Below are 57,671 nucleotides of genomic sequence, written 5' to 3' on the forward strand. Positions count from 1 at the left end.
TCATATAGCTGCGCTGCATTTCCTCTGAATATTCTGTCGTAATGATCGTTTCAGCCATTCTATTTTCTATCTCCTAAATTCCTGTCATATACTTTCATAATCGTAACTGTTCAGTGCCTTCACAGTTACTCATAATCTTTCTATTAAGCATCTATCTCCGCCTCATCCGCGTGATCGTAGATAAACTGCCGTCTCGGCGGCACGTCGCTTCCCATCAGCATCTCCGTGATCTCCGACGCCATCCGGGCATCCTCGATCTCCACACGCTTGAGCACACGGTTCTCCGGGTTTAACGTCGTCTCCCAGAGCTGTTCCGCATCCATCTCGCCCAGACCTTTGTAGCGCTGCAGGGTAAATTCCCCTGTGTGGGTTCTGCGGTAGCGCTCCAATGCTTTCTCATCGTATAGATACTCTTCTTTTCCCTTTTTCGGAATCACCTTAAATAACGGCGGCATCGCAATATATACGTGCCCGTTCTGAATCAATTCCGGCATAAAACGGTATAAGAAAGTCAGAAGCAGCGTATCAATATGGCTTCCGTCCACATCGGCATCCGTCATCAGGACGATCTTGTGGTAACGCAGCTTCGCAATATCGAAATCATTGCCATATCCTTCCGAAAAGCCGCAGCCGAACGCATTGATCATCGTCTTGATCTCGGCATTCGCCAACACCTTGTCCATCGAAGCTTTCTCCACATTTAAAATCTTGCCCCGGATCGGCAGGATCGCCTGATAGCGGCGGTTTCGTCCCATCTTGGCTGAACCGCCCGCGGAATCTCCCTCGACAATGAAAATCTCACACTTCTCCGCCTCGCGGCTCTCACAGTTTGCCAGCTTTCCGTTGCTGTCAAAGGAAAAACGGGATTTCGTCAGCATATTGGTCTTGGCGCGTTCCTCTGCCTTCCGGATCTTTGCAGATTTCTCCGCACAGGCGATGATCGCCTTCAACACCTCTAAATTCCGATCAAAATAAAGCTGCAGCTCGTCCCCTGTCACGCTGAACACCGCTTTTGTCGCATCGGCACTCGCCAGCTTTGTCTTAGTCTGCCCCTCAAAGATCGGATCCGGATGCTTGACCGCCACAACCGCTGTCATGCCGTTTCTCGTATCCGGTCCTGTAAATTTTGTATCTTTTTCCTTCAGGATTCCCAGCTCTTTCGCATAGCTGTTGATCATCTGGGTAAAACGCGTCTTAAAGCCCGCCAGATGCGTGCCGCCCTCCTGTGTGAAAATATTGTTGCAGAAGCCGAGTACATTTTCCTCAAATGCATCGACAAACTGGAACGCCACTTCAACCTCGATCTGGTCGCTGACGCCCTTAAAATAAATCGGATCATGAATCGGCGTCTTCGTGCTGTTCAGCTCGCGCACATACGCCACGATGCCGTCCGGCTCCGAATAAGTCACCTTTTCAGCCTCGCCTGCCCGCTTATTCTCATAAAGAATCGTCAGCTTCGGGTTCAGATATGCCGTCTCATGCAGGCGGCTCTTGAGCCAGTCCGCCTTGAACCGCGTTTTCTCAAAAATCTCCGGATCCGGCAGGAAATTGATCTCCGTTCCGGTCTCTCTTGTCTTTCCAACCACCGGCAGAAGACCATCGATCAGTTCAACCGTCGGGATGCCGCGCTCATACGCATCGTGATGGATCTGTCCATTTTTATATACATTGACCTCCAGATGCGCTGAGAGGGCATTGACAACCGATGAACCGACACCGTGCAGACCGCCGCTCGTCTTGTACGCATTGTTGTCAAACTTGCCGCCCGCGTGCAAGGTCGAGAGCACAATCCGCTCCGCTGCCATACCCTTTTTATGCATCTCCACCGGAATACCGCGTCCATTGTCCCGGACGGTGCAGGAGCCGTCCGCCTCCAGTGTCACGCGGATCTGGGAACAGGCACCCGCCAGGTGCTCATCGACCGAGTTGTCCACGATCTCATAGATCAGGTGATTCAGTCCCTTCGTTCCCACACTTCCTATATACATACCAGGACGCTTACGGACAGCCTCCAGCCCCTCCAGGACCGTTATGCTGTCCGCATCATACTGTGTTTTACCCATAGATTCATTCCTCCTGTGCCCGACCTGGGAATAATATTGGCTGCCATTTACACGTGTGATGCAAACGGCAGCTTTTATTTCACAGGTCAAGCTGATTTCTTCCACTTATAATACGTATTTATTTTATGACTTTGAAATCATGCAAATAGAACATTCTAACTCTCTGGCATCACACCCGCCAGCCATTGTTTTATAGACTTTTCATTAGCGAAAAAGTAGTAAACCGTTCTCATTTACTATAAAATATTAGTAACTGTTCAGTACCTTCACAGTCACACGCAAAAAACCATTAAAGATTGCCTGCGGCAATGGGATTTTTGCCTGCTGGTCCATGTTTTCGTACGGTCAGCGCAGTAAATGCGCGGACCTACTGAACAGCTACAAATATTATTACATAAATTCAAAAATTTTGCAACGCATTTTTCAGAACAAATGTTCGCTTTTTTCAGACAACCGGATTCCATGCCAGCACTGCCTGCTTTCTTTTATCCCAGCGCCACATCCAGAATCATCATCAACACAAATCCAACCGCAAATCCGATCGTTCCCATATCGGAATGACTGCCCTGCGCCGACTCTGGAATCAGTTCCTCCACAACCACGTAAATCATCGCCCCTGCTGCAAGCGCCAGGAGAATCGGCAGAACCGGTTCCAGATAGCGGTACGCGGCGATCGTCGCAAGCGCCCCGATCGGCTCGACGATACCGGAGAGTGTTCCCATCGCAAATGCCTTTTTCCGACTCATCCCTGACTCACTCCGAAGCGGCAGGGAAATGATCGCTCCCTCCGGGAAGTTCTGAATCGCGATTCCAAGCGAAAGCGCCAGCGCCGCTGCAAGCGTGATACCGCTCTTTTCTGCTAAGAATCCGGCAAATACCACTCCGACCGCCATGCCCTCCGGGATATTGTGAAGTGTGACCGCCAGAACCAGCATCGTCGTCTTCTTGAGCCCGCACACATGCCCCTCCGGCTCATCACTTCCCAGATGCAGATGCGGGATCACACGATCCAGCAAAAGCAGCATCAGAATACCCACCATAAAACCAATGGATGCCGGCAGAAATGCCAGATGCCCCATCGCTTCGCACATATTCATCGACGGAATTAAAAGTGACCAGACCGACGCCGCCACCATCACCCCCGATGCGAATCCCAGAAGCGTTTTCTGGATGATCGGCTTTAACTCATTTTTCAAAAAAAAGACGCAGGCTGCTCCCGCCGTCGTACCGACAAACGGAATCAAAACCCCAAGAAGCGTATTTTGATCCATATTCATTCCTTTCTTTTTCTTTTTAAACATCTGAACGGTTCTTTTCCCGGAACCTCGTTTTTTTTCTTCTATTTCTCTTTGATGTACCGGGTCGTTCAAAGAAGTCATCTCAAGTTCCTCTGATTGAATATTCCTATTGTAGCATATGCGCCTTTCTTTTGCACGGTTCCTTTTTATCATTAAGCGGTTTCATCCGCCAATCCCGGCTCAAATCCGATTCAAACAACCCTCTGTTTATACATCGGCATTCTTTCATATGTTTCTCGTTTGCAAACGTCTTTCCGCAAACAAAAAAAGAGAACCAAAAATCAGGATGTCCCTAATTTCCAGTTCTCTTTTCATTCTTTGAATACAATGATTTATCACTTTTTAATTTATTTCTGCTCAGAATTCTGTTTAATAAACTCATGAACATCGTTTACGCTTAAATTGCTCTCTTCGATCGCATCCAGTAATTCGCTTAATTCAGCTTTACGAATCTCAGCCGCTAATTCCTTTTTCTCTGCTTTCAGAGCTTTAACGGTTTCTTCTAATTTAGCCAGCTTCTCTTCTACCGCTGCCAGCTTCTCTTTGTTTACTTCTAATGCAGAACGTTTCGGTCCTCTCGGCATAATACATACCCCTTTCGTTTTCTTTGAGAATAGCACAAATCTCTTATTTGTGCAATATCGATTCGTTTAAAAACCAAGTTTTTCATCAATCCGAGTAATCTCCATTTCAATAAAACGCATTTTTTGATAATATACTTCCTTTTTGAATCTCTTTTGAATGACTTTCTCTCTGGACAAATTTCTTTTTCCTTATTATAATATCAGATTGTATCCAAACGCAAGAAAAAAGGAGTTTGTATGAGTGCTTCCAATACACAGAACGATTTTTCCAAAGGAAGTATCGTTAAAAATATCATGAATCTCGCGATCCCGATGACGTTGGCGCAGCTTATCAATGTCCTGTACAACATCGTTGACCGCATCTACATCGGACGCATACCCGATCATGCCACCCTGTCTTTGACCGGCATCGGGCTTTCGCTGCCGATCATCACGCTCGTCATCGCATTTGCCAACCTGTTTGGCATGGGCGGCGCGCCGCTCTGCTCAATTGAGCGCGGACGCGGGGATATCAAAGAAGCCGAGGCGATCATGGGAAATTCCTTCTCCATGATGGTTATTTCCGGTATGCTTCTGACCGTACTCTGCCTGATATTCCGCAAACCAATGCTGTATCTGTTCGGAGCCAGCGACGCTACTTATCCATATGCGGACGCCTACATTACAATCTATCTGCTCGGCAGCCTGTTCGTGATGGTCGGACTCGGCATGAACTCGTTCATCAATTCACAGGGATTCGGGCGCATCGGCATGATGACCGTCCTTTTGGGCGCTGCCGCCAATATCCTGCTCGACCCGATTTTTATCTTTATGCTTCACATGGGAATCCGCGGCGCGGCGCTCGCCACCATCCTGTCGCAGCTTCTCTCTGCCATCTGGATTCTGCGGTTTTTAACCAGTGACAAAACAATTCTGAAACTGAGACGTTCTTCGATGCGCCTTTCCGCACGGAGGGTCCGGAAAATCGTCGGACTCGGTCTGTCCGGTTTCACGATGGCGATCACCAACTGCACCGTCCAGATCATGTGCAACGCAACCTTACAGGTATACGGCGGCGATCTCTACGTCGGTGTTATGACCGTTATCAACTCCATCCGTGAAATTGCAACTCTTCCGGTAACCGGCGTTACCCACAGCGCTCAGCCGGTGCTCGGTTTCAATTATGGGGCAAAAGAATACGGCCGCGTTAAAAAGGCAATCGTCTTTACCTCTTTTATTGCAATTTTATATACGACCGGTATCTGGCTGATCGTCGATGGTTTCCCAGCATTCTTTATCCGCATTTTTAATCAGGATGCAGAACTCATTGCGGCAGGTATTCCGGCGATCCGCTTATACTTTTTCGGATTCTTTATGATGTCGCTCCAATTCTCCGGACAGTCGATTTTCGTCGGTCTGGGAGAATCAAAAAAAGCGATCTTTTTCTCTATTTTCCGAAAAGTAATCATCGTCGTTCCGCTGACAATCCTGCTACCAGGTATGTTCGGAATGGGCACCAACGGCGTATTCGCCGCCGAACCAATTTCCAACTTTATCGGCGGAATTGCCTGCTTTGGAACGATGCTTTTTACCATCTGGCGGAAATTGACGAAACTGCAGAAACAGGAAGCAGTTTAAAATATATCGCACAAGCCTGTAAATAAAAAGCAGCTGTAAAACAGATATTTCTTTGAATTTCTTTATCTGTTTTATAGCTGCCTTTTTATTTATACTTTTTTGCGGCGGTTCTGCGTCCTTATTATATTATCACGACTTCTTTTTATCTATTTCCTTTTTCATCGAATATCCGCTTAATTATTCCGTTGTCTCATACGCATACAGAATCGTCCGAGCATTGTCAAATTCATAGCTGCACGTTACAAAAGAATAGAGACGTACAATTGTCCCCCTCGATCGGGGCTTTTGCACTCGCGCCCAATATCATCTGTGCAGATCCTCCTCCGGTGTGCTGATCGGTGCAATGTTATAATTTTCCACCAGATACTGCAGCACATTCGGAGAGATAAATGCCGGAAGGGACGGTCCGAGGAGAATATTTTTGATCCCCAGATGAAGCAGTGTCAGCAGGATACACACTGCTTTCTGCTCATACCAGGAGAGCACCATGGAAAGCGGCAGATCGTTGACACCGCAGTCAAATGCTTCTGCCAGTGCCACCGCAACCTTGATGGCGCTGTAAGCGTCGTTGCACTGTCCCATATCCATTATTCTCGGAAGACCGCCAATCGTACCCAGATCCAGATCATTGAACCGGTATTTGCCGCAGGCAAGGGTCAGAACAATGCTGTCTGCCGGTGTCTGCTTTACAAATTCGGTATAATAATTGCGTCCCGGCTTGGCACCGTCACATCCGCCGACCAGAAAGAAATGTTTGATGGCTCCCGATTTAACGGCATCGATGACCGTATCCGCCACTGAAAGAACCGCATGGTGGGAAAATCCAGTCATGACTGTTTTGCCGCCGTTTATGCCTGTAAAATGCATATCCTCAGGATAACCACCCAGTGAAAGTGCCTTTTCAATAACCGGCGTAAAATCTCTCTCTTTGCCGATGTGTACCATTTCCGGATAAGATACGACTTCCGTCGTAAACACCCGGTCGGCATAGCTCTTTTTCGGAGGCATCAGGCAGTTCGTCGTAAAGAGAGCCGGAGCCGGAATATCTGCAAATTCCTTCTGCTGGTTCTGCCATGCCGTGCCGAAATTGCCCTTCAGGTGAGGATACTTTTTCAGTTCCGGATAAGCGTGCGCCGGAAGCATTTCACCGTGAGTGTAGATGTTGATGCCCTTATCTTTCGTCTGCTCAAGGAGCTGTTTTAAATCGTATAAATCATGGCCGCTGATAACGATAAACGGGCCTTTCTCCACGGTCAGAGACACCTGCGTCGGAACAGGATTTCCATAAGTTTCGGTGTTGGCTCGATCCAGAAGCGCCATGCACTTGAGGTTGATTTCACCCACTTCCAGGACAATCGGAAGCAGCTCGTCCATGCCCCAGTCATCCATGCCAATCGCAAAGAGCGCCTTAAAAAAGAAGCGATTGATCGTGTCATCGGTATATCCCAGAACGGCCGCGTGGTAAGCATACGCCGCAACGCCGCGGATTCCGAACAAAATCAGCGATTTCAGAGAACGGACATCCTCGTCTGCCTCCCAGAGATTATTCATATCATAATTGTTATTTTTGCCGCAGGAGACCGTGCACACGAAACAATCAGGCACCAGGCGTTCTCTCTCTTTTTCAACCCGCCGGATCAATTCAGTGATGGTGTCATTGTTAAAATTCACATTTGTTACCGTGGTAAACAATCCTTCCAATACAAGCCTGCTGGTATCCCCGGTAATCAGGTATTCATTGCCTTCCGTCGCTCTTGCAAGGCCAATCAGCGCACCCGTCAGCTTATCCTGCAGCCTGGCGGTGTCCGCTCTCTTGCCGCACACACCGGCATTGCCGGTACAGGCCGTACAGCCTGCCGTCTGCTCACACTGGTAACAAAACATTTTCCGCTCCATACTTTATAACTCCTTTTCGTTGTTCTGCAATCAACTGCCATTATTTCTAACCTGCGGCACCCTCACGTTCAAGAACACATTCGCGCACTTCCAGGCTGCCGGCTTTTTGTCTTTCTCAGCTTTACAAGCGTATTATAAAAAAATACCGGCAGAAATTCAGTTGTTTTTACAACGAAACAGAATTTTAAGTTCAAAAGAATATTTAGCCGTAAAAATACCGACCTCCAATCGTTAGATTTTTAGGTCTAACATTTGGAAGTCGGTACATAGATGGAATCTTTTCTTTTATTTCTGTCTCGCCTTAAACGCCCGGTCAATCTCCCGCTTCGCATCCTTTTTCGCCAGATCATCTCTCTTATCATACAGCTTCTTACCGCGTGCCAGACCAATCTCCACTTTTACGAGACTTCCCTTAAAATACACCTGCAGCGGCACCAGCGTATATCCTTTTTCTTTGATCTTTGACATCAGGCGGCGGATCTCCAGTTTGTGGAGAAGAAGTTTCCGCACACGCAGCGGATCTTTGTTAAAGATATTTCCCTTCTCATATGGGCTGATATGCATGCCGAATACATACACCTGACCGTCGCTCTCGATCTTGATAAATGCTTCCTTGATGCTGCATTTACCCATGCGGATCGATTTAACCTCGGTACCGAATAGCTCGATCCCAGCTTCGAATTTATCATCGATAAAATAATCATGGTAGGCTTTCTTATTGTTCGCCACCATCTTGATTCCTGCTCCCATTTTAATTCCTCTTTCCCTCTCTACTTTTTACATCTTATTTTACAATCTTCTACTTCCAGTACACCGCCGGCATAAAATCAATCGTCCTCGCATACCGGTCGCACGCAGTCACGCGGACGCGGATAGTCTGACCGAGCTTGTACGTCTTTCTCGTCATCTCTCCGACCAGCTCATAGTGTGCTTCGTCAAATACGAAATAGTCGCCGCGCAGTTCATTGACATGAACTAATCCTTCCACCGTGTTCGGTAGCTCGACATAGAAGCCCCAGTTGGTGACACCGGAAATGACTCCCTCGAATTCTTCTCCGATGTAATGTTCCATGTACTGGACTTTCTTCATCTTATCAGTCTCGCGTTCGGCTTCGTCAGCGCGGCGCTCCAGTGCCGAGGTCTGGACTGCCACTTCCGGCAGGATTTTTTCAAAATGGGCGGTTTTTCGCGCATCCATATTGCCGTGCAGGCACTCTTTGATGATCCGATGGATCTGCAGATCCGGGTAACGGCGGATCGGGGAGGTGAAATGGGTATAGTATTTCGCCGCCAATCCAAAATGACCGGAGTTCAAGGTCGAATATTTCGCCTGTTTCATGGAGCGCAGCGTCAGACGGCTGAGCAATGCCTCCTCCGGCGTGCCCTCGATCTTTTCAAGCAGCTTTTGCAGCTCTTTCGGGTGGACTTCGCCGCCCGGCATCCGCAATGTATATCCAAAGTTGTTGATGAACGTGCCGAGTTTCGCCATCTTCTCCTCATCCGGTTTCTCATGGATTCGGTAGAGGAACGGCATTTCCTGCCAATAATAGTCCTCGGCTACCGTCTCATTTGCCATCAGCATGAAATCCTCGATAAGCTTCGTCGCCGCGTTGCGCTCATACGGCTTGATCTCGATCGGGCGTCCTTTGGCGTCGAGTAAAATCTTGCTCTCTGGAAAGTCGAAGTCAATCGCACCGCGCTCCTGGCGCCTCTTGCGGAGAAGCTGCGAAAGTTCTTTCATTTGCAGGAATAAATCCACAAATTCCTTATATTTCTCCTTTGTCTCTGCATCATCATCCGTGATGATCGCATTGACCGCCGTATACGTCATCCGGCGATCGACGCGGATCAATGTCTCTGCAATCTCATGTCCGATCACGACGCCTTTGTCATTGATCTCCATGATACAGCTCAGCGCCAGGCGATCCTCGCCCTGATTCAGGGAACAGATACCGTTTGAGAGTTTATGCGGCAGCATCGGAATGACGCGGTCGGTCAGATACACGCTCGTTCCGCGCTTTAATGCCTCGCGGTCAAGCGGGCTGCCCTCGCGGACATAATGGGTCACATCCGCGATGTGTACACCGAGCCGGTAACCCTGCTCCGTCTTTTCCAGCGTGATCGCATCGTCGAGATCCTTCGCTTCCTCACCATCGATCGTGACTGTCGGCAGATCGCGCAGATCCTTGCGTCCCGCCTTGTCCTCCTCGCGGACGGCATCCGGGATCTCTTCAAGCTGCGCCATGACCTCCGGCGGAAATTCTTCCGGCAGACCGTATGCTTTTACGATCGATAAAATATCGACTCCCGGATCGTTCATATGTCCGAGAATGCTGGTAATCACGCCCTCCGGCTTCTTATCCGGGCTGTTTCCGTAATCCTTGATCTTCACGATGACCTTATGACCGGTCACTGCGCCCGCGTCACACCCCTGCGGGATGAAAATGTCGCGTGAAATCCGTGGATTGTCCGGAATCACAAAACCGAAACCGCCGTTTTTCTCATACAGACCGACCAGCTCCTGATTGGCGTGCTCCAGGATCCGCACGATACTTCCCTCGGCTCTGCGTCCGCCGTCGCTCTCCTGCTCAATCACAACCAGCACCTTATCGCCATGCATCGCGCCCTTTGTTTTTTCACGCGGAACGAACACATCCTGCTCACGTCCCTCGATTGTCACAAAACCGAAGCCCTTCGGGTGTCCCGAATAAATACCTGCCTCTGAAAATGTCTCCGGGCGTCCCAGCTTGCCCTTGCGGGACATGCTGATTTTTCCCTCTTCCAGCAGATGATCGATAACCCGCTGCAGCTCCCGGCGCTGTTCCTTCGGAATATTTAAAAGAAGTGCCAGCTCCTTCAGCTTCATCGGCACGTATGCCGGTTCATTCATGACATCCTGAATCATCTTGCAGCGGCGGGTAAACTCCTCCTCGGAAGCGCCAGCATCCTCACGCTCCTTCTTGCCGCGCTTTTCGCGCTTCTTATCCATCTCACGCTCAAGCTTTCGATCACGGTCTTTCTTTCCCGCTTTATCCTTTTTCTGGCGCACCGACTCCTCTTTCGGACCTTTCGCACGCTCCGGTTTTTTCTTCTTTTTTCCGTACCTCTCTTCCCACTCGCCGATCAGCCCATCCCCGTCAATCTGGCGCTGTACGCTGCTCTCCCGGCTTTCTCCGGACATTTTCTCTCCCCGCGCTTCTTCTTTCCGCATCGCAAACCGCTGTTCTGCATTTTTCCGGATCGTCTCCAGCATCTCGTCCGAGAGCTTCATCTCCGTCTGCTGACGTTTTTCAAACGCCTCTCTTTCTCTCCTGCGATTTTCCGGCATTTTCTGTCCTTCCTCTTTCTGTGAAGCTGCCGCACTCTGCATCTGCGCCTGGCGCTTCTGCTGTTTTGCGTATTTCTGAGCCTCGCTTCTCTTTATTTTTCCCATGATTTTATCAAATATGTTCAAATTTATCTCACTTCTCTTTCTCAATATGAAAAAAAGGCTGCCACGCGACAGCCTCTTAAAGGTTCCTTACAGGAATTTCAAATTCAAAACTAATGCAAGGATCAGCCACAGAATTGCAGCATATTTGGTCAGCTTCTCCAGCTTTCCTTCCATAGAACGGCTTTTATTTCTGCCCCAGTAGCTGTCAGCCATACCGCCGATGGAACCGGACAGACCTGCCGATTTGCCCTCCTGCAGTAGGATTACCGCCGACAGGAATACACAGATAATAATAAATATGATCGTAAGGATCGTCTTGATCATCTTCGCACCTCCTGAATAAACATAGTAATCATAGCATATTTTCGGCGGAAGGACAACTGTTTTTTTCCCGACTTCAACCCGGGAATTTGCCGTATTTAAATGCGAAGCCACGGCAAATTCCGTTACCGGGCTTGATTTTATCTCCCGTCGTGCGATACAATAGAATTCTATCACATTTACAATCAGCGAAATCCTTTTTTTCATGGGAACAGCTATTTTTTATCATAAAACAAGTCAGGAGGGTTCTATTTTGAAAAAATTCACTTCGGCGTTTGGGCGTCTGTTTCTCTCTGCCGTCCTTATTTTCCTGGTGTTCTACACCATGATGCCAGCCATCAATCTGCACGATCAGGATTTCATCGTATTCCTGATTATCTGCATTCTGATTGTACTGGCAGTCAACTTTATGGAAAGCATTCTCATATTCCTGAAAACAGTGCAGCAAAACCGCGGCGTCGAGATCGTGCGCGATCCTGTGACCGGACGGATGGTTCTGCGGCGCAAGTACGCCGACGCCTCCGGCAGTCCGTTTGCCGGTTTTAAGGCGATGGGACGCCCGTGCAAATATGGCACGATCGCGATCGCTGTCCTGATCTTCTTTTCCCTGATCGCCTCGGCGGCGGGCGTCCAGCTTTTTAATGCGTCCCGCTACCGCGATCTGATCACCGTTACCGAGGGCGATTTTGCCTCAGATGTCGCAGAGCTTGGCATGTCGCAGATCCCGGTCGTTGATAAGGACACCGCCTCCCGGCTCGGAAGCAAAAAGCTCGGTGAGATGACCGACCTGGTCTCCCAGTTTGAGATTCAGGAAAATTACACACAGATCAACTACAAGGGGACACCGTACCGCGTGACGCCTTTGCGCTATGCCGACCCGATCAAGTGGCTGTACAACCAGAAGAAGGGACTTCCGGCATACATTGCTGTCAATATGGTCGATCAGAATACCGATCTCGTCTGGCTGTCCTCCGGCATGAAGTATTCCACCAGTGAATATTTCTTCCGCAATATCAACCGCTACATCCGTTTCTGCTACCCGACACGGATGTTTGAGACGGTCTCCTTCGAGATCGACGACGATGGAAACCCATACTGGGTGGCGCCGACCATCGCCTACCGGATCGGCTGGTGGAACGGCAAGGACATCGACGGCGCGATCCTCGTCAATGCTGAGACCGGCGAATCTAAGTGGTACGCCAAAGCGGATGTCCCGCAGTGGATCGACCAGCTCTATGATTCGAACCTCATCATGGAACAGCTCGACGACAACGGCAGATTCCAGAATGGTTATTTAAACTCCATCTTCGGTCAGCGCGGCGTGCGCCGGACGACCTACGGCTACAACTATCTCGCCATCGACGACGATGTGTGGCTGTACACCGGCATGAGCTCTGTAACCTCAGATGAGTCGAACATTGGCTTCGTCCTCGTCAACCTGCGGACGAAAGAAACGAAATTTTACACTGTTCCGGGCGCCACCGAGCTCGCCGCAATGGATTCCGCGCGCGGACAGGTGCAGCACTTAAATTACAGTGCGACCTTCCCGCTTCTCTTAAATATTTCCGGGCGACCGGCATATTTCATTTCCCTGAAAGATGCTGCAGGGCTTGTGAAAATGTATGCGTTCGTCGATGTCGCGCAGTACCAGATCGTCGGCACCGGACAGACGATCGATGAGGCGAAGCGCAATTACCGTGAGACGCTGGGACAGGAGGAAATCGAAGATCCGACTGCCAAGGAACCAGCGGCAAGCGAAACTGTCTCCGGCACGGTCGAGGCGATCGAGAATGTCGTCGTTTCCGGTAACACCTACTACTATTTCACGCTGACCGATGACCGCACCGACAGCGTCTACACCGCTGCGATCACCGTTTCCGAGCGGCTTCCGTTCGTGCAGGCGGGCGACTCCGTTTCCTTTGAGTGCGTCGAGAATGGTTCTACAAAAGAAGTTATAACCTGGAGGTAAGATAACATTGAAAAGTGAAGATATGATTTTAAAGGCAGCCATCGTGCACATCCTCGATTCTTCGGTGGGAATCCCGGTTCTCTCCGACCAGAACATGGAGGTCGGACCCGATTTTTCCGACTTCCTGAAAGCGCATATCGAGAAAATCACGGAAAGTGACGATGTCAAGCACTGTACATTTGCTGAAGGATCCGAGGTCAAAGAGCTGCTGCAAAACTGCACCCCGGACAATTTCGTCGAGACGAGCAAACAGCTCGCCGAGCGCCTCTACGACATCATGAATGCGAATATTGACATTCCAGCCGCCGATGTGGCGATGACCGTGTTCGGCTGCAAGGGCAAGGATTATCTGGCATTCTTAAAGATGAACTACAAGACCTCCTACACGCATCAGACCAGGGAAACGGACGGCGGCAACAGCAACGAGATCATTTTACAGCGCGCACTGCTTCCGGGACAGGGACAGCGCCTCTCCGAGGCGTTTGTCCTCGATCTCTCCGACGGCTCCCTGATTCTGGCTGAGAAAAAATATGAGGTCAACGGCGAAAAATGCTTCTATTTCTCCGAGCTCTTCCTCGAATGCCGCGCCCCGCTCTCCCAGAAATCCAAGCTCGACATCGTCACCCGCGCCGTCGATCAGGTTGCCAAAAAATATTACGGCGACGAGGATGCACAGAAAAAGATGGAAATCAAAGACATTATCTGTAATGAATTAGAGGAACAGGGCGAAATCAAGGTGTCCGAACTGCGCGAAAAAGTGTTTCCCGGCAGCCCGGAGATGCTCGAGGAGCTGGATGAAAAGCTCGACCGCTACAACCTCTCCTACGAGACGGTCGCGCCGAAAAATGAGCAGACGATCAAGAAATTCCAGAAACAGAAGCTGTACACTGACACCGGCATCGAGATCACGATCCCGATGGAAGAATACAGAAATCCCGACCATGTGGAGTTTATCACCAACATGGACGGGACAATCTCGGTGTTGATTAAAAATATAGGGGTGTTGAGCAGTAAATAGCGTCTCACACAAAATTTATTTGTCCGCTGAGTGAAATGATAGCGATACATAATGTTCAAGTCGAACGTCCATCAGTCATGCCGCTGGTCAAACCGTGTATACACCTCACAGAACCGCGCCGCAAACGACGGCTCGCGTCCACCCGCATACAGATGAGAAACATCCCCAAAACGGCTCATGCGGAAGGATGCAACGCCGGAGCGGCGCTCTTCTGTATAGAGCACCGTCACCGACGACGGTGCCGCACAGGTTCCGTGCCAGAGCTGCATCGGAGAGATATTTAAAAGATGGGAAAGCAGGACGCACTCGACGCCAAAATGACAGAATAACACAATCGTGTCCTCATTCGGTGCCACGGCCTGGTAAAACAATCCATTTCTCACATATCCGTGCCGTCTGAGCAGCCGGTCAAGCTCTCCAGTCACCCAGTCGTACTCTTCTTTTACATGGGCGTTCTGAAAGACTTCTGTTTCATGCCAGTGATCCTTATCAAAATACTTCGGCTCCGCCATCCACGCATCCGGCAGCCAGTCCCAGACACAGTGCCCGGAATCCTTTCCCGGATGTACCGCCTGCGGGGCAAATTCACGCAGCCAGCTGCAGGTTTCTGCCGTGCGGCAGGCTTTTTTTAAGGTCAGGGACGCCGTGTCCTTCGCACGCCCCAGCGGCGATACATAATAAGCCGCCACCGGAATCGGCGCCAGACGGTCTGCCAGAAGCTTTGCTTCCTCCCAGCCAGCCGGTGTCAGGGAATCAATCGAGTAATCAGGATCCGCATGGCGGACAATCAGAAGGCGCATAGGAATACTCCTTTCGTAAAGAAATGTTACAAAACCAAAAAGCGCGGTGCTCATGACCAAAGGATGTATCTGGGCGCGGGCAAAATTAGAGCATCTTCCGATACTCCTGCTTCCACCCATTCAGAAGCTCTCCCGCACTCTCCATCCGCCGGACCGGATTGCGGTCAAACATCGTCTCGACCATGCGGACATTCCCGCACTTCTCCGCGGTCCGGTTCGCCTCGTCGAGTTCCCGTTTCCAGATCTCCTTCTGTTCCGGCGTCATCGCAGCCGCGTGGCGCTCCTTAAGTTCCAGCTTCGGGTCAATCAAAGCAAGCTGGTACAGGTGCTTCAGCATCTCCGGGCTCTTGTCGAAATTGTACGCCATTTCATAAGCGGTAAACGCTTTCTCAAACCAGAAAATCCCGGCATATGCCGCCCCGATATTGTTCCAGATCTTCGCGGTAAATTCGTCCGTCAGTGATTTGACCCGCCAGTCCTCCAGAATCCGGTTGTAGTAATAGATCGCCGTCCCAAACTGCCGCAGGCGGAAATAGTAATCCGCCGTCTCCTTCCGGAACTCCGCCGCATTCATTTTGCGAAATGCCGCCAATTTCTGGCGGTACGCTGCAATCTCCTTCGCCGTATAATAACAGCACTCCTGCAAAATCACAATCGGCAGCTCGTCCTGATTCTCGCCGCTCCTCTGCCATGCCTCCAGTTTGCCAGCCAGAAACGAAAGCCCCAGCTCCGAACGGATAAACTCAATCAGGCGGTCGTCCACAAAACCATCCAGCACCAGAAGCGGATTCTGATAAATGATATAACACAGCTCCTGCGACGATGCGATATGGACGCCCAGCCGTTCTATGTAAAAAGGATGTCGAACCGGCTCCTGCCGGCAAAGTATCAGACTCATAATGAAACCTCTTGTTTAATCATCCGGTTTGTCGCCGGAAATAATTCTCCAAATCCCAAATCACGTATCATGACGATCATCCTGTCTTCCCCGGTAAATCCAAATGCCATCTCGATCCGGGTCGTCCGGTCCGGGCGTTTCGGGAATCCCTCAAGCGGAATCTTCACCGTCTTCTTTTTGCGCGGTTCCAGCGGCTGGAGTGAAAATTCCACCTCCGGCGTGCCCGACACAATAAATTCCGCCGTCATTTTCGTCTCATACCAGCTGTCCCCGGCGGATGCCAGCACCAGCTGTCCCTCTTTTTCACGCTCCTGAATCTTTAGGGAAACCGTTGTTTTCAGCCGCCCCTCACAGATACAGGTAAAATGGTACGCACTATGTGCCTCACAGAGATCTTCCGAGCGGATCAGCGCCCCTCGGGTAAATACATCCATCTCCGCAAATACACGGCGCCGTTTGCAGATCTGCTGCATAAAATCTGACGCCCAGTCCGTCTGTGCAAATCCCCTTCCTGTCAGGATGATCGCTGAAAACAGGCGCTTCTGCAGCAGCCGTTCCGCACAGGAGGAAAGAATCCGGTCTGCCATCTGGATGCCCGCGTCGCTGTCCAGCACATTTAAGTGAAACGACTCCTCCAGTTCCTCCTGATCCGCGACCACCTGCATCTGGCGCAGCCCGCGCTGCACTCTCAATTCATAATAATGAAGACCATTCTCCGAAAGTTCAAACATTCCCACCTGGTTGCTCCAGACTTCCCGTTTCTGGCTCATCACGTAATATACAAAGCTCTCCGCGTGACTGATCACATGCACCCGGCTCCGGTCGATTTCCAGAAAATCGGCACAATACATCAGGCAGTCCAGCAGCTTTACCTCAAGCTTTGGCACCGTGATCACCAGGTTTTCTATCTCTTCTTTTCCGGACGCCTGTCTGGGAATCGCAAGCACCTGTTTCAGGAACATTTTCAGCAGATATAAGCCCTCGTAGCGGACACCGTCGATCGTGGCGGTGCCGTCCTTCATCGCCAGGGAAAGCAGCTTATCTTCCACTACCATGCCCTCTAACGCGCCCCCGGCACTCTCCTCTGCCACCCGCCAGACATCCGAATCCGGTTCTTTTCCGATCCGGGTCGGAAAAGACCAGAGCGTATCCTGACCCTGACAGGATATATGTGTGCATGAATCGCACAGATCCATGCCAATTATAAGTCCATTCATCTATCGTTTGTCCGTCTGTCCCTTTCCTCAGACGATCGGGAAAAGTGCGCTTACCGCCGCATCTCTCTTCTGGTACTCCCGCATCTTTTCCCGAAGCGCCGTCTCGTTATTTACTTTTAAAGAAAGACTCATCTCATTGAGCGCCGCAAACCGGCTTTCCCGGCTGCGCCCCGGAATCTCCCGGCAGGAAATCTCTCCCTTTTCTTTCGTCTTCCGGACGCCGTCCTCTTCCTCTTCGATCTGATATTCCAGCGTCTCGCCCTCAAAAATCACCTTTTCACGGATGTAAATATCCCGGTAAACGAGACGCATTTCCTCATAGTGGAACTCTTCCTCCTGCGGCAGAATCCGCAGCCGCAGATACGGGCGCACCGCCCGGTTTCCGTGATACTCGATGATTTCTTTATCTAAAATATTGCCCGGGATATGGATAAACCGCGCCAGATCCTTAAAATAGGCAAAAATCATGCCCGCATCTAAAAGCACATCCACCACCGACTGGCACAGGCGCCGCTGTTCCTCCGAAAGCTCCGGCAGCGTCGCATAATACTTTGTCAGCGCCAGCAGATAAATATCCGGGATCCGCTCCCGATCAGAGCTTCCCTGCACAGCACCCTCCAAAAATGCGAACACCTTGTCGTCCGTCGGACGGTTTTCCAGAAAATATTCCACGCTCTTGACCGTGAAATACGCGCGCACGATATTTTCCCCTGTTTTCTTGCGTGACGCATAAAGCTCGAACACCCGGTCTAACTTTGCTGTATTGCCGGTAAAGAGCATCTGCGCCACCAGCCGTTCCTCCAGATCATACGTCTCCACCCGGAGCCGCAGTCCCTGCATCAGGACGCGGTACATCTGGTCCACCGTACCGTTGAAATGTTCGCAGAGATAATCGAGAATCACACTGTCCGGCTTCTCATGTTCAAAGACATACCAGGTCAGATAAAGCAGGTGGTCATCCCGGTCAAAGAGATTTTGAAGCAGCATTCTCCCGCAAAGCCGCAGCAGCAGATTGACCGGCAGACCCTCCAGACCATACCGGCACACCATCTCATACGCCTCGCTGAAATGCCCGCACCGGATCAGCGTCCCGCAGACGCCGTTTCTCTCATCCCGCGTCAGCTGGTCCTTGTCAAGACTCAGAAGGTATGAAACACTTCCATCCTTTTTCTCATCCTCAATCCCATCCGCCATCCTCTTATAATACCGCACGATCGCTGACAGCACCTTTGCCCTAAACAGCGGGTGCAGCTCCATCTTCTGATCCGCGTGCTCCAAAAGGATCGCATCGTCCCCGGTCAGCACCTCCTTGCGGCAGGCTTTTGCACACGCATTCATAAAGAGGAACGGATGCATCGGATTCATTTCAAAACAGGTCTGTAAAAGTTCCTCCATATCCGTAAATACCGGCTGGATGGCGCAATTTACCCGCGCATACCGCGTCTCATTTTCATCCTGGAATAGAACCAGATCGCGCTCCGAAAACAGCGGCACATACGCCGTGCCCTCGTTCAGCACATACGCGTCCTCCGTCATCTGCTCCTCATGGCGCACCACCACGTATTTCATCGCCGGTTCCCGGCATTCTACCCGGCAGGATTTCAAAATCCCCGGCAGGACACGCGCCATCTGCGTATCGATCAGTTCCGGATAGATCAATTTCCGGTACAGGACCGCCAGGGCACCGTCTATCCGTTCCTTGAAAAGCTGATCCACCGCAAACTCTTCCATCGCCCGCTCGTACATCCGGTAAATATCCGAATCCGGCGTTCCATAGGTAAGAAGGTTCGCATAAAGCTTCGCCTGTGACCCCGCATCCAAATTTGCCGAATACGAAAAGTATAAAAATACCTCACGCGACATCAGGCGGTCATAATTCTCCGGCATCGCATATAAATAATATTCATACAGGCGCGTCAGACTCAAATCTGCCTCCAGCGCCCGGCTATACCATTCAAAACAGGCTGTCTCCCGGCAGTCTCCCCGGATCAGCATTGCACAGAGCGCCTCCAGAATCTCCGTCTCCGGATACAGCCCGTAAAGTTCCGTCAAAAGGCGTCTGTAAAACTCCCGGTACGAACGGGACGCACGCATCACCCGGACCGCCGCCAGTGCCAGCTCGCGGCTGATAATTTTCCGGCGTGCCCCATAGTACAGGGCATGAAGCTCAAAATTGCCCGCATTGTCTAAAAGGATCGGATCACTCTCCAGAAGTTTCAGTCCCGCCGCATAGAGGAATGGGCTGTGACAGCCATCCTTAAACTCCTGCTCCATGCTGATCAGCACCGTGACCGGATTTTTCTGCAGTTCCTCATCCAGACGCAGAAGCATCAGATAATAAAACAGGCTGCTGCCCGTCTCCTCCGACGCATACTGCTGCAGCAGGCGGATCAAAGTGTCCTTCTGCTCGGCATTGCCGGTCAGCGTCACGTACAGATAGCGGTACAGGCAGTTAAGCTTCCGGTCGCCCGATATTTTAAGCGCCGCTGAATCCTGCAGCTCCTTTAAAATCGTCTGCGCTTTCTCGCGCCGATCAGTCAAAAGGTATAATTCCGCCTGCAAAAGCCGCAGTCCCGCGTCATAGTGCGTCATTTTCATCAGATCCAGCTCCCGCTGCATCTGGTGAACCGCCTCCGTGCCGCCGATCCCATTTTCATACGCCAGACGGGCAGTCAGATAATTTCCAAGCTCTTTCTGGAATGACATATGTGCCCGGTCGCATCCGCCCGCATCGGCAGCCGATGCCTCGATCGGGATCCGCACTGTTTCTCTGGCAGTGTGAATCAGGACGGCACCGAAATTTTTTCCGGCATGCAGCCGTTCCGCCAGAATCCGTACCGGAAGACGGAGCAGACCATCTTCAAAATCCGCCTGCGTCGCACTCTTCTTCGGCAGATGGAGGAACTCGCCGTCTGCTGTCACCTCCAGGTACACACTGCCCCAGTTATCCATCCGGATCTCGATCGTGTCCTCGGCATTCTCAGCCAGCTCGGCATATACGCGCGCCCTGCCCGGAATCGTCAGACCGACCGGCTTTTTCACGCCCAGTCCAACTAGAAATTCTTCCATCAAATTTGCCCGGCTGCCGTGTCCCTTCAGGCCGTCATAGAGTGCCCGCACATGCAGATCCTGCATAAACGGCACTTCCACAAAATCCGGGTACTCCAAAAGCCGGAGCGCCGTCTCCATATCATTTTCCGCGACCTGCAGAAAATCTTCCGCCGTTTTCAGATCACCTAAAGTCTTCCCGGCGTCTGCCACCTCGACGTGAAACTCATACGGAATCTCCTCTTCCCCGCAGTTTGTCACCAGATAAAAAGAACCCGTGATCGTGTCACCTGCCGTCAGGAACGAAGTGTCCACTTCATATACGATCCGGCACCGGAGTCCGCCAAACGAATTGTTATCCCCTGGAATCCGCACCCGCAGGTTCGAGGAATACACAAATCCCTTCACACTTAATCCATTTTCGCTCCCGATCCATAAATTTCTCTGCATCAGGGTATTCATCCGCAGCGTCTCGTCTATCTTTTCAGGCGACCAGGTCATCTTCGGCTGTTCCGAATCGATGATTCCCTTCGCCAGCCGGTTAATTCTCTCTTTCATTCCTATCACCTGCCGTTTCATTATCCTGTCCCGGTAACTGCTTTGTCTTCCCACAGTTCCGTCGGTTCGAAATCTCGTACCTTATATCATACCATATTTTGTCTGCATTTACATCAGGGAATTGGAGAATTTCGCTGATTGCCCATCCGGCATTTTTTTCAAGTCGAACGTCCGTGAGACTTGGCGCGTGATTCTGGTCAGCGAAGCTGACATATTCGTTGCTGTTCACTTATACTGTTCTCAGCAACGGGATTTTGCCGATGCTTCGCATTCCAAATCGGCAAAATCTGCTGCCAGAGCTGTATCGTACGGAATTTTCAGTTCAGAAAATTCCTATATGCAAGTAAAACACTTATTCTGTGCAGAATCACTGCGCATCCTCGCGGAGCGTTTATCTCAGTCGGAGACCCAACTCCCACTGAGACAAATTTGCTATTACTCACCACCTGAAGAGGTGGGAGTCTTCTCGACTGAGATAAAAACAAGCTCTATCCTGCCTGCCGGGCAAAAATTTGATGATTCCGCCCGGTATGTGGAATAGCGCCTGTTTCCAGTTTTCGATCGTTTTCTAATTTTTCTTAATTTCCTAATCCCAGTCGCCCACATACAGGCGTGTGCCAGTCTGCCAAGCTGTTGGTTCATAGATCGTCCAAATTGGATATGGATATGCTTTTCCTTGCAGAGAATCATCTATTGCGATCGTCTGATCAACGCCATTTGTGCCTGTTTTGGAGGACAGGTCAGCGGCACTCGTCCTAGTAATACTGGAATAGCTGTCCTTTACAGAGCTGCTGTCCACATAAGGTGCGCCGATGATTGCGTCGCTTAGCTTTGGCAGATACCAGCATTCTTCCGGGACCGAAAGAATGCCAGCTTCCAACTGGGCTCCTGGCCCCCACCACCAGGTATTGTTCAACTGACCAATATAGTATCCAAGGAACCTTGAGGTTCCAGCCGCTTTCACACTTCCTGTTGTATAGCAGTTCGAAAGAACCAGTTTTGCAGAATCATATTTTCCAAACAAACCGCCTGCGATGACATCATATGTTTTTCCACACACATCCGCTGCACTGAAACTCCGTATTACCGAAATCGGACCATCCATCCATCCCACCAGACCTCCGGCACACCAGCCGCCTGACACATTTCTTCTATCTGACAGCATCTTTGCACCACTTTCCGTATAACCGTAAGGGCGGTTCCGTCCGCCGACATAACTGTTTTCAATGCTGAATTCTTTCCCGGCAGTTCCGCCATTCTGGTTGTTTTTCAGATATCCATACAAACCTCCAGCGGTTCCAATTGTATCCACATACCCAGAGAAGAAACTGTTTTGCAGCTTCATCTGACCAGAGCTCTCGGCAAAGCCGACCAGACCTCCGCTAGCATCGGTTCCCTGTATCCGTGCATTTTTTCCTGAAACATATACGTGATTCATCACTAAATCACTTACTTTTGCTTCCCCGATCAAGCCTCCGGTTTTTCCTCCGCTTATTTGCAGCGTCGGTGCATCTACAACTACATGTTCGAGTGTCAGACTGCCATTATTCGTGCTTCCAACCACCGCGCCTGTTGCCATAGTTCCAGAAATCCTGGACTTTTCTCCATATATATGGATATTTTTAATCGTTAGATAGCTGTCCGCCGAAGTACCTGCCTGTGCCACTAGCCCTGCTGTATTCTGCCCCCAACAGGAAATGTCCGGATCCTTCAGATTCAAGTTTGATATCGTCAGATGATCCGTCTTCTGAAACAAAGCTGCACCATTCCAGGCAACAGGAGTTATCTTTAACCCTGCAATCGTATAGCATTCACCCAGTTTTGCTTTTTCTTTCTCATCCACTTCCGCATTATAAGAGATAATATCCGGGTTGTTAATCGGCCAGAAACTTCCACCTTCATACTTGGAATTTCCCGGACTGTAGATCGTCATCTCTCCGTATGCAACTTCCACCTCTTTGCAATACGCTTCCGTCTGTGAGGTAATCGAATCATCCTCCTGCCAGAGAATATTATCAGTCTGGATAACCCGTGTAATCTTTAACCCCCCATAGCCTTCTCCACAGAAATTCAGATTCTGCAGATGACGCCCATTGGCAACCTTAACCGTATAGGTATCTGTTCCATCATCATTGGGTTCAATTACATCGGCAAAACAACTGTTGAACTTGTATGAGAGCCTTGTATTTTCTGTCGGTGGATAGCCATCCTCGCTCAATTTTACGATAACATTTTCTCCATTTATGTAACCGCCCGGCTGATAACCTCCCCAGGTACCCAGACTACAGAAATTTCCACCCTCGCGTGATAAATCATCCAGATAGAAACGCAATTTCAACTTTTTCTCTTCCGTTATGCCTATTTCAAAACGATTTACCCTATTTTCTGCGGCAAAACTCGTCCAACTGCCATTTGCCTCATTTTTTGCACAGCTGGCAGCTTTCTCTTCCGTATCTACAAAGCAAAATTTTGATCCCATTCTCAGAGTATTTTCCTGCAAATCACCCGTATTGACTTGGAGAACATACCACATCGTTTTACCGCTCAATTCGCCGGTAATCGAAAATATCAGATGTATTCTCTGATTTTCTTCAAGGGGAGACGGAGAGACATAATCGATATACAGCCTGTTTCCAGTATGCAGCGCCTCTTCGTTCTCTTCCTTGTCCCAGTCCCCGACATGGTTATTCAGAAACCAGGAAAATCCCTTTGATGCGTTCTGCGCAGCAAGTTTTTCCGCTACCTTCTGGATCGTCGGCATGGGATAAATCGGTATCTCTGCTTTCTTTAATTCTGGATCATACGGATATGTATTCTTGCTGTCTGCACCCGTTCCCTCAGCACCAAACAGTTCTGAAAGTTCTTCTGCGTATGCGAGCACATACTTCTCATTCACCTTACTGCACACATAACAGCCCGGATAAACTGATTTTTTGTTTGTTCCCGTACCGCTCGTCTCCGACGGCAGCATTCCATCCGTTCTACTTGCATAATCATAGAACGCAACAAACGCAGGTGCTTTCAGCGCCGGATTCTCTGTTTCATCCGCTGCCGTTCCACTTCCATCCTCCGTTTCATCCGATTTTTCCTCAGCCGTCGGCGAATACACCGACGCCGACACATATGTATTCGCTATCTGACTGTCTGCCGGAAGCTGTGCGGCGAGACCTCCTGCGAATCCGCCGGTATATGCCGCTACATTATAACGTCCGGTAAGATTCTCAAAGGCTGCATTGGCATTTGCCCCATTCCACGGTTTCTGGGATGTGTCAAACTTCTTGTTTGCTGTATGACCGCCGACATAACAGCTCTGAATCTGCACCGTGGGACCGCTTGCGGCGGCTGCAGTTGATGCTTTCTCAACAGTTCCGACCAGACCGCCGGCGTACATGCCTTCCACATAGAGTGCCGCTGCGCTGTCGGTCAGAGAAATTTCCCCCTTTGCCGTGCCGATCAGGCTGCCCGCCGTTCCCTTTAAAGCGCGGATCCGGTATTTGCTTTCTTCCTCCTGCTTCAGATCTGCCGCTTTTTCTGTGCTGCTTCCCAGCTTATCACGGAAATGGTTCTCCGCCAGCGCATCCTGGACGGTCAGAGTGACGCCCTCAAATGTGCCCACCAACGCACCGGCAGAAGCGCCGGTCTGCTCTGCCTGTACCTGCGGATATTCAATCTGCACATTTTTAATTTTCACCGTTGCCAGATTCGTAGTTCCCCGGGAATCCGTTCCCGGCGTCACCGCACCAATCAAAGCGCCTGCACTCGCCTTCGTCCGGACCACCGGCTGGCAGATCAGCAGGTTTTTAACACTCATATCCTGTGTTACCGTTCCAAACAGTCCCCCCGCCCCATCTACTGCTGTGATTGAACTTCCCGCCGTTTTTCCTACCTGCAGACCATCGATCCGGTATGTATTTCCCTGATAGTCCAGTGGATACGGCAGGCTAAGCGGAAGATAGCTTCCCGCCTCCGTGGTATATGCCTGTGCCGTCGGGTTCGTCCGATCTGCATTCGTTTGATCCGTCACCCGGTAGGCAATCGAGATGGTTTCCGCATTCTGATTCAAAAAATTCGAGCCAAATGCCGTATGCAGCTTCGCCACATGTCCGCAGTAACCGCTCTCGTCCGCAATGTTTTCTCCCGCTTTCCAGGTCAGATCACTATTCTGCATCGCCGTAACCGTTTTGGATGTAGTCACCGCCCCAGTGTACAGCTGAGCCGGATCCCAACCTGAAACCCGCTCATCCAGATTTTCCAGATGGCGGAAGCTGCCAATCTCCGCGCTTCGGTCCGTACTGATCGACGCAAAGAGGCTGCTGCCGGATTCTATATTGCTCGTCTTAACCTGCGAAAGCGCTTCATTGTTGAAAACCTGCGCGTACACAAAGATATTTTCGCCCGGAATAAAGGAGGCAAAACCTCTTTCATCCTGCTGAAATGTCATATCCGTCTGTGCCGGCTGGTTGAAATCCATAAATTTGAATCCTGTACTTGTGCCCGTGCCGGCCGGCGCCGCTATGTCATCCAGAATGACCTGATACGTTCCATCCGAATTGCCCGAAGTTCCGGACACCTTCGCCACACGCGCCGAAGGGCTGGTTCCCTGGGGATTGATCTCGATGTATCCGGTTGTACCGCTCTTTTCTCCCTTTACAAACAGACTCAGTGAATGTTCATTTTTATTCGGATCCTCGATTTTTGCATATAAAATATCATCATTCACCAGTTTCACTGTCGGCGCCTCGAATTCCTCCATCGGCAGTTCCGGGACTTCCAGATTTCCTGATGCGTAATATCCGATCGGCAGTTTCTGATCCTTATAATTGGAGTTAGCTCCCGTAAACCGCTCCCGTTTTCCGGCATCAGACGCCGCCGCCAGAAGTGCCTCGCTTCCGATATCCGTCTGCACAAACTGATAACGATCCGAATACCACACCTCGCGGACCAGTCCTGCCTCCGGATCATAGAAAATAAGATAGCTCCCGTCTCCACGGACGGTCTCATCAATCGATCCAAACGGAAGAAGGCGCTGCCGGATCTCCTCGGTCACATTCGCGGACACCAGCGCTGTCTCACCGCCAGACTCTTCTTGTTCCGATTCAGGCTGCCCTGCCTGTTTTTCCGGCACATAGAGAACCGCGTAGATATTTCCCTCTTTCTCCTCCGCCAGCACTGTATTTTCTACCGAAATTCCCAGCTTTGCCTGCTTTTGATCGTCCGAAAATTCCCCCTGTGCCTCCATATGGAGCAGACGCGGAATCGTCCCATTGGAGACTTCCAGTGTCAGATGATTCTGCGCCGCCAGAAAGATCTCCTTCGCTGTCTGATCCATCTCCAGACGGCGGAGCTTTCTCTGGTAACGAATCACCGCAACAAAAGAAAGACTGGCAAGAATACCGACAATCGCAATCACCGTCAAAAATTCCGCCAGTGTAAACGCCGCCCTTCTCTTCTGTTTGTTCTGTCTCTTCTGCTCCATCTGTCCTCGTTCCTCTTTTTATTGTAACTGTTCAGTACCTTCACAGTCACGCGCAGACCTGCTGAACAGTTAGTTTTTATTTTATTTCTGATCCAGGTTGACTGCACGCACGGTCAGGTTAATCGGCTTTACCACCGCTTTCCGGGAAGTTCCCATCGTATCTTTTTTCCGGTAGATCGCCAGATTTTGAACCGTAAAGCATGCTGTCTCCTCCGAATAGGTATAGCCGTCAAATGCCGTATAGTATTCATCCGAAATCGCCGCCTGCGTCAGCAAGGATATCTTATTATACGCATCATCGTAAGTATAATCCCCATACCATTTTTCAATGCCCGTGCCAGACCAGTCTGTCGCACTGAAGTGCAGCCACAGGTGGCTGTTTCCACTCCGCAAAAGAGGTGTTACCAATTCTCCTGTTGCGGAAGTCCCGGCAGAATTTTTCACTTCCAGCGCATTGGCAAATTCATCGGTCATCAGCTGCGCCGTGAGCGACAGCGCCTGCTCTGCATCTGCCTGTTCCTGCGTCCTCTGGTAAACATTTTTTACCATCATCACGCCGCCTCCAAGCACCGTGCCGATCATACCGAGAATCACAATCGCCGCCAGAAGCTCCGTCAGCGTCATACCGTTCTGTGACCGGAGTTTTTTCTGACATACTGAAAAGAGCTTCCGGTGACCCTTGGATGCCGTCTGTTTCTGCTGCCTGCAATGCCTATTTCTGCATCTGCGGCATTCACATCTCTCCTGTCCCATCTCTGTCTCCTCTATCGGTATCTGTAAAGCAGCTCTTGTAAGTTTACCTCTTCCTCTTCTGCATCCGAATCAGCCTGGCTCACATACAGCACGATGGGATACTGTCCCGTCCGGTAATTCGTCTGTGTGCCTGTCTGGTAGGCATTTGACGCCAGGCTTTTCTTCATGCCGCCGGTTCCAGATGCCTCCAGCTCCAGAACATATCTGCCCGACGCCTGTTTCGCTGTCCGGTTGTTCTCCAGCTGATTGCGGCTGTCATAATAGCTCTCCATCTGCTCTTCGCCCTGCCGCAGCATCCTGCCGGACACCAGAAATGCACTCAGAAACATCGTCATTCCCAGTGCAATCACAAGAACCGATATCAGTACCTCTGTCAGTGTCTCGCCCGTATTGGCACGCAGCTTTCTTCCAGCTGCCCATTTCATTCTACTTATCATTCTGCAGCAGCTCCTTCTCTATTGTTCCGTTCTGCCAGCGGATCGTCGTGATGATGGTCGTCGTCGTGATCGTGTAGGAATCATCGTCATCCGAATCTCCGTCATCGCCCTTTACTTTGACCTCTACTGTGACCATCTCACTCTCGGAGCTATGTGCTGCTTCCAGCTCCAGCCGTTTCTCGCACCGCTCTTCCTTCTTGTCATCCGCCGTTACTGTATCTGAGATAACCGCCTTGATTTTATAATGATCCGTCATCCACAGGCGTACACTGGTCTTTAACGGACCAATCGTGTTCCCGCTCGTTCCGGCTTTCTTCACTGACAGGGTAAAATCTTTGTACGCCATTTCTTCCTCCGATGCATTCTCCCCGTCTGCCAGCTTCCGATACTCATTATTTCTATAAATATCCACGATCAGTGAATCGAGAACCGCGCTATTCCCACTCTCTGCGCTTGACAAACCCGAATCCGTTCCATAGAACTTTTGCCACGTCGCCTCATTATCCGTGTTTTTCCGGCTGCCGACGTAGTAGCAGTAAAAATCATCCTTATCGTCTTCCTCGTCATCCCGGCTGTCATGCACGATCACTTCCTTGATCTTGACTATATTCTCCGTCTTCTGCAGCTCATCCCGCAGAAATGCCGCCGCCGAGTCCACCGCATACCTCTTCTGGTCCTCCCTCGGGAGGTGGCGGTTCTTTCCAGCCGACGCGGAAGCGGACGCCAGAATGATCGACGCGCCCACCCCGCAAAACACAAAAAACAGGAGCGCCGCCATCAAGCTGGCGCCATCCTGATTTTTCATACGCCTGAAAACCTGCCTCCAGATTTCCGGGCGTTTTTCACTGTTCTCTGCTTTTTTCATGCTTTATTCTCCCAGCGCCGCCTCTGCCGCTGTCTCAAGGTCCGAACGCTGCAGGTTCGACACATCCGCATTTGCCAGTCCCGACGGTGCCTGCGTCTCCTCCGGTTCCAGCTCCAGACCTTCCTCCGATTCCGCATCGTAGCGGGTCTCAAAATAGGTCAGCTGGAACGCCACCGCCACTGAGTGGATGCGGATATCCTCTAACTCTTCATTTTCCAGATCTTTATCATCCTGAATGCTCAGATCCTCGATCAGACAGCGGTACGGTCCTTCGACCACCTCATGAAGCATCGAAACAGCGTGATCAAACGAATCCGCCGTAAAAGAAATATTCATCGCGCGGCGGATCTCCATTCCGTCCACCTGCGGCTCTGAATACTGGAAAGTAAAATCATACGCATTCGCAAAAATACGGTTCAGCTCCTCCGTCTCCGTCTTGAAATGATTGTAGGCCGGAACCATCGGCGCATTCGATGTCTTGTTTTCCTCGATCTCTTCCTCCATCTGCCGGATCTGCATCGCTTTCATCTGCTCCAGCTGAATCTGGGCATCCAGCTCCGCCGTGTCCGCCGCCTCAATCCGCCTCTGCACCGGCAGGTAAAATCCGGCATAGTAGCCGCCCGCGATCAGGGCAAAGACTACAACCAGCAGCACTATTTTCTGTGTTTTTGTTAATACATATTTCCCTAACGAATTCATTTTTCTTTGCCCTCTTCTGGTTCGTTAAAAAATACAGCCATTGACACTCCCACCTGCTTCAAGGATGCCAGAGCTCTCTCTTCGCCATCTTTCTTCACTGTTTCCTCCAGCGAAGCGGTCACATAGCGCGCATTCGGATCCGCCTGTGCATCACGGACCAGCTGCGAAAAGAGTGTACCATTGGGAATGGTTCCTTCCAATGACATCTGATCCGAGGTGATCGAAACACTCGAAACTGCCGTCAGCGGGAAAATCTGTGATTTCAGGGAATCCAGCATCATCCGGCGGTCCGGAAGCTTACTCTCTTCCTCATTCAGATACCCATTTCCATAATGCGCGTACTCTGCCAGGACCTCACCGTACACCTCGTTGGATTTCTCCAATGTACGAAGCTCCTTCTCTGTCGCCGCATAAACCGCCTCTGCCCGGTCTGCCTCCTGCAGGGGAAGCATTACGCCAAATCTCGAAAATCCGTAGACAAAAACCATAAAAACGGCAAACGCGCCCAGCTCCGCCGCTATTTTCCCTTTTTTAGTCTGCTTCTGATACAGATTGATGCGCCGTTTTTTCGGATACTTCGGACCGCCAATCTGCATATTCGCGATTGATTTTAAATCAGCCACCGCTCTTCCTCCTTATGCAAGTAATACACCGTATGCCTGTGGGCTGTCGATCCACTCGTCTTCCTCATCCAAAGAGACCTCCGGCAGAAGCTCCGCCACACTCCGCACCGGCAGATCCAGCGTTTCTTTCAGCGCATCAATCAATTCCCCGTATCGTGCGCCTCCGCCGCAATAATAGAGGCTGTCGATCGTATTATTCACATTGTTGAAGCTATAAAAGTTCAAAACTCGCATGACCTGGACGGCGCGGGTCCGGTACTGCTCCTCCAGCACAGCCGCCATCTTTTCTTTGTCGGTCTCCTCGCGGTTTTCTTCCTCCACCTCAATTCCCAGTTCCTGCATCTTGTTCTTATCTCCCAAACGGATCTGCTCGATCTCCTCACAGCCCGGCTCCATGGTACGGGTAATATCATAGATCCCATGGCGAAAGAAATGGATCCGCAATGCTTGGGTTCCCAGATCGAGAATCGCATAGTCTTTCACAGTTTCCGATTTTTCTGCCCCCTCTGCGTTCTCTTTTTCTTCCTTTTTATGAGGTTCTGCATTCAGCTTTGTCTCCAAAGCCTTCTTCTCATCCGCCATTCTCTCTTCTGCATATTCCAGAATCCATTCCAGTCCCAGCACGGCCGGAACCAGACCGACCAATTTCAAGTGTGCCATCTTGGCCAGTTTTTCAAATTGCTGCGACAGCTCTTTCGTACACGCCGCACCAATCAAATCCATTTTTTCCTGATCCGCATAGATCATCGCATAATCAAAGACGTACTTATCCATCTCGTTTCCGATATAATCATGGAACTCATATGGAAGATTCAGCCGGAGCTGTTCCTCCGTCATCAGCGGCAGCTCAAAGCGCCGCACATACGCATCCTCCTGCCGGATGACAAACACGACGTTCCGGCAGCGGATCGCATACTCCTTCAACAAATCCTTTATTAAATCCGCATATTGACGCATATCGTTCCGGTCGATCCCCTCGACCCGCTCGCTGATAAATTCGCGAAGCTCGCCATTTTCCGCATATGCAATCTTGATACGGTAATGTCCAATCTCAATTCCTAAACAATTCTTCATCTCTGCACTCCCTTTAAAAGAGCCCTGTATACCATTGTGTCCATATATCTCCATACAGCAGCATACAAAAACATGCCGCCGCAATCGCCGGTCCAAACGGAATTTTCTCCCTCCGACCGATGACAGAACCTGCAATTCCCAGCACACAGCTGAGAATCAGGAAAAATAATACCTCCCAGGCGGAACGCATATACAGTCCCGTCACAAAAAAAAGTTTTACATCGCCGCCCCCCAAGCTTTCTTTTCCGGTCAGGCGGTCAAACAGCAGGGAAAGTGCCAGCATACTGACAGCCAGTCCGGCACCGGTCAGAACTCCCCGCAGCATCTGTCTTCCCGGTTCCGGTAAGCCCAGCGCCGTGCCGAAAAAGATCAGGATTCCGGCTATCTGAAGCCGGTCCGGTATGATCCACGCATGCAGATCTGTGAGTGTCAGACATAAAAGCACCATCCAGAGCAGAATTCCCCGCAGTGCCAGCACCGAGACATCGTACCGGTACATAATCAGGCAGCATGCAATTCCTGAAACAAGTTCCGTCCAGAATGCCTCCGCCGGGATCTTCGCTCCGCAATAACGGCACCTGCCCCGCAGGCACAGCCGTGAAAAAAGCGGTACCAAATCCAGTACTCCCAGCACATGACCGCAGGCATCACAGTGGGATCTCCCTTTCAAAACGGACGTTCCGTTTAACATCCGCCCTGCCAGACAGTCTGTAAAACTTCCGAGCGCACAGCCCAGAATAAAAGTAATCATCAAAATGTAAATTGTTAAAAATGTGGTTTGATGCAGCATCAATGGAATATCTCCTGTCCGTACCCATGTTCTGTCTGTTTGTAAATCCCCAATATTTTATATCTTCCAAGATATGTAAAACGCTATCTTTATCTTAAAACGCCCAATTTCATTTCTTTTATTTGGCGCCAAATCCCGGCTTTGGACCAAATGGATTCTGGCTGGTTCCCCCAACTTCATTTCCCTCATAGAAAGGAGCGGTCTGAAGCGGAGACGTATTCGCATATGGATTAGCCGCCGGATTTCCGATGTAAACCAGAATATCTGTACACGGTGTCTTGGCTTCCATCGCCGTCTTCCGGTATTCCTGCCCCAGGTCATTTACCTTCTTTGTTCCACTTCCCTGTGCGTACTCAATGTGCGCGTTCTCTCCCTCTGCCTGACAGACAATCTTTCCCTCTTTTACATTGTATCGGTAATAGCGGTATTGCTTCTGCGGCTGGTTCTCGTAGCGTTCCAAGCTTTCCTTGCTTCCATACAGCATTGCCACGGCCGCCGCCTTCGCCGCACGGACATTCGCCTGATTGGCTGCGATGACCGCTTTTTTCCGCTGTGCCGTAAAAATCGGAATACTGATCGCCACCAGAATTCCTACGATGGCTACCACTACCAGAAGTTCTGCCAGTGTGAAACCGCCTTGTTTCTTTTTCATCTGCTATCTTGCCCCTTAGTAATACACCTTTTTATATTTTTAGCAAAAATGGATGGGAAAACCCCATCCATTTTGCCACGTATGTGGTTTTATTCTTCATCAACCTTTTTCCTTATCAGCAAATAATTTAACTGTTGCTCCGCTCAAGGTGTCATCACTATTTGTGCCACTTGTTGGTTCAATTTCAACACTGATTTTCTCATATTTATTTTTTGAGGATACCGCAGCGTCCATATTCTCCACTTCATAACTTGCTGCTTTTGTGGCATTCTCACCAAGCTTTGTTGCTACACCTGTACTAATATCATAATCATATGTAGCTTTTGCAAAAGTATCCTTATCATCAGTTAAATACTCCGCAACCGCTGCCGCCTTCGCAGCTCTCAGATTTGCCTGATTTGTAGCTTTTCTAGCCTTGCTCAGCTGTGCCGTAAATACCGGAATCGAAATTGCAACCAGGATGCCCACGATCGCAACAACCACCAGCAGCTCTGCCAGTGTGAAACCTTTTTTGTTCTCACGAACTTTCTTGATTAAGACCTTCATAAAATCAATCTCCTTATTGTATAGTATTTTATTAATGAACAGAGAATTTTCTCTGCGCCATCCAGCCTCTGCCGTATCACATTTCACATGTGTGCAGTCAATTCTTACATCAGATCATACATTGTAAAGATAGGCAGATAAATCGACACTACAATGATACCCGCAAAAATCGCAAGCACAACCAGCATCGTCGGTTCCAGAAGCGCCAGAAGCCGCTGGATTCGGTAATCCGCCTCGTTGGTGTAATAATCGGCGACATTGTCCAGTGTCTCCTCGAGTTCACCGGTTTCTTCTCCGACGGAATACATATCGACCATCGTCGGCGGGAAATATTTCTTTCCCTGCAGACATTCCACCAGGCTACGTCCCTGTTCGATCCCTGCCCGCATGGAGCGGACATCCTCGCTCAGAAGTGCATTGTCCATGACCTTCGCCGTCGTGTCAACCGCCTGGTTGATCGTGATACCCGCTACCAGAAGCACCGACATCGTATTAGCAAACTGTGCTGCGCCGTTCATCTGGTTGATCACGCCCACAAGTGGAAGGGATAACGCGATCTTTGCTTTCTGAATCCGCCCCTGCGGCGTATTGCCGTAAACCTGCGAACCAATCTTCAAAAACGCCAGCACCGCCAGCATCAGCAGCCACCACTTCGCGAAGAAATGAGAAGTCGCGATCAGCATCCGCGTCATCAGCGGCAGCGTACCGCCCAGATCAGTAAATACATCTGCCAGTGTCGGGATAACCTTCGCCATGACGATAATCAGGACAACCACCGCAACCGCAACGACAAACAAAGGATACGTCATCGCTCCCTTGATCTTCTCCGTCGTCTTGTAGGATTTCTCATAAAACTTCTGAAGCCGGTCAAAGGATCGTTCCAGCGTACCGGACTGCTCGCCTGCCCGGATCGTCTCGATAAACGTGAGCGGAAAACGGTCGCTATACTTTTCCAGCGCCGACGCAACGGTACTTCCGGCAGCTACTTCCTCTGCCGCAGCCCCCATGATCTTCCGGATCCGCTTGTCCTCATTCTGATCTGCCAGCATACGCATCGCGCGTGCCACTGTCATGCCCGAATGAAGAGTGATCGCAAACTGTGAACACAGGATCGCCAGCTTCTTCGTCTTGATCCGCCTGCTTCCGATCTCCATCTCCAGGAGACTGCCGTCATCAGGTCTTTTCTTCTCTTTCTTCTGACTGATGCTCAGAAGAATCGGATAGTTTTCCCGGATTCTGGAAGCGGCTGCCGCTTCACTCTCAGCCTGGAGCACTCCCCGGACTTCTTTTCCATCCCGTCCCAGCGCTTTATATGAAAAATTTGGCATCTCTCATACCTCCAGCCACAGGATTCAGCTGTACGCCATCCGTATGTACATCGCCATCTGCATCCTTTTATGATTATTTTAACATCTTTGTTTATTTTTGTAAATATGCCGTCAATCTTTTGGATATTTTATATAAAAGTGTGCATCTAGATTGGCTTATTTTTTGCTATTTTCTCTATACTTGCTTTGTTTTTGCCAATCTATTTTTGTATATATTTTTCACTAACACATCTGACTTTTCTTTCTTTTCCAGACTATTTCTGGTATATAGATCATCAGGGCGGAAATGGTACGTCCCGCCCTGACACTCCCAAAAGAATAGCTCCCGTTTCTTTTTATCTTCTCTCTTATTTCTCGTTCTTCTTATCCAGCATCTCTTCCATCGTATGCCATCCCAGCACCGCGCATTTGACACGCGCCGGCATATGGGAAACATCGACCAGGGCACCGGCTTCCTCGAGTTCTCCGATCTCGTTCTCGCTTGCCTCGCCCTTGATCATCCGCAGGAACAGATCCGCCAGATGGCGTGCTTCCTCTTCGGATTTTCCGATGATCAGATCCAGCATGATATCAGCGGACGCCTGGGAGATTGCGCAGCCGCTTCCCTCAAAAGCACCGTCTACCACCTGTCCATCTTCGACCTTCAACTGAAGAATGATGTCATCTCCACAGCTCGGATTGACGCCCTCTAATACCAGATTGGCATCCGGCAGCTTTTCTTTATGTAACGGATGCAGATTGTGATCCGTCAGTATTTCATTGTAAAAGGTTCTATTCTCCATATCCCATTTTCCTCCGGATTTCTTTCAGGTTCTGGACAAAACGGTCGATGTCCTCCTCCGTATTGTAGAACGCAAAGCTGGCACGCGCTGTTGCAAATACACCCAGATGTTTTAAAAGCGGCTGGGCGCAATGGTGGCCTGCGCGCACATTGACATTTGCGGCATCCAGAATCGACGCGATATCGTGCGGATGTACGCCGTCCACGGTAAAGCTGATAATTCCGTTGTGCTCTTCCGGCTTATCGCTTCCCTGGATATGAACGCCCGGAATCTGCTGCATCGCCGTCATTGCCCGTGTTGTCAGCAGCTCCTCACGCTTCCGCACCTCGTCAAATCCGACGTTCATCAGATAATCGATCGCTGCCTGTAAGCCGACCGCACCGCCGCCATTGACGGTACCGGCTTCGAATTTGTGCGGCAGTTCGGCAAAGACTGCGGATTCCCGGCTGACCGAATCGATCATCTCGCCGCCCGTCAGGAACGGCGGCATCGCATCCAGAAGGGTCTCTTTTCCGTACAGGACGCCGATTCCCATCGGTGCCATCAGCTTGTGACCGGAAAATACAAGGAAATCTGCATCCAGTGCCTGCACATCCACCGGAATATGCGGGGCGCTCTGTGCCGCATCGATGACGATGACACCGCCTTTTTCATGCACCAGTTTCGTCAGCTTCTCTACCGGATTTCTGCGGCCAAGGACATTGGAAATCTGCGGCATCGCTGCGATCTTTGTCTTTTCTGTCACCAGGGCTTCCATATCCTCATCCCGGTAGGAACCATCCGGCTGACATTCCAGATAAACGAGCTTCGCGCCTGTCTGTCTGGATACCATCTGCCACGGCAGGATATTGCTGTGGTGGTTATCAATGCTGATTAAGATCTCATCGCCTGCTTTCAGACTGGTTAAACCATAGCTGTACGCGATCAAATTCAGGCTCTCGGTGCTGTTGCGTGTAAACACGACCTCGCTCGTCTTTCCAGCATTGATAAATTCCCGCACGCGCTCTCTTGCCGCTTCATATGCCTCCGTCGCCTCGATTCCCAGCTCATAGAGCCCGCGGAGCGGATTGGCATTTTTCTTTGTATAGAAATCTTCCACTGCCTTTAATACCGCCTCCGGGCGCTGTGCCGTCGCCGCATTGTCCAGATATGCGATATCCGACCCCGCAAGCAGGGGAAAATCTTTCTTGTAATCTGTCATGTTCTGTTCCTTCTTATATATTTGTTTGTATACTTGCTGCAAAAACAAACCGCAGCCAACTTACAGTTTTTTCATTTTATTATCGCTTCTGGTTCATGAACTCCTGAACCTGCTTCTGTACTGCCTCGTCTGCTACCAGCTCATTCAGCGCGTCGATTCTCGCCCGCGCTACCATGCGCTCAGCTTCCTCTCTCGACAGTCCACGGGAGCACAGATAAAACAGCGTTGCATCGTCCAGATCGCCCATCGAAGCACCGTGATTTCCTTCGACATCTTCTTCCGCACACAGAATCAGCGGAATTGTCTGGTTTACGATGTCATCGCCGAGCAGCAGCACATCCTCGCGCTCAGTTCCCTTTGCCCCGGCGCATCCCGGCACGAAATCGATCGTTCCGCGGAACAGCTTGGAGGAACCGTCCTGCAAAACGCCAGAGACTTCCATCATACTCTCTGTCTTTTTGCCGCGGTGGCGTACTGTATAGTTCATATCCAGCTTCTGGTTTACACTGGTGTAATAGCCGATCTTCGCGTCAAATGCGCTCTTTTTTCCTTCCAGCTCGGTCAGGCAGCCCGCGTAAACCTTACCTGCGCCAAGCTCCAGTTTCAAAAGCTCAAATGTGGCATTTTCCCCGCAGGACGCACCGATATCACTCAGGCAGGTATATCCGGCGCCGAGAAGCTGCACTTCCTGAAGCTGTACCTTTGCATTCTTTTCCGCATGGACCTTTACCTGGAACGAGGATGTTCCCTGTGCGTCCTCCCCGGAGCGGAATACGATCAGCACGTTTAAGCGGCTGTTTTCCTTTGCATCCAGGCAGAGGCGGTTCTGATAACTGCCGTTTTTGTAATCGACGCAGAGAACCGTCCATTCTGTATTTTCACTCTGCAGAACAGCTGCCGCTTCCGCTGTCAGCCGGTAGATACTTCCCGCACCGGCATTTTCTTCTGCAACAGCCGTTCCATTTACAGTGTCCGTTCTATTTGCGCCAGCCGTTCCGCATTCCGCCGCCATCGCATCGTACTCGCGTCCCATGCCGGTCTGGATCTCGTCCCACTCTTTTCCGGAGATTTCTTTTTCCCAGGTCACACCTGCTGCCAGGCGCTCCGGTTTTATCAAAACACTTTCCTCCGGCCACTCAATCTGTATCTGGCTTTCGTTCATTCCCAGCCGGTTCCAGGTTCGGGTCGGAAGAATGTTTACTGTCATTTCTTTCTGTCCCATTGTTTCCTCCTGTCGTTACCATTCATGCACTTGCATGCCCCGCAGCAGAATCTGTCATTTCAAAATCCCCGCTGCAAACAGTAACCATCTATTATCCGATACTGCCTTTCATCTCAAGCTGAATCAGGTTGTTCATCTCAACCGCGTACTCAAGCGGCAGCTCCTTCGATACATCATCCGCAAATCCGCTGACGATCATTGCGCGCGCGTCCTCCTCGCTGATGCCGCGTGACATCAGATAGAAAACAGCCTCGTCGCTGATCCGTCCGATCTTTGCCTCATGGCCAACGTTCGCGTCGCGGGTCCGGATATCCATCGCCGGGACCGTATCGGAACGTGAAATATCATCCAGCATCAGAGACTGGCAGGAAACCGATGCCTTAGAACCGGATGCCTGTTTTCCAATCTGCACGCTGCTTCGGAACGTACTGATACCGCCGTCCTTGGAAATAGATTTCGTATTAATATAGGAAGAAGTCCGTTTACCCGTGTGGACTACCTTCGCACCGGTATCGAGGTTCTGACCCTCTCCGGCAAAAGTAATGCCGGTAAATTCCATTCTTGAATCATCGCCCTTTAAAATACTCATCGGGTACAGATACGATACATGGGAACCAAAGGAACCCGATACCCACTCGATCGTGCCGCCCTCTTCCACAATCGCGCGTTTGGTGTTCAAATTGTACATATTTTTCGACCAGTTCTCGATCGTCGAATAGCGGAGTTTCGCATTTTTGCCGACGTACAGCTCAACACAGCCCGCATGCAGGTTTGCTACGTTATATTTCGGCGCAGAACAGCCCTCGATGAAATGCAGATATGCCCCCTCATCAACGATGATCAGAGTATGTTCAAACTGTCCGGCTCCCGGTGCATTGAGTCGAAAATAGGACTGAAGCGGGATCGTAACCGACACGCCCTTTGGCACGTACACAAAAGATCCGCCGGACCAGACCGCCCCGTGCAGCGCTGCAAATTTATGTTCCTGCGGTTTGACCAGATGCATAAAATGCGTCCGGATCATTTCCGCATATTCGCCGTGCATTGCGCTCTCCAGATCGGTGTAGACAACGCCCTGCGCCGCTACCTCCGCGCGCACGTTATGATATACTAACTCCGAGTCATATTGGGCGCCCACACCTGCCAGTGATTTCTGCTCCGCCTGCGGGATTCCCAGACGCTCAAAGGTATCTTTGATGTCCTTCGGAACCTCCGACCATTTGGCGCTCATCTTGGATTTCGGGCGGACATAGGTTACGATATTATCCATGTCCAGATCCTCAATATCCGGTCCCCAGTTCGGGACCTGCAGGGAATTGTAAATCTGTAAGGACTGCAGACGGAACTGCTGCATCCATGCCGGGTCATTTTTCTCCTTAGAAATCTTCTCAACGATCTCCGGGGTCAGACCCGCTTTTACTTTATATGCGTCATTTTCTTTGTCTTTTATATCGTAGATGCTGCGATCTATGTCATCTACATACGTTTTTTCTTTCATGTTCGATGCCTCCATATTACCCGTGCTGATTCGTTATTACTGTCGCGTTATCCTGCGGCACCTTCGATTTCAAAAATGCCTGCCTGCGAACAGTAACGATTAGTTCCGGGCGTCTGCCACACCCGCCTCACGGATAAAGGATTCGTAGCCTTCCTGGTTAATCTTATCAACCAGGGAGCCGTCACCGGTTGCCACGATCTTTCCATCTACCATGATGTGCGTATAGTCAACATGCAGTGCATCGAGAATCCGGGTGCTGTGCGTGATAATAAGAAGCGCGCCGTTCTGGTTCTTCTGGTACTCTTCCACACCCTTAGAAACCAGACGGACTGCATCAACATCCAGACCAGAGTCTGTCTCATCGAGGATTGCCAGGCTCGGATTTAAGAGCATCAGCTGTAAAATCTCAGATTTTTTCTTCTCACCACCGGAAAAGCCCACGTTTAAGCTTCTCTGTGCATACGATTCATCCATCTGGAGAATGTCCATCGCCTTTTTGAGCTGTTTATGAAATTCCCAGATCTTTAAGTTCTTGCCAGTCTGCTGGCGCATCGCGCTCCGCAGGAAGCTTTCCAGCGAAAGTCCCGGTACCTCCAGCGGCTCCTGGAAGGACAGGAACATACCGGCTTTGGAACGCTTGTCCGTGGACTCATGTGTGATATCCTCACCCTTAAATAAGATCTGACCGCCCGTGATCTGATATCGCGGGTTTCCCATCAGGACGTTTCCGAGCGTCGATTTGCCCGCGCCGTTCGGTCCCATCAGGACATGTACCTCTCCTGCGCCGACGCTCAAATCAACGCCGTGCAGGATCTCTTTTTCTTCTATATTTGCTTTTATCTGATTTACTTCTAACACCTTTTCTGCCATAAAGCACTCCATTTCCGGGACCGGCTGAGACATTCATGCTCGGTCGCTACTGTTCACGCATACGTGCCCAGTCACGCTCGTTCTGTCTGATCTGTGACAGCCGCCTCGTCACGAAAGCGGTTGTCCTTCTTAACAAACCTCCATCTCTCTGGTTCCTTTTTTCTATAAGAAATCTGACTGTTCAGACGGCCAGATTACCCTATGGCTATTATAGGTATTTATTTCCGGATTGTAAACCCTCATTTTTCACAAAACAAGAAAGATTCTTATTATATTATTGAGACTTTTTCTCGTTTATTATTGAGTCAGCATCATCCACCCCCAATACACAACCCCTAATCCCCACGAACTCAGAATCCCATACAGGATCACCGGACCCGCGATTGTAAATATTTTGCATCCGACACCAAACACCTGTCCTTCCGCCTTGTATTCCAGCGCCGGGGATGCAACTGAATTGGCGAATCCGGTGATCGGAACCAGCACACCAGCTCCAAAAACACGAGCCAGCCTCTGGAATACATTTGCCCCTGTCAGGATAACGCTGAGCAGAATCAGTCCCAGCATCGTCCAGAGCGCCGCCGTTTTCTCCTCCATGCCTGTCTGAACCAGACAATTTGTGCTGATCTGCGCCGCCAGGCAGATCAGCCCGCCGGAAATACCCGCCATCAACACATTTTTCCATGTACTGTGGACGGGCGTAACTGATTTGACATATGCTTCATATTGATCTTTTCTGGCTTCCATGGTTTCTCCTCTCTTCTACTGTCTTCCAATTCCATGTAAGAAATAATACAGCGAACCCGCACATTTCCCCGCTGCAATCGCGAGAATCAGATATGGCAGCCCCACTGCCAGACGCAGGCGGCGGCTCAGCACCGGCAGGGCTTTCAATGTCTCTGCCAGCGACATGACGAGGCAGCCCACAAAAATACCACAGGAAAGTCCCGCAGCCGCTAGAAGCAGCTGTCCGGAGACATTTCCAAGCATCACCAGAAATCCAGCACCAGCTCCCGTTCTGCCACCGCCTTCTGCTGCCTTCTGCCACAACTCTGCCTCCGTCATTGCCGCTGGCCACGCTATTCTCAGAAAACTCCCGGTCAGCTGTTTCACCTTCTCTGTAAATAAATCCACCACATTTCCAAACAATCCTCCCAGCGCGATAATCGTCTCATACAAGAAGATTTTCCCCTTCGACGCCGTCGCCGTCTTTCCAATCAGGCGCGGATAAACGCCGATGACCACCAGAAAGGCGTAGACTCCCGCTGCCACCGTGCTTCCCGCCGCCAGCCCCGCCAGCAAAAGCAGCGCTTCTTTAAGAAACATCGATGTCATCCTCCTTCCGCTCCTCGTTCTGAATCAGCGTTTTATTGACATTTTCCTCATACAGGCGCATTTCTACCTCCAGCGGCGTCGGATCGAGACTGAATTTCCACGAAGTAAAATGATTAAAAAACAGCAAAATCCCCACCGGAAGCCCGATCGAATAACCGATCTCCAGCGCCGTTGTTCCGTCCGACGCCTGCCCCGTCGTGATCTCATATATTTTCTTGAATACATCCAGCACGTTTGCATCGTTGTTGAATGTCATGATCGCAAATGCCGCCCCGAAAAAGCAAATCAGGCAGACGAACAGCGTCTTGCACCACTGCCAGACAAGCGCCTGACGGTGCGGCGGCTGATAATGAATGACATAATCCGTCTCCCCCAGATTCTGCACCGATGTCCCCGGAATTTCCCGTTCAATCTGCTGGATAATCTCCATGACGTTTCCAACCAGACGGCTTTCGCGCTGTTTCCCGCCGCCGCGGATCCTCTTCACGATCATCGCACGGCAGCGGCTTTCCACGCTTTTTTCACTGCAATAAACTTCTCCCAGGCTTGCAAGCGGTACATTTTTCTCATGTACCTGCGTGATCTGGCTGAGTTTCAGATAGACCGTCTGTGTCATAATGCTGCCTTCTCCGTCTGTGCCTCCGGTCTCAAAAATGCCTCCGCGCTGTCCCCGGAATGCTGTACGAAGGTTCCGTCAATGTAGACGCTGTCCCGCCCCACTGCCATCAGACAGAGACAGAGCGCTGCTACAATCAGAATCATGCATCCGACCCAGACACAGATTCCCATCTTTTTTTTCATTGTCACTTTCACATTTCCCGTCATTTTTTTCCATCCTTCCTGTGTATTCTGGAAACTCTAAAAGTTCCTGCATCCAGTAGTATGGCTGTCTTTCAATGGAGTATGCACATTCATATATTCTGAATTATGAGCCTGTCTTTTTTTCTCATGTTTCTTCCAGCTTTGCGCGCATCTGCCCTAATATTTTCCGCTCGATCCGCGACACCTGTACTTGTGAAATGCCGAGCTGCGCCGCGATCTGAGTCTGTGTCTGATCATAAAAATAGTGCCGCACAATGATCTCCCGCTGCCGTCCATTGAGCATTTTCAGCAAATCTCCCAAAAGCATCCGGTCAAGCAGGACCTCATTCTCCGCTGTCTCCCCAGCAATCCGGTCCTGAAGCAGAAGACCAGTTTCTTCCCCGGCGCTGGCTGGTGCAGAGAGCGATTCAACCGGACTGTCCGCCGCCATCGATGCGGCAGCTTCCTCACAGCTCACTCCAATCTGCGCCGCCAGCTCTTCCAGCGTCGGCTCCCGCCCAAGCGCCGTGCAGAGCGCTTCCCGCGCTGCCCGGAGCCGCTGGTTTTGCTCTTTGATGGAACGGCTGACCTTGATGATCCCGTCATCCCGGAGAAAACGTTTGATCTCCCCCGCAATCATCGGCACCGCATACGTCGAAAAACGCACCTCATATGATAGGTCAAACTTATCAATCGCCTTCAACAGCCCGATACTTCCGATCTGAAATAAGTCCTCCGTCTCACACCCCCGCCCCGCAAAGCGGCGGACGATGCTCCATACAAGCCCCAGATTGTCTTTTACCAGCGCCTCCCGCGCCGTTTTATCGCCCTGGTGTGCCCGTTTGATCTGCTCGATGGTTTTATCCATAGAACTCCGCCGTTTCTTTTTCTTCCTGTTCTTTATTCATATATTCCCTTCCAATTCGCTTTTTCATCGTCACACACGTTCCGCAGCCCACCTTGGACTCCACCTCGACCTCATCCATAAACGCTTCCATAAACGAAAAGCCCATCCCTGAGCGCTCGCCGGTCGTGTCTGTCGTATACATCGGCTCCATCGCCTTTTCCACATCCAGGATTCCTTTTCCCTCATCCCGGACCGAAATTATCAGTTCTTCTCCCTCAATCCGCGCTTCTATGTAAATAATTCCGATTTCATCGCTATACCCATGAATCACCGCATTTGTCACCGCCTCCGAGACCGCCGTTTTCACATCCTCCAGCTCCTCCATCGTCGGATTCATCCGACTCATGAAGACTGCCGCTGTGACACGGGCAAACTCCTCGTTCGATGAATGGCTGTCTATCTCCAGGTGCATCCACGTGCCATTCTTCTCTGCTTGTCTCTGTTCATTCTGTTTAAATTTTCTGTATTCTTCTGAATTTTTTGTTTTTTTAAGTTTTTCTTTCACTTCCGTTTCTGATACAGATATATCATCCGCATACATATTCATCTCTCCTTTAATGTCTCCCATCCAGTGCCTCCTCTCTCGTCCGGTACGACTGCACCAGACGATACACGCCGCCGATCCGCAAAATCCGGCGCATCCGCTCGCCTGCCCCGTACACCGCCACCGTGCCGCTGCTGCCCTCCATCTGCTTATACCGGTTGAGAATCACACCGATCCCGGAGCTATCCATAAATTCCGTCCCCGAAAAATCAAAAATAATCCGGTTAATATAATTTTCCGCCAGAAGCAGGTCTGTTTCATATTTGAGTGTCAGGCAGTTATGATGATCTACCTCCTTCGGCAGATGAATCACCAGCGCCGAATCGATCGCTTCGTATGTAAACGTGTTTCGTTCCATATCAGGATTCCCCCTTTTTCGATTTTTTATGCAGCCTTTTCCTATAGGCCTAAAAGAATGTGCCTTGGCACATTCGGGCGTCTCGCGCGGTCGCTTGCAGCATGTTTCTGCTTCGCGCGAGTGCGCATCCTCACGGAGCGTTTTTTGTTTCATAGGACATGATTTCCTAGGAAAGCAAAAAGCACCGTAAAGTTTTTATCTTTACAGTGCTTTTCTTCTTAATTATCTGTCGTATTATATTTGTACTTACTGCGCCGCCTGCGTCTCCGCTCCGCTGCCTGCTGCCGTTTCATCCGCCGCAGTCTCTCCCTGACTGATGATGGACTGACCTGGAACTGCAGCCTGCTGGTTATCCGGCGCAAGCTCGGCGAGCTGCTGTCTTGCCTTGTCCGCCTGCTCGGAATCCGCATACTGGGTCACAATCTGCGTAAACATTTCGACCGCCTTGTCTGTCTCACCCTGTGCCCGGTAAATCATACCCATGTTGAAGATAACCTTCGGGTTTGCCGGACGGATCGCCAGACAGGTCTGGTAATCTGCCAGTGCTTCCGCCATACGGCCTGCCGACCACATCGTGTATGCCAGATCCTCCAGCGTCTGGTAGCCGTTTGTCTCGATGTCCTGCTTTACCCCGTTGGCAATGGAAACGACCGTCTCGTCCGTAAATAACGACGGATCAAAGCCCTCATAATAGGTAACCGCCTCTGCCAGGTTATTGTTGCGGTATGCCTGCAGCATTTTGACGAGCTTCGCATACTGGTTCAGAACGCTGTCATTGCTGTTGAGCATCGTATCCAGCTTGTTCTCCGCCTCTTCTTTGTCCTTTTTCGAGGTCTCAATGCTCTCATTTAAACTGTCAATCTCTTCATTTTTCTGATTGAGCTGCTCGTTGTACTGGAGCATTTCCTGCGTATGTGCATTATTTGCCTGCTTAATCTTGGCTGGCATCACCAGGAAAAAGATAACTGCCGCGCCCAAAAGCAGTCCCGCGCCGATATTGAGTACCGACTGCAGTCCCGTATTCTCCTTGTACGTCGGCGGCATAATGACATCATCATCCTGCATCTGGCGGTGGGAAAATGCGTTTTTCAGCTTTCTCCGCTCGATATCCGCCTTGCCGGTATGTTCTTTAACAATCTCCATATACCAGTTCGCCTTGGGATTGTTTTTATCAATCTTGAGTACCTTATACAGGGATTTGCCCGCTTTCGTATAATCCTCATGACTAATATGCAAAAGAGCCAACAGAAGATGTGCTTTTACAAATCTCGGATTAGCTTCTACAACTCTTGTAAGCTGTAAGGTCGCCAGATCGTCGCTTCCAGTCTGCGCCTGCAGAAGCGCCTGATTATATTTCTGAATCGTCGCGCTCGCCTGATCCAGACGATCCTGCTTACGCTGAATCTGGTCTAAATAATAATCAGCCCGGTTATCCTGCTCCCTAAAGTTCATGCTGATAACCCACTGCACCAGCGCCTCCGACACCTCACCCATCTCATAATAGATAAGTCCGAGAAGATTTCTGGCATCAATATGATACTTGTTCAGGTTCAGGCATTTTTTCAGATACTCGACCGCCCCTGTTAAATCCCGTCTCTTTGCCCGTTCCAGCCCGGCATTGTAAAAGCTGTTGGAAATCAGGCGAATTTTTCTTGTTCGATCCATCATGTCCGCCTATTCCTTCATATGTTTTAAAAGTTCCATCATAATATCCGACATATCTGTCAGGTCGCTCTTCACGATCGCCTCGCCGACCTCCTCGACCTCCAGACTCGGTTTAAAATGTTCGATTTCTTCCTCGAAATTGATTGTCATTCCTTCGCCACTCATGTTTTTCCTCCAGAGTTTCTTCCTTTATTACATGGATATACATTCCCGCTAATCTTACACCATTCTGGCGGTGCTGTCAAATCCAGTTCGGGAAATCTTTTTCTCCAGCTCTCCGATTAAATACAAAGAACCCACACAGAAGCAGGTATCCTCCGGACGTTTTTCCTGAACCAGTGTCTGATAAGCTGTTTTTACATCTGGTATACTTTGAACCTCACAGCCATCTGCCACCCGGTGTGCTGCTTTTTCCATCGCCTCCATCGAAAGTGCCCGCGATGTATATAAATGAGTCAGCACCAATCGATCCGGCTTCAGTTTCCGCATCAGTGTTTCCAGCATCGATTCATAATTTTTATCTGAAACGGCTGCAAACAGCAGAAAAATCCGACCATCTTTCCCGGACTCTTCTCTTCTGCGCGCTGCCACCTCTGCCGCCGCGCCCGCAAACGCACGGATTCCGCCCTCATTGTGAGCGCCATCCAGATAAACTCCGTCCTGGATCTCCTCCATGCGTCCGTGCCATACCGCATTCCGGATGCCCGCTGCCGCTGTCTCCCCGTCCACTGCAAGAAGCCGCACCGCCTGGTAAGCGATGCAGGCGTTGACCGCCTGATATTCCGCTTCGAAGGGAATAAACAGACGCTGGCTTTTCTCTTTTATCCTCAGAATCATCCCGCCATGTTCCCGCCGAAGATCCGTATACACTGCCGGGCTGATCGGATATGCCGGACAGGAAAGTTCCGCCGCCCGATTTCTGATAACAGCCGAAGCCGCCGCATCCGTATCATCGTACACCACCGGCATATTTTTTTTCAGGATTCCCGCCTTTTCGCCCGCGATCTGTGTCACCGTGCCGCCCAGGTATTCCATATGGTCAAGGCTGATTGAAGTGATAACCGTAAGCGCTGGATGCTCGATGCAGTTCGTTGCATCCAGCCGTCCGCCAAGCCCCGTTTCCAGAATCACATACTCCGGCTTTTTCCGGCGCACCATCCACATGAACATCAAAAACAGATATTCAAAATACGTCGGATGCCCCAGTCCTTCCTGCTCAAAATGAGCATATGATGCCTTAACCGCCTCAAACGCCTCCAGGAACAGTGCATCATCTGCTTCCTGTCCATCAAAAGAAAACCGCTCCGTCACGCGCACCAGATGAGGAGACGTAAACCGCGCCGTCCGCTTCCCGGCTTTCTGCAAAACCGCATCGAGAAACGAGCAGACCGACCCTTTCCCATTTGTTCCGGCCACATGTACGATTCTTTCCTCCTGCGGCAATGCATTCAGGTATGAAAGCATCCTGCGAAGCCCCTCCGCCGTATGTTTTTCACTGGTAAATTTCGGTATCTCATTCAGATATGCATCTGCCGCTTCTACCGTCCATTCTTCTTGTCTCATGGCATGAAATATCCTTTCCTGGCAAACGGAAGCGGCAGTACGAACTCTGCCGTCTGCCGCCTTGTCTTTTGTATGTTATTATTTTATATCATTTGCGGAGATCGTGCAAGTGGTTATATGGAATAAAGACTGTACCTTCTTGTGTAATAGTAACTGTTCACAGGCAATGGAGAATTCCAAGGTATTTCCTATTATGCAAGAAACCCCTCTTGATAATCAAGAGGGGTTCCACTCATCAGCTCCCTGCCGGACTTGAACCGGCGACCTACGCATTACGAATGCGTCGCTCTACCAACTGAGCCAAGGAAGCATTTTAATTTGAAAAATGCTCTGGAAAACCCAAAGCAACTTTCGATGACCTGTCCGGGAATCGAACCCGGGTTTACGCCGTGAGAGGGCGTCGTCTTGACCGCTTGACCAACAGGCCGTATGTTTTATAATAGAATCGAGGCGACGTGATTCGAACACGCGACCTCTGCGTCCCGAACGCAGCGCTCTACCAAACTGAGCCACGCCTCGATTACATGACGTAGTATAATATAAATCCAGGAGAATGTCAACACTTTTTTTGAAGAATTTTTAAAAATATTTATTATGTTTAATATTTCGCTATAGTTGCTTGTGTTTGCTCAATTCGATAAATTTATATTTACTTCATCAGCTTCTGAATCGTCTTGCACAGCTCCTCAACCGCTTCTTCCCCATTTCCCGCCTCTATATCATCAACCACACAGGTTTTGATATGGTTGGACAGCAGGACTTTGGAAAAACTGTTCAGCGCCGCCTGAACCGCTGATACCTGGTTTAATATATCGACGCAGTATCGCTCGTCTTCCACCATCGCCTTCACACCGCGCACCTGTCCCTCGATCCGGTTTAAACGTTTCAGCAGATCTTTTTCTTCGGTCAGATTTCTGTGTTTGTGGCGTTCCGTCTCTCCTCCCTGACAGACCTGCGCTTGTGATTCACATTTACAACAGCCCATGCTTTTCTCCTATCTTTTATCAAAATGCTGCGAAATGGCATATTAATTCCACCATTTCGCAGCTTTTTTCATCCTACTGAATCGAGTTCACCTTATAATCCTGTGCCTCAACCGCCTCTTTCAATGTATCGTCCGCCACATCCGCACTCATGCTTACGACCGCGGTTCCTTTCTCATGGCTGACCTCTGCGCTCTCCACGCCTGCCAGTGCCTCCAACGCCTTCTTTACGCGTGCCTCACAGTGTCCACACATCATTCCTTCGATATTCATTGTCTTTATCATCGTTATTCCCTCCATATTTATATTATTTTTTTGATTCTCACTTTTTTGCATTTCTTTTGAAACAGTTTCATTTTCATTTGCTGTTTGCCCAATTGACCGGGTGTCTTCTGCCCCCATCCTAACTGCACCTGCATTTTCTGCCTTTTCTCCACCTTTATTAGCAGCCTTCTCAGCCCTCTTCCGCATCGGATGATCCTTCGATGCATCGTGCATCTTAAACAGATTCAGCCGCAGCGCGTTCGTCACTACGCAGAAGCTGGATAAGCTCATCGCTGCAGCGCCGAACATCGGATTTAATTTCCATCCAAAGATAGGATACCACAAACCGGCTGCAAGTGGAATACCCACAACATTGTAAAAGAATGCCCAGAACAGGTTTTCGTGAATATTTCGAAGCGTCGCACGGCTTAGACGGATTGCCGCCGGAACATCACTCAAACGGCTCTTCATCAGCACCACATCCGCGGCATCAATCGCGATATCTGTACCGGCTCCGATCGCGATACCTATATCGGCACGCGTGAGCGCCGGGGCATCATTGATACCATCACCGACCATTGCCACCTTGCCCTGTTCTTTCAGGCTGCGGATGACACTCTCTTTCCCATCCGGAAGTACTCCGGCAATGACTTCATCCACACCAGCCTGTGCCCCAATCGCACGGGCGGTCCGCTCATTATCTCCGGTCAGCATGACCACACGGATTCCCATGTTCTGCAGTTCCCTGACCGCCTGCGGGCTGTCTTCCTTGATGACATCTGCCACGGCAATCATACCAGCCAGACGACCATTTTTCATAAAGCACAGCGGTGTCTTGCCTTCCGATGCCAGGCGCTCAAAGGATGCCTGTTCCTGTGCGGACACCGTCGTATGTCCGCTGATATAGGAAAAGCTTCCGCCTGCCAGTGAAGCGCCGTCTAACGTACCAGAAAGTCCATTACCCGGCAGCGCCTGGAAATCAGCCGCCTCCGGCGCGTCAATCTGCTGTTCTTTTGCATAAAGAAGAACCGCTTTCGCCAATGGGTGCTCACTCTTCTTTTCCAGGGAAAGCGCCAGGCTTACCAGCTCCTTCTCAGTCACACCTCCAGACGGGATGACGTCGGTCACACGCGGCTCGCCGCTGGTGATCGTACCCGTCTTATCAAGCGCTACAATGTCCATTTTTCCGGTTTCTTCCAGCGAAACAGCTGTCTTGAACAAGATTCCGTTTTTCGCGCCCATGCCGTTGCCGACCATAATCGCAACCGGCGTAGCCAGTCCCAGTGCACACGGGCAGCTGATAACCAGTACGGAAATACCTCGCGCCAGTGCGAATCCAAACGTCTGTCCTGCCAGCAGCCAGATAATCGTTGTCACCACTGCGATCGTGATAACCGCCGGGACAAACACGCCGGAAACCCGGTCTGCAATCTTGGCGATCGGCGCTTTCGTCGCCGCCGCGTCGCTGACCATGCGGATGATCTGCGACAGGGAGGTATCTTCACCGACTCTGGTCGCCTCACAGCGCAGATAACCAGACTGGTTGACCGTTGCCGCCGAAACCGGGTCACCCTGTGCCTTATCCACCGGAATACTCTCGCCGGTCAGTGCTGCCTCGTTGACCGCGCTTGTTCCTTCCAGGACCACACCGTCCACCGGGATATTTTCACCTGGGCGTACAACAAATACATTACCCTTCTTTACCTCTTCAATCGGAACCTTTGTTTCCACTCCATCCCGGATGATAACAGCTGTCTTCGGTGCCAGTTTCATCAGTCCCTTTAAGGCATCCGTCGTTTTTCCCTTGGAACGCGCCTCCAGCATTTTTCCGACTGTGATCAGCGCCAGAATCATTGCCGCCGACTCAAAGTAAAATTCATGCATGTAGGACATGACTGCCGTGTCGTTGCCCTTTAACTGTGCGTCCGTCATCGCAAACAACGCATATGTGCTGTAGATAAACGACGCGCCGGAACCAAGTGCTACCAACGTGTCCATGTTCGGGGCGCGGTGTAAAAGTCCCTTGAAACCGCTGATAAAGAATTTCTGGTTAATCACCATGATAATTCCGGCCAAAAGGAGCTGCAAAAGTCCCATCGCCACATGGTTGCCATCCATAAAGTGCGGCAGCGGCCAGCCCCACATCATATGTCCCATCGACATATACATAAGGACTGCTAAGAATCCCAGCGATGCGATCAGACGGTGTTTTAAGACCGGCGTCTCCCGATCTTTTAAGGCGTCCTCTGCCTCCGACGCGCTCTGCGCCTGCGCTGCAGTGCCCTGTCCTTTCAGGGATGCGCCATATCCGGCATCTTCCACCGCATGAATCACGGTCTCCGGGGGCACATCGCCCTCGACGCCCATCGAATTTGTCAGCAGGCTGACCGAGCATGCCGTGACACCCGGCACTTTCGATACTGCCTTTTCAACCCGGCTGCTGCATGCCGCGCAGCTCATGCCGGTTACTGTATATTGCTTCATGGTCTCCTCCTATCTCTTAACTGCCTTTATAATATACCCCCATAGGGTATATGTCAACCCCAATTTCATTTATGATCTCTTTTTCTCAACAAAATAATAATGGACGCAAAAAGACTCTGTCCGGAGAATTTCCCCTTACAGAGTCTTTTATACATTCGCATCCATGCCGCCCTTTTGCGGGCATAGACATTATTCCATTTTTATCTGCGCATCATCCAAACAGCACGCCCAGCACGCCGTAGGACAGAATCGACATAATCACCGTCGCCAGCGCGATACCGACTAAAATCGCGCCAAATGCCTTGCCAAATTTCATGTGGAGCAGGGATGCCACCAGCGCGCCTGTCCATGCGCCGGTTCCCGGAAGCGGGATGCCGACAAAGAGCATCAGCCCCCAGAACTCATATTTCTCGATCTGCCCTTTTTTGCTCATCGCTTTGCGTTCCAGCCACAGCGCAATACCACGGAAACACGGAACCTTCTTCATCCACTCCAGCACATGGCGGATCAGAAGCAGGATAAACGGGATCGGCAGGATATTTCCCACGATACAGATCGGGATCGCCCGCAGGATCGGCACGTTTAAGAGTGCCGGTGACGCAGCCAGAAGCCCGCCTCGAAGTTCCAGAATCGGAATCATCGAGATAATGAAGATAATTGCCTCCTTCGATATGACTCCGGATAAATTAGCTGTAAACCATTGTACCAGTGAATCCATAAATTATGCCTGCTCCCCGCTGTTATTTTCATTCTGTGCCGCAGTATCGGTGGTGTTCTCCGAAACAGAGTCCGAAACATCCGCGGAATCCGCGTCTGGACCAGCCGCGCCTTCTGTTTCTGCGTTGTCAACCGCCTTATCTGCTGCAGCTTCATCCTTCTCTTCAAAGATAGTCTCCTGCATCTCCTCCGGTTCTTCCGGCTCATGCACATCTGCAGATGTCGTTGAATCCATCGGCGCACCGCACCGGCTGCAGAATGCCGCATTTTTCTCCACCTTTGCGCCGCACTCCGCGCAGACTCTTGTGCCCTCTAACTCGGCAATCTCATCCTCCAGGGACGCAATCTTCACAAGCCCTGCCTGGATAGTGTGGAACTCATCTGCAAATTTCCCTTCCAGCTCGCCCTCATGTCTGTCATAGTATGCTTTTCCCAGTGTGATATATGCCTTATTAATCTTATCTTTCTCGGCGGACAACTTCGATTTCAGCTGTAATACGCCTGTAATGTCCTTTACCCGGTTCGCAGCTTCCTTGCTCTTATCGCTGATCACCTTTCCAAGTTCATCGAAAAATGCCATATTTCTTCCTCCTCTGCGGGATATGTACGCCTCAAATTTTGTTCTGCCTGATGGGACAGTGCATCGCTGTTCTAAATGCAACGGCAGGTTCATGCAAAACCAAGGCATCTGATATTTTCTCATAACGATTCAGCCGGTTTTTGCATCAAATACATAAACCGGCTGAACCGCTACGTTTCTCCTTATTTTAGCCCCTACAGGGGAGAAAGTCAATCTTTTGCATCCCCGAATCAACTCCAGGCAACTTTTTTAATACGCAAACACCCGGTTCAACCGCATCAATTCCGGTGTCAGACCGAAGGTCGATTTCACAAACTCCGGAACCTTGCCATAGCGGAACGAGCGCTGGTAGATGCCATACTGACCCGATTCATCCATTTCATAGTCCGCCGCATATTCCCCATCATACAGGACATTCTGACCGGCATCCACCGTATATGTCTGACCTATCTCATTTTCCTCCATTGAATTTACCGAATCCCTCAAATCATCCTCTGAAACTGCCCCTGTGTCCTCTGTACCGGACACATATACTGCAATATTGATCCCCTGATATGCCTCCGCCATTTGATTGATCTGCACCATATCATCCGAAGCGGAGTTTGCAAGAATTTCTGCAATCTGTTCCGGATCTGTAATCGTTACCTCGCGTCTGCTGTTATTCTGAAGATACTCCCGCTGGCGTTTTCCAAGCTCTGTATCTGCCGGTGCCAGCTGATCCTCCGGAATCTTGCCGCCCTGATACTGAAGCACGATTTTTTCTGTATTTTCCGGTGTCACCTTGCTGCCGACCTCGGTACCACACTGTTTCAGAATCGCGATCGTCTCCTGGAAGGACGGATAAATCGGGTAATAATCAAACTGGTTAAATGTGTCATAATAGCCGCCATTTTTACGAATCACATCAATCATCGCCTGCATCTCATTTGTCTTAAACTGAATCTCCGCGATCGGCATCTCCTCCCGGCGCATATCCGGCGTCAGAGCCATCAGCTCTTTCTGGTATGCAGCAAGAAGCGCCGCCTTCGTCTGCTCATCCGGAAGCTTCACATGGCTGCAGTCCTCTTCCTCTTTGTAATTGATGCCTGCGGCATCGTCTGCCTGTAGGGACAGCACCGGGTACATTCCCAGTTTATAGCTCTGATTTTCATAAATGGAATCTAGCTGTTCCCGCAGCTCCGATACATTGATCGTGCGGTAATTACGGTAAACGGTTTTTCCATTGTTCAGATGCCAGGACAGCACGATCGAATCATAGCGTGAATCCAGATCCGCCTCACTCATCCAATCCTGTCCGCCGTTCAAATGCTTCCGCTGTCTGGAAGCTGTCTCGATGCCCTGCGCGCCAATTTCCCGCAGGACACGGATTCCATCCTCATCCGAGATCTGCATTTTATCTGCCACATCTCCCTGGGACGCCCATTCCATTCCAACACTGTAGCCATCCCTATACATTCTCGGAGTCACATGGTAAGCCCCTGCCGCATTGTTGTCCAGCGCATCACAGTAAATACCCGCGTATGCAACCTTGTCAGCATCCGGCAGATAGCTGTCATATCCTGCCACATCCAGGCGGAACCCCAAGAAAATGGCTGCCACTGCCACCGCACTGATGGCAAGCTGTCTCTTATGCGCAAACAAGCTCTTAAAATCGAAATGATAGATAATTTCGATCAGGCAGCTGGTGATGAGCAGTCCGCAGATCAAGCCAAACACGGTCCAGATATCATCATTCAGGATTGATCGGAAAATCATTCCGGAAAACAGCGTGATCGGCACAACCAGAAGGAAACGGATCACCGGCTCACTTACCTTAAATGCCATCGCTCTTCCAGCCGCCTCAGACGGGCGTTTCCGGTACAGGAACATTCCCAGGCCAAAGAGCAGGGCTGCCACTGCCAATGCAATGACTGCCATCCGGGTGGGATGATCCGAACCAGTTGCCGTGCCGTACCAGAAAACCGGTGAGGTACGCTCGCACCAGCGCAGCAGGAAATTGCCATTGTCATAAAACGTCATGAAGTATTCAGAAAAATACGTCGATATCACTGCAGCCACGCCCGGTCCCCAGCTAAAAAATACGCCGGTTCCAAGTAATCCTACGATCAGATTGCCTGTCAGAATCACTGCCAGCACCACCGTCATGTACACCAGGGTAAAAAAGCACATATGCTGTACATACCCAATCAGCAGGGTTCCCCATGAAAATGGCGCGCCCTTCACCTGCAGCATCACACCTGCCACCAGCAGAAATACCAGATACGGGACTGCCAGATACAGGATACCGTCCAGGCAGGTCACAGTATAAAGCATTTCACGGCTGATCGGAAGGCTGTGAAAAAAATCCGTTTTCTTTTTCGAATGGAGATACGAAAAACCGGACGCTGCCAGCACCACCGCCGTCACAATCAGGATAAATACCAGCATTGCATTCTGGATCGAATACATATGCAGCATCTCATTGGTCAGCTTTAATTTTGCTTCTGCTAACGCCGCTTCGACGCTCAGATCTTTAGACAAGTTATCCGGACGCAGCATTATGCTGGTTTCCAGCGCTGTCAGGACTGGGAACAGAAAGAAGCACAAAAGTGCGGTAAGCGCCACGCTCCAGAGACGCTGCTTCGTATTTTCTCTCATATATTTAAAAAACAAGCCTTTTGATGTCATAACCAGCCACCTCCGTTTCACTGATAAAGATCTCTTCCAGGGAAAGCGGTATCATTTCAAAAAACACCGGATGATACGCCTGTAAAATTGTCTGAATCTCTTCCCGTTTTCCGCGCACAGTAAGCGTCAGGAGACTTCCCCTCTGTTCCGTCTTTATAATATCGATTCCCTGCAAATCGCTGCTCCCCACTCCCGCCGGAAGCACACACTGAATCTTGTGAATATTTAACTTCATATCGTCCAGATCCTTTGAGAGAAGCATTCCTCCCTTGTGAAGCAGACCTACATGGTCGCAGATATCTTCCAGCTCCCGCAGATTATGGGAGGCGATGACCGGCGTGAGGTTCCGCTCCTCGATATCATTGGCAAAAAGACTCTTGACCGTCTGCCGCATGACCGGATCCAGCCCGTCAAACGTCTCGTCGCAGAACAGATAATCGGTTCCCGCGCAGATGCCCAGCAGCACAGCGAGCTGTTTTTTCATACCCTTCGAAAAGGTCTGCACCTTCCGCCGGCTTTCCAGTTCAAAATTCTTTAGCAGTTTATCAAACCGGGCTGCATCAAACTTCGGATAAATCCCCTGATAAAACACTTTCATGTCTTCCGCCGTTCCATTGCTTAAGAAATACGGCTCATCCGGGATATAAAAGCATCGTGCCTTTACCTTTGTATTCTCAAATACTGTCTCATCATCAACCGTAATGCTCCCTTCGTCCGGCTTTAAAATACCGGCTGCCATCCGCAAAAAGGTACTTTTTCCGGCGCCGTTAGTTCCGATCAGACCAAAGACACTTCCATTGTGAATCTCCGCATGGATATGATCGACTGCCACTGTATCATAAAAACGCTTCGTCAGATTCTCAGCCTTTATCATTCCTGTTTCCTCCTTCCTCACTTCCATAGCTCTGGATGACCTGCTCCTGGAACTCCAGCATCGTGATGCCGGTTCCTTTTGCATCCCGGATCAGAAGTTCCAGCTGATCCCAGATCTCCTGCCGCTTCCTCTCCCGAATCTGTCGGTTATCCGCCACAAAACTGCCCCTGCCCTTAACCGAATAAATATATCCCTGGCGTTCCAGCTCTGCATACGCCCGCTGGATCGTATTCGGATTCATCGACAGCTCCGTTGCCAGACTCCGTACGGATGGAAGCTGACTGTCCTGCTCCAAAATCCCCCGGACCATCAGATCCGACAGCTTCTCAACAATCTGCTCATAGAGAGGTCGTCGATCTTTATAATCAATCAGAATCATGCTCACATTCTCCTTTCCTCCATTCTGCCCTGTATCAAAAATCATAAGTGTATTAGTTCATTTAATATAGTTATAGTATACAAAAAGGGCAGTCGATTGTCAACCGACTGCCCTCTTACGATTTTCTTAACAACCTTTTTGGTTATATCCGAATAGAAACAAACTTCTGCAATCAAAGATTGATTACTGAGCCTGTGTCTCCTCAGCTGCCTCAGTCTCTTCTGTTTCAGCCTCAGTCTCCTCAGCTGCCTCAGTCTCTTCCTCAGATGCCTCTTCGGTCTCTTCCTCGGAAACCTCCTCAGTCTCTTCTGTTTCAGCCTCGGTCTCCTCAGCTGCCTCAGTCTCTTCTGCCTCTACAGTCTCCTCTGCTGCTGCAGTTGTCTCCTCTGCTTTGCTGCCGCAAGCGGTCAGAGCAGATGCTGCTACCATTGCACTCATAACTAAGATTGCTGCTGTTTTTGTAAGATTCTTTCTCATAATTATTCTCTCCTCTTTAAAACATACGATTTATGTTTTCTTGTACCTCATCGGTACGTGACCTATAATAAAAACAAATTATGTCCAAAATATGAACAGATAATTAACATTCACTAAATAAATCCCGTATTTCTTACAAAAATCGAAAGTTTTCGTAAGAAAAGTCCTTGTTTCTGTTGACTTTACATTGTTTTTTAAGGTCTTTAAATCTTAATATATATGCAGCAGTTTTCTCGTTTCAATGCTGCTTTTTCCCGATTTCCGGCTTATTTTTATTCTTTTTTCGTTTCTTTATGAACAAGGTTCTCGATTTTGTGTTTACGATTTGTTCACAATTTAGCCAAATTTGAACGGTTGGAACCGAACTGAAATTCCGTCATATATTTCCGGTAGCGAAGCGGCAGATGCATCCGCTGACAGGCTGGATTTTCCCGCTCCTTAATTCCTATCTGATGAAAAAATGCACTCCAGAGCGCCGCATATTCGCTCTGATCGGTTCTCCCGGAAAGCGCCTGCAGGGGCTCTGTCTCAGCCCCACGCATCATATACCACCGCCCCTTTCCTGTCCAGACTCCCGCTTCCTGGTGATTTTTATCATAGATAATAAATGGTTCCGAGGGCAGGCGATCTGTAAAATACGGCATCAGCAATGCCGTCACCCGGTTTTTCGGACCAATCTCAGAAAATAGTACCTGATCGGAATATTCTGCAAACCGCAGAAATTCTGTCTGCAAATGCGCTTCATTGGCAACCGCACGGTTGATCTGAAAGACTGTCTGCACCGCCGGTATCTGTAAATTTTCCGTGATACGTCTCCCTGCTGCCCCTGCGCTAAACCCACAGACCAGAAAACGATAGACTGCCTCTGCCCGATCCTCCCGCTCACTCAGCGCCGTGCGGTAAATCCAGCTGTACGCCAGTTCTGACAGGGATCGGCGCACCGAGCGCACGACTTTCTGTGCCTTGAGCCGATCCACCGCCACCTCTCGGTACTCCGAAAACAGGCTGTAATTATATTCGCCCTGTACTTCCAGCCGCACATTCTCATGCCCTAAGCGGCTGTTCCAGGCATCATATACTCCTGTGAATATACCTTCCGGACTGTCTTCGCATACAAATACAACCATTTTTCTCTCCTCCGTCTGCTTCATGCCTGCGCCATATGAAAATCATCAAACAGCGACATCTGACGGTACAGCCCGCTCTGTGACAACTGCCACTGCTTCCGCTTCTCTTCACTGATTAGCTGTGCCGCGATCGCATCCTCATGGATCTGCACCGGGTACATCATCCGCCCCGAACAGGTAATGAAGTATACTGCCCGCTTCAGCACAACTCCCATCTTCTTCAAATCTTCAAACCGAAGCGCCACCTGTTTTCTCGCTGCGACAATCCGCATCGCAGACTTTACCCCGATGCCCGGAACCCGCAGAAGTGTCTCATACGGTGCCCGGTTTATCTCCACCGGGAACTCACCCAGATTCTGCAGCGCCCAGTCGCACTTCGGATCCAGAAACACATTAAAATTAGGGTGTTT

The 57,671-nt window shown here is 50.3% G+C and carries 51 protein-coding genes and 3 tRNA genes (2 of these 54 only partly in view); 3 read left to right on the forward strand and 51 right to left on the reverse strand.

The genetic code is table 11. The features are described 5' to 3' along the window. The 4 genes from DWZ45_RS09375 to DWZ45_RS09390 form a co-directional block, all read right to left on the reverse strand. A protein-coding gene (locus DWZ45_RS09375; protein ID WP_118468748.1) for a DNA topoisomerase (ATP-hydrolyzing) crosses the window boundary here: on the reverse strand, positions 1-58 show its 5' portion. The gene continues 2,186 nt to the left of window position 1, outside the view; only the first 58 of its 2,244 coding nucleotides appear in the window; its start codon is at positions 56-58; its stop codon lies off the left edge, out of view. 85 nt (positions 59-143) lie between these two features. Further along, positions 144-2,063, reverse strand: a complete 1,920-nt coding sequence (locus tag DWZ45_RS09380) for a DNA gyrase subunit B (protein ID WP_118468750.1) — start codon at positions 2,061-2,063, stop codon at positions 144-146. A gap of 485 nt (positions 2,064-2,548) precedes the next feature. Further along, positions 2,549-3,334, reverse strand: a complete 786-nt coding sequence (locus DWZ45_RS09385) for a ZIP family metal transporter (RefSeq protein ID WP_118468831.1) — start codon at positions 3,332-3,334, stop codon at positions 2,549-2,551. Between the two features lie 374 nt (positions 3,335-3,708). Continuing rightward, entirely contained in the window at positions 3,709-3,945 is a 237-nt protein-coding gene (locus tag DWZ45_RS09390) for a hypothetical protein (RefSeq protein ID WP_022360338.1), read from the reverse strand. A 237-nt stretch (positions 3,946-4,182) separates the two neighbouring features. Between DWZ45_RS09390 and DWZ45_RS09395 the strand changes: the two genes are divergently transcribed. Then, the gene (locus DWZ45_RS09395) at positions 4,183-5,562 is read left to right on the forward strand and encodes an MATE family efflux transporter (RefSeq protein WP_118468752.1); all 1,380 of its coding nucleotides are present in this window, start codon (positions 4,183-4,185) and stop codon (positions 5,560-5,562) included. A gap of 303 nt (positions 5,563-5,865) precedes the next feature. Here the strand turns inward: DWZ45_RS09395 and hcp are convergent, their stop codons facing one another. The 4 genes from hcp to secG form a co-directional block, all read right to left on the reverse strand. Continuing rightward, positions 5,866-7,458, reverse strand: a complete 1,593-nt coding sequence (gene hcp, locus DWZ45_RS09400) for a hydroxylamine reductase (RefSeq protein ID WP_182426653.1) — start codon at positions 7,456-7,458, stop codon at positions 5,866-5,868. 285 nt (positions 7,459-7,743) lie between these two features. Next, positions 7,744-8,208 carry an SsrA-binding protein SmpB gene (smpB, locus tag DWZ45_RS09405; protein ID WP_022358767.1) on the reverse strand — a complete coding sequence of 155 codons (465 nt, stop codon included), beginning with the start codon at positions 8,206-8,208 and terminating at the stop codon, positions 7,744-7,746. A 49-nt stretch (positions 8,209-8,257) separates the two neighbouring features. Beyond that, positions 8,258-10,363, reverse strand: coding sequence for a ribonuclease R (gene rnr, locus DWZ45_RS09410; protein ID WP_118468835.1), 2,106 nt, complete (start codon positions 10,361-10,363; stop codon positions 8,258-8,260). Between the two features lie 615 nt (positions 10,364-10,978). After that, a complete protein-coding gene (gene secG / locus DWZ45_RS09415) occupies positions 10,979-11,215 on the reverse strand; it encodes a preprotein translocase subunit SecG (RefSeq protein ID WP_107000428.1) in 237 nt (78 codons plus the stop codon). 250 nt (positions 11,216-11,465) lie between these two features. On the opposite strand from secG, the gene DWZ45_RS09420 reads away from it, so the two are divergent. Together DWZ45_RS09420 and DWZ45_RS09425 are read left to right on the forward strand one after the other, a co-directional pair. After that, positions 11,466-13,181, forward strand: coding sequence for a hypothetical protein (locus DWZ45_RS09420; RefSeq protein WP_022358765.1), 1,716 nt, complete (start codon positions 11,466-11,468; stop codon positions 13,179-13,181). Between the two features lie 7 nt (positions 13,182-13,188). Next, the gene (locus tag DWZ45_RS09425; protein ID WP_118468754.1) at positions 13,189-14,199 is read left to right on the forward strand and encodes a nucleoid-associated protein; all 1,011 of its coding nucleotides are present in this window, start codon (positions 13,189-13,191) and stop codon (positions 14,197-14,199) included. A 71-nt stretch (positions 14,200-14,270) separates the two neighbouring features. Here DWZ45_RS09425 and DWZ45_RS09430 read toward each other — a convergent pair whose 3' ends face one another. From DWZ45_RS09430 to DWZ45_RS09640, 43 genes are all read right to left on the reverse strand, one after another. Next, complete coding sequence (locus tag DWZ45_RS09430) at positions 14,271-14,999, reverse strand: histidine phosphatase family protein (RefSeq protein WP_117795673.1); 729 nt, start codon at positions 14,997-14,999, stop codon at positions 14,271-14,273. 85 nt (positions 15,000-15,084) lie between these two features. After that, positions 15,085-15,897, reverse strand: a complete 813-nt coding sequence (locus DWZ45_RS09435) for a hypothetical protein (RefSeq protein WP_118468756.1) — start codon at positions 15,895-15,897, stop codon at positions 15,085-15,087. After that, positions 15,894-17,114 (reverse strand): DUF5716 family protein, encoded by a 1,221-nt coding sequence (locus DWZ45_RS09440; protein ID WP_118468758.1) that lies wholly within the window; start codon positions 17,112-17,114, stop codon positions 15,894-15,896. The genes DWZ45_RS09435 and DWZ45_RS09440 overlap by 4 nt, the downstream gene beginning before the upstream one ends. A 27-nt stretch (positions 17,115-17,141) precedes the next feature. Further along, positions 17,142-20,720, reverse strand: a complete 3,579-nt coding sequence (locus DWZ45_RS09445; protein ID WP_118468760.1) for a DUF5717 family protein — start codon at positions 20,718-20,720, stop codon at positions 17,142-17,144. 586 nt (positions 20,721-21,306) lie between these two features. Next, complete coding sequence (locus tag DWZ45_RS09455; protein ID WP_118468762.1) at positions 21,307-26,196, reverse strand: type II secretion system protein; 4,890 nt, start codon at positions 26,194-26,196, stop codon at positions 21,307-21,309. Positions 26,197-26,277: 81 nt separating this feature from the next. After that, complete coding sequence (locus DWZ45_RS09460) at positions 26,278-26,949, reverse strand: type II secretion system protein (RefSeq protein WP_117795685.1); 672 nt, start codon at positions 26,947-26,949, stop codon at positions 26,278-26,280. Between the two features lie 11 nt (positions 26,950-26,960). Continuing rightward, positions 26,961-27,386 (reverse strand): hypothetical protein, encoded by a 426-nt coding sequence (locus tag DWZ45_RS09465; protein ID WP_147353106.1) that lies wholly within the window; start codon positions 27,384-27,386, stop codon positions 26,961-26,963. Beyond that, complete coding sequence (locus tag DWZ45_RS09470) at positions 27,376-28,251, reverse strand: hypothetical protein (RefSeq protein WP_118468766.1); 876 nt, start codon at positions 28,249-28,251, stop codon at positions 27,376-27,378. The genes DWZ45_RS09465 and DWZ45_RS09470 overlap by 11 nt, the downstream gene beginning before the upstream one ends. A gap of 3 nt (positions 28,252-28,254) precedes the next feature. Beyond that, on the reverse strand, positions 28,255-28,950 hold the full coding sequence (locus DWZ45_RS09475; protein WP_107000044.1) for a hypothetical protein: 696 nt from the start codon (positions 28,948-28,950) through the stop codon (positions 28,255-28,257). Next, entirely contained in the window at positions 28,947-29,573 is a 627-nt protein-coding gene (locus DWZ45_RS09480; RefSeq protein WP_107000045.1) for a hypothetical protein, read from the reverse strand. Before DWZ45_RS09480 ends, DWZ45_RS09475 begins: the two co-directional genes overlap by 4 nt. A gap of 12 nt (positions 29,574-29,585) precedes the next feature. After that, entirely contained in the window at positions 29,586-30,647 is a 1,062-nt protein-coding gene (locus DWZ45_RS09485; protein ID WP_182426654.1) for a pilus assembly protein PilM, read from the reverse strand. Between the two features lie 13 nt (positions 30,648-30,660). Then, positions 30,661-31,437 carry an A24 family peptidase gene (locus DWZ45_RS09490; RefSeq protein ID WP_107000047.1) on the reverse strand — a complete coding sequence of 259 codons (777 nt, stop codon included), beginning with the start codon at positions 31,435-31,437 and terminating at the stop codon, positions 30,661-30,663. A gap of 118 nt (positions 31,438-31,555) precedes the next feature. Continuing rightward, entirely contained in the window at positions 31,556-32,089 is a 534-nt protein-coding gene (locus DWZ45_RS09495; RefSeq protein ID WP_118468771.1) for a type II secretion system protein, read from the reverse strand. A 99-nt stretch (positions 32,090-32,188) separates the two neighbouring features. Next, complete coding sequence (locus DWZ45_RS09500) at positions 32,189-32,635, reverse strand: prepilin-type N-terminal cleavage/methylation domain-containing protein (protein WP_118468773.1); 447 nt, start codon at positions 32,633-32,635, stop codon at positions 32,189-32,191. Positions 32,636-32,739: 104 nt separating this feature from the next. Further along, a complete protein-coding gene (locus DWZ45_RS09505; RefSeq protein WP_118468775.1) occupies positions 32,740-33,963 on the reverse strand; it encodes a type II secretion system F family protein in 1,224 nt (407 codons plus the stop codon). A gap of 347 nt (positions 33,964-34,310) precedes the next feature. After that, on the reverse strand, positions 34,311-34,745 hold the full coding sequence (sufU, locus tag DWZ45_RS09510; RefSeq protein ID WP_118468777.1) for a Fe-S cluster assembly sulfur transfer protein SufU: 435 nt from the start codon (positions 34,743-34,745) through the stop codon (positions 34,311-34,313). Further along, on the reverse strand, positions 34,735-35,946 hold the full coding sequence (locus tag DWZ45_RS09515) for a SufS family cysteine desulfurase (RefSeq protein ID WP_107000052.1): 1,212 nt from the start codon (positions 35,944-35,946) through the stop codon (positions 34,735-34,737). The genes sufU and DWZ45_RS09515 overlap by 11 nt, the downstream gene beginning before the upstream one ends. A 79-nt stretch (positions 35,947-36,025) precedes the next feature. Continuing rightward, the gene (locus DWZ45_RS09520) at positions 36,026-37,168 is read right to left on the reverse strand and encodes a SufD family Fe-S cluster assembly protein (protein ID WP_118468779.1); all 1,143 of its coding nucleotides are present in this window, start codon (positions 37,166-37,168) and stop codon (positions 36,026-36,028) included. Positions 37,169-37,259: 91 nt separating this feature from the next. Further along, positions 37,260-38,666, reverse strand: a complete 1,407-nt coding sequence (sufB, locus tag DWZ45_RS09525) for a Fe-S cluster assembly protein SufB (protein ID WP_118468781.1) — start codon at positions 38,664-38,666, stop codon at positions 37,260-37,262. A gap of 99 nt (positions 38,667-38,765) precedes the next feature. Next, positions 38,766-39,536, reverse strand: coding sequence for a Fe-S cluster assembly ATPase SufC (gene sufC, locus DWZ45_RS09530; protein ID WP_107000429.1), 771 nt, complete (start codon positions 39,534-39,536; stop codon positions 38,766-38,768). Positions 39,537-39,833: 297 nt separating this feature from the next. Beyond that, positions 39,834-40,283 (reverse strand): SpoVA/SpoVAEb family sporulation membrane protein, encoded by a 450-nt coding sequence (locus DWZ45_RS09535; protein ID WP_107000055.1) that lies wholly within the window; start codon positions 40,281-40,283, stop codon positions 39,834-39,836. A gap of 15 nt (positions 40,284-40,298) precedes the next feature. Next, positions 40,299-40,862 (reverse strand): stage V sporulation protein AB, encoded by a 564-nt coding sequence (locus tag DWZ45_RS09540; protein ID WP_118468783.1) that lies wholly within the window; start codon positions 40,860-40,862, stop codon positions 40,299-40,301. Continuing rightward, complete coding sequence (locus DWZ45_RS09545; RefSeq protein ID WP_118468785.1) at positions 40,852-41,487, reverse strand: stage V sporulation protein AA; 636 nt, start codon at positions 41,485-41,487, stop codon at positions 40,852-40,854. The genes DWZ45_RS09540 and DWZ45_RS09545 overlap by 11 nt, the downstream gene beginning before the upstream one ends. Beyond that, on the reverse strand, positions 41,484-41,696 hold the full coding sequence (locus DWZ45_RS09550; RefSeq protein ID WP_107000057.1) for a hypothetical protein: 213 nt from the start codon (positions 41,694-41,696) through the stop codon (positions 41,484-41,486). The genes DWZ45_RS09545 and DWZ45_RS09550 overlap by 4 nt, the downstream gene beginning before the upstream one ends. A 121-nt stretch (positions 41,697-41,817) precedes the next feature. Further along, the gene (locus DWZ45_RS09555; protein WP_118468787.1) at positions 41,818-42,540 is read right to left on the reverse strand and encodes a SigB/SigF/SigG family RNA polymerase sigma factor; all 723 of its coding nucleotides are present in this window, start codon (positions 42,538-42,540) and stop codon (positions 41,818-41,820) included. Further along, positions 42,533-42,991, reverse strand: coding sequence for an anti-sigma F factor (spoIIAB, locus tag DWZ45_RS09560; protein WP_118637498.1), 459 nt, complete (start codon positions 42,989-42,991; stop codon positions 42,533-42,535). Before spoIIAB ends, DWZ45_RS09555 begins: the two co-directional genes overlap by 8 nt. A gap of 142 nt (positions 42,992-43,133) precedes the next feature. Then, positions 43,134-43,481 carry an anti-sigma factor antagonist gene (locus DWZ45_RS09565; RefSeq protein WP_118468789.1) on the reverse strand — a complete coding sequence of 116 codons (348 nt, stop codon included), beginning with the start codon at positions 43,479-43,481 and terminating at the stop codon, positions 43,134-43,136. Positions 43,482-43,727: 246 nt separating this feature from the next. Beyond that, entirely contained in the window at positions 43,728-45,149 is a 1,422-nt protein-coding gene (locus DWZ45_RS09570) for a tetratricopeptide repeat protein (RefSeq protein WP_227589635.1), read from the reverse strand. A 6-nt stretch (positions 45,150-45,155) separates the two neighbouring features. Beyond that, positions 45,156-45,311, reverse strand: a complete 156-nt coding sequence (locus DWZ45_RS14515) for a hypothetical protein (RefSeq protein ID WP_022358683.1) — start codon at positions 45,309-45,311, stop codon at positions 45,156-45,158. A gap of 54 nt (positions 45,312-45,365) precedes the next feature. Continuing rightward, on the reverse strand, positions 45,366-46,709 hold the full coding sequence (locus DWZ45_RS09575; protein ID WP_118468791.1) for a Mur ligase family protein: 1,344 nt from the start codon (positions 46,707-46,709) through the stop codon (positions 45,366-45,368). 237 nt (positions 46,710-46,946) lie between these two features. Further along, positions 46,947-47,019: transfer RNA gene (locus tag DWZ45_RS09580), tRNA-Thr, on the reverse strand. Between the two features lie 45 nt (positions 47,020-47,064). Beyond that, a tRNA-Glu gene (locus tag DWZ45_RS09585) sits at positions 47,065-47,136 on the reverse strand. An 18-nt stretch (positions 47,137-47,154) separates the two neighbouring features. Continuing rightward, positions 47,155-47,228, reverse strand: a tRNA-Pro gene (locus DWZ45_RS09590). Between the two features lie 130 nt (positions 47,229-47,358). Further along, on the reverse strand, positions 47,359-47,694 hold the full coding sequence (locus DWZ45_RS09595) for a metal-sensing transcriptional repressor (RefSeq protein WP_022358560.1): 336 nt from the start codon (positions 47,692-47,694) through the stop codon (positions 47,359-47,361). 73 nt (positions 47,695-47,767) lie between these two features. Then, positions 47,768-50,440, reverse strand: coding sequence for a heavy metal translocating P-type ATPase (locus tag DWZ45_RS09600; protein ID WP_118468793.1), 2,673 nt, complete (start codon positions 50,438-50,440; stop codon positions 47,768-47,770). Between the two features lie 211 nt (positions 50,441-50,651). Continuing rightward, the gene (locus DWZ45_RS09605) at positions 50,652-51,158 is read right to left on the reverse strand and encodes a small multi-drug export protein (protein WP_022358562.1); all 507 of its coding nucleotides are present in this window, start codon (positions 51,156-51,158) and stop codon (positions 50,652-50,654) included. 3 nt (positions 51,159-51,161) lie between these two features. Then, the gene (locus DWZ45_RS09610; RefSeq protein WP_118468795.1) at positions 51,162-51,737 is read right to left on the reverse strand and encodes a zinc ribbon domain-containing protein; all 576 of its coding nucleotides are present in this window, start codon (positions 51,735-51,737) and stop codon (positions 51,162-51,164) included. A gap of 249 nt (positions 51,738-51,986) precedes the next feature. Beyond that, complete coding sequence (locus DWZ45_RS09615) at positions 51,987-54,404, reverse strand: DUF6449 domain-containing protein (protein WP_118468797.1); 2,418 nt, start codon at positions 54,402-54,404, stop codon at positions 51,987-51,989. Further along, positions 54,379-55,278 carry an ABC transporter ATP-binding protein gene (locus tag DWZ45_RS09620; RefSeq protein ID WP_117795722.1) on the reverse strand — a complete coding sequence of 300 codons (900 nt, stop codon included), beginning with the start codon at positions 55,276-55,278 and terminating at the stop codon, positions 54,379-54,381. The genes DWZ45_RS09615 and DWZ45_RS09620 overlap by 26 nt, the downstream gene beginning before the upstream one ends. Continuing rightward, positions 55,265-55,657 carry a GntR family transcriptional regulator gene (locus tag DWZ45_RS09625; RefSeq protein ID WP_107000076.1) on the reverse strand — a complete coding sequence of 131 codons (393 nt, stop codon included), beginning with the start codon at positions 55,655-55,657 and terminating at the stop codon, positions 55,265-55,267. The genes DWZ45_RS09620 and DWZ45_RS09625 overlap by 14 nt, the downstream gene beginning before the upstream one ends. A 183-nt stretch (positions 55,658-55,840) precedes the next feature. Then, positions 55,841-56,134, reverse strand: a complete 294-nt coding sequence (locus tag DWZ45_RS09630; protein ID WP_118468799.1) for a hypothetical protein — start codon at positions 56,132-56,134, stop codon at positions 55,841-55,843. A 329-nt stretch (positions 56,135-56,463) separates the two neighbouring features. After that, entirely contained in the window at positions 56,464-57,261 is a 798-nt protein-coding gene (locus DWZ45_RS09635; RefSeq protein WP_118468840.1) for a TIGR03915 family putative DNA repair protein, read from the reverse strand. 20 nt (positions 57,262-57,281) lie between these two features. Further along, positions 57,282-57,671: the 3' end of a putative DNA modification/repair radical SAM protein gene (locus DWZ45_RS09640; protein WP_118468801.1), read on the reverse strand. The gene runs 1,221 nt beyond the window's last position; 390 of the gene's 1,611 nt are visible here — the last part of the coding sequence; its start codon lies beyond the right edge, outside the window; the stop codon is at positions 57,282-57,284.

Source organism: Clostridium sp. AF32-7AC (assembly GCF_003477925.1).
In the GTDB taxonomy this organism is placed as follows: Bacteria; Bacillota; Clostridia; order Lachnospirales; family Lachnospiraceae; genus Otoolea; species Otoolea fessa.

What these genes read in the sequence shown, in the direction of transcription:
- DWZ45_RS09380 (WP_118468750.1), bottom strand. Translation starts at nt 2,063, where the DNA reads ATGGGTAAAACACAGTATGATGCGGACAGCATAACGGTCCTGGAGGGG.
- DWZ45_RS09385 (WP_118468831.1), bottom strand. Translation starts at nt 3,334, where the DNA reads ATGGATCAAAATACGCTTCTTGGGGTTTTGATTCCGTTTGTCGGTACG.
- DWZ45_RS09390 (WP_022360338.1), bottom strand. Translation starts at nt 3,945, where the DNA reads ATGCCGAGAGGACCGAAACGTTCTGCATTAGAAGTAAACAAAGAGAAG.
- DWZ45_RS09395 (WP_118468752.1), top strand. Translation starts at nt 4,183, where the DNA reads ATGAGTGCTTCCAATACACAGAACGATTTTTCCAAAGGAAGTATCGTT.
- hcp (WP_182426653.1), bottom strand. Translation starts at nt 7,458, where the DNA reads ATGGAGCGGAAAATGTTTTGTTACCAGTGTGAGCAGACGGCAGGCTGT.
- smpB (WP_022358767.1), bottom strand. Translation starts at nt 8,208, where the DNA reads ATGGGAGCAGGAATCAAGATGGTGGCGAACAATAAGAAAGCCTACCAT.
- rnr (WP_118468835.1), bottom strand. Translation starts at nt 10,363, where the DNA reads ATGATTCAGGATGTCATGAATGAACCGGCATACGTGCCGATGAAGCTG.
- secG (WP_107000428.1), bottom strand. Translation starts at nt 11,215, where the DNA reads ATGATCAAGACGATCCTTACGATCATATTTATTATTATCTGTGTATTC.
- DWZ45_RS09430 (WP_117795673.1), bottom strand. Translation starts at nt 14,999, where the DNA reads ATGCGCCTTCTGATTGTCCGCCATGCGGATCCTGATTACTCGATTGAT.
- DWZ45_RS09435 (WP_118468756.1), bottom strand. Translation starts at nt 15,897, where the DNA reads ATGAGTCTGATACTTTGCCGGCAGGAGCCGGTTCGACATCCTTTTTAC.
- DWZ45_RS09440 (WP_118468758.1), bottom strand. Translation starts at nt 17,114, where the DNA reads ATGAATGGACTTATAATTGGCATGGATCTGTGCGATTCATGCACACAT.
- DWZ45_RS09445 (WP_118468760.1), bottom strand. Translation starts at nt 20,720, where the DNA reads ATGAAAGAGAGAATTAACCGGCTGGCGAAGGGAATCATCGATTCGGAA.
- DWZ45_RS09455 (WP_118468762.1), bottom strand. Translation starts at nt 26,196, where the DNA reads ATGGAGCAGAAGAGACAGAACAAACAGAAGAGAAGGGCGGCGTTTACA.
- DWZ45_RS09460 (WP_117795685.1), bottom strand. Translation starts at nt 26,949, where the DNA reads ATGGGACAGGAGAGATGTGAATGCCGCAGATGCAGAAATAGGCATTGC.
- DWZ45_RS09465 (WP_147353106.1), bottom strand. Translation starts at nt 27,386, where the DNA reads ATGATAAGTAGAATGAAATGGGCAGCTGGAAGAAAGCTGCGTGCCAAT.
- DWZ45_RS09470 (WP_118468766.1), bottom strand. Translation starts at nt 28,251, where the DNA reads ATGAAAAAAGCAGAGAACAGTGAAAAACGCCCGGAAATCTGGAGGCAG.
- DWZ45_RS09475 (WP_107000044.1), bottom strand. Translation starts at nt 28,950, where the DNA reads ATGAATTCGTTAGGGAAATATGTATTAACAAAAACACAGAAAATAGTG.
- DWZ45_RS09485 (WP_182426654.1), bottom strand. Translation starts at nt 30,647, where the DNA reads ATGAAGAATTGTTTAGGAATTGAGATTGGACATTACCGTATCAAGATT.
- DWZ45_RS09490 (WP_107000047.1), bottom strand. Translation starts at nt 31,437, where the DNA reads ATGCTGCATCAAACCACATTTTTAACAATTTACATTTTGATGATTACT.
- DWZ45_RS09495 (WP_118468771.1), bottom strand. Translation starts at nt 32,089, where the DNA reads ATGAAAAAGAAACAAGGCGGTTTCACACTGGCAGAACTTCTGGTAGTG.
- DWZ45_RS09500 (WP_118468773.1), bottom strand. Translation starts at nt 32,635, where the DNA reads ATGAAGGTCTTAATCAAGAAAGTTCGTGAGAACAAAAAAGGTTTCACA.
- DWZ45_RS09505 (WP_118468775.1), bottom strand. Translation starts at nt 33,963, where the DNA reads ATGCCAAATTTTTCATATAAAGCGCTGGGACGGGATGGAAAAGAAGTC.
- sufU (WP_118468777.1), bottom strand. Translation starts at nt 34,745, where the DNA reads ATGGAGAATAGAACCTTTTACAATGAAATACTGACGGATCACAATCTG.
- DWZ45_RS09515 (WP_107000052.1), bottom strand. Translation starts at nt 35,946, where the DNA reads ATGACAGATTACAAGAAAGATTTTCCCCTGCTTGCGGGGTCGGATATC.
- DWZ45_RS09520 (WP_118468779.1), bottom strand. Translation starts at nt 37,168, where the DNA reads ATGGGACAGAAAGAAATGACAGTAAACATTCTTCCGACCCGAACCTGG.
- sufB (WP_118468781.1), bottom strand. Translation starts at nt 38,666, where the DNA reads ATGAAAGAAAAAACGTATGTAGATGACATAGATCGCAGCATCTACGAT.
- sufC (WP_107000429.1), bottom strand. Translation starts at nt 39,536, where the DNA reads ATGGCAGAAAAGGTGTTAGAAGTAAATCAGATAAAAGCAAATATAGAA.
- DWZ45_RS09535 (WP_107000055.1), bottom strand. Translation starts at nt 40,283, where the DNA reads ATGGAAGCCAGAAAAGATCAATATGAAGCATATGTCAAATCAGTTACG.
- DWZ45_RS09540 (WP_118468783.1), bottom strand. Translation starts at nt 40,862, where the DNA reads ATGTTTCTTAAAGAAGCGCTGCTTTTGCTGGCGGGGCTGGCGGCGGGA.
- DWZ45_RS09545 (WP_118468785.1), bottom strand. Translation starts at nt 41,487, where the DNA reads ATGACACAGACGGTCTATCTGAAACTCAGCCAGATCACGCAGGTACAT.
- DWZ45_RS09550 (WP_107000057.1), bottom strand. Translation starts at nt 41,696, where the DNA reads ATGACGGGAAATGTGAAAGTGACAATGAAAAAAAAGATGGGAATCTGT.
- DWZ45_RS09555 (WP_118468787.1), bottom strand. Translation starts at nt 42,540, where the DNA reads ATGGATAAAACCATCGAGCAGATCAAACGGGCACACCAGGGCGATAAA.
- spoIIAB (WP_118637498.1), bottom strand. Translation starts at nt 42,991, where the DNA reads ATGCACCTGGAGATAGACAGCCATTCATCGAACGAGGAGTTTGCCCGT.
- DWZ45_RS09565 (WP_118468789.1), bottom strand. Translation starts at nt 43,481, where the DNA reads ATGGAACGAAACACGTTTACATACGAAGCGATCGATTCGGCGCTGGTG.
- DWZ45_RS09570 (WP_227589635.1), bottom strand. Translation starts at nt 45,149, where the DNA reads ATGATGGATCGAACAAGAAAAATTCGCCTGATTTCCAACAGCTTTTAC.
- DWZ45_RS14515 (WP_022358683.1), bottom strand. Translation starts at nt 45,311, where the DNA reads ATGAGTGGCGAAGGAATGACAATCAATTTCGAGGAAGAAATCGAACAT.
- DWZ45_RS09575 (WP_118468791.1), bottom strand. Translation starts at nt 46,709, where the DNA reads ATGAGACAAGAAGAATGGACGGTAGAAGCGGCAGATGCATATCTGAAT.
- DWZ45_RS09595 (WP_022358560.1), bottom strand. Translation starts at nt 47,694, where the DNA reads ATGGGCTGTTGTAAATGTGAATCACAAGCGCAGGTCTGTCAGGGAGGA.
- DWZ45_RS09600 (WP_118468793.1), bottom strand. Translation starts at nt 50,440, where the DNA reads ATGAAGCAATATACAGTAACCGGCATGAGCTGCGCGGCATGCAGCAGC.
- DWZ45_RS09605 (WP_022358562.1), bottom strand. Translation starts at nt 51,158, where the DNA reads ATGGATTCACTGGTACAATGGTTTACAGCTAATTTATCCGGAGTCATA.
- DWZ45_RS09610 (WP_118468795.1), bottom strand. Translation starts at nt 51,737, where the DNA reads ATGGCATTTTTCGATGAACTTGGAAAGGTGATCAGCGATAAGAGCAAG.
- DWZ45_RS09615 (WP_118468797.1), bottom strand. Translation starts at nt 54,404, where the DNA reads ATGACATCAAAAGGCTTGTTTTTTAAATATATGAGAGAAAATACGAAG.
- DWZ45_RS09620 (WP_117795722.1), bottom strand. Translation starts at nt 55,278, where the DNA reads ATGATAAAGGCTGAGAATCTGACGAAGCGTTTTTATGATACAGTGGCA.
- DWZ45_RS09625 (WP_107000076.1), bottom strand. Translation starts at nt 55,657, where the DNA reads ATGATTCTGATTGATTATAAAGATCGACGACCTCTCTATGAGCAGATT.
- DWZ45_RS09630 (WP_118468799.1), bottom strand. Translation starts at nt 56,134, where the DNA reads ATGAGAAAGAATCTTACAAAAACAGCAGCAATCTTAGTTATGAGTGCA.
- DWZ45_RS09635 (WP_118468840.1), bottom strand. Translation starts at nt 57,261, where the DNA reads ATGGTTGTATTTGTATGCGAAGACAGTCCGGAAGGTATATTCACAGGA.